This is a genomic window from Mesorhizobium sp. M0904 (genome assembly GCF_040319475.1).
Taxonomy (GTDB): Bacteria; Pseudomonadota; Alphaproteobacteria; order Rhizobiales; family Rhizobiaceae; genus Mesorhizobium.
On record NZ_JAMYOC010000003.1, the window covers coordinates 56,607 to 112,141 of the forward strand.

At 63.1% G+C, this 55,535-nt stretch carries 59 protein-coding genes (2 of these 59 cut by a window edge); 26 read left to right on the forward strand and 33 right to left on the reverse strand.

Features of this window, described 5'->3' with window-relative positions; all coding sequences use genetic code 11:
* From NKH80_RS04565 to NKH80_RS04585, 5 genes are all read left to right on the forward strand, one after another.
* Window positions 1-550, forward strand: the end of a protein-coding gene (locus NKH80_RS04565) for an ATP-binding protein (protein ID WP_352505226.1). It extends 2,618 nt beyond the left edge of the window; 550 of the gene's 3,168 nt are visible here — the last part of the coding sequence; its start codon lies beyond the left edge, outside the window; its stop codon occupies window positions 548-550.
* Window positions 550-1,698, forward strand: coding sequence for a YcaO-like family protein (locus tag NKH80_RS04570; protein WP_352701611.1), 1,149 nt, complete (start codon window positions 550-552; stop codon window positions 1,696-1,698). Before NKH80_RS04565 ends, NKH80_RS04570 begins: the two co-directional genes overlap by 1 nt.
* Before the next feature lie 61 nt (window positions 1,699-1,759).
* Window positions 1,760-2,428: a TfuA-like protein gene (locus NKH80_RS04575; RefSeq protein ID WP_352505228.1), complete on the forward strand. Its 669-nt coding sequence runs from the start codon at window positions 1,760-1,762 to the stop codon at window positions 2,426-2,428.
* 85 nt (window positions 2,429-2,513) lie between these two features.
* Complete coding sequence (locus NKH80_RS04580) at window positions 2,514-3,695, forward strand: gluzincin family metallopeptidase (protein ID WP_352505229.1); 1,182 nt, start codon at window positions 2,514-2,516, stop codon at window positions 3,693-3,695.
* 28 nt (window positions 3,696-3,723) lie between these two features.
* On the forward strand, window positions 3,724-4,386 hold the full coding sequence (locus NKH80_RS04585; RefSeq protein WP_352505230.1) for a hypothetical protein: 663 nt from the start codon (window positions 3,724-3,726) through the stop codon (window positions 4,384-4,386).
* A gap of 148 nt (window positions 4,387-4,534) precedes the next feature.
* Here the strand turns inward: NKH80_RS04585 and NKH80_RS04590 are convergent, their stop codons facing one another.
* Both NKH80_RS04590 and NKH80_RS04595 read right to left on the reverse strand, forming a co-directional pair.
* On the reverse strand, window positions 4,535-5,461 hold the full coding sequence (locus NKH80_RS04590) for a DnaJ C-terminal domain-containing protein (RefSeq protein WP_352501969.1): 927 nt from the start codon (window positions 5,459-5,461) through the stop codon (window positions 4,535-4,537).
* A gap of 100 nt (window positions 5,462-5,561) precedes the next feature.
* The gene (locus NKH80_RS04595) at window positions 5,562-6,023 is read right to left on the reverse strand and encodes an RT0821/Lpp0805 family surface protein (protein WP_352470671.1); all 462 of its coding nucleotides are present in this window, start codon (window positions 6,021-6,023) and stop codon (window positions 5,562-5,564) included.
* Window positions 6,024-6,062: 39 nt separating this feature from the next.
* Between NKH80_RS04595 and pdxH the strand changes: the two genes are divergently transcribed.
* Both pdxH and NKH80_RS04605 read left to right on the forward strand, forming a co-directional pair.
* A complete protein-coding gene (pdxH, locus tag NKH80_RS04600; RefSeq protein WP_352470672.1) occupies window positions 6,063-6,680 on the forward strand; it encodes a pyridoxamine 5'-phosphate oxidase in 618 nt (205 codons plus the stop codon).
* Between the two features lie 266 nt (window positions 6,681-6,946).
* Window positions 6,947-7,222 (forward strand): hypothetical protein, encoded by a 276-nt coding sequence (locus NKH80_RS04605; protein WP_023674100.1) that lies wholly within the window; start codon window positions 6,947-6,949, stop codon window positions 7,220-7,222.
* 72 nt (window positions 7,223-7,294) lie between these two features.
* Here NKH80_RS04605 and NKH80_RS04610 read toward each other — a convergent pair whose 3' ends face one another.
* Together NKH80_RS04610 and NKH80_RS04615 are read right to left on the reverse strand one after the other, a co-directional pair.
* Window positions 7,295-8,047, reverse strand: a complete 753-nt coding sequence (locus NKH80_RS04610) for a crotonase/enoyl-CoA hydratase family protein (protein ID WP_352989922.1) — start codon at window positions 8,045-8,047, stop codon at window positions 7,295-7,297.
* Window positions 8,048-8,100: 53 nt separating this feature from the next.
* Window positions 8,101-9,864 carry an acyl-CoA dehydrogenase family protein gene (locus NKH80_RS04615; protein WP_352989925.1) on the reverse strand — a complete coding sequence of 588 codons (1,764 nt, stop codon included), beginning with the start codon at window positions 9,862-9,864 and terminating at the stop codon, window positions 8,101-8,103.
* Window positions 9,865-10,089: 225 nt separating this feature from the next.
* Between NKH80_RS04615 and NKH80_RS04620 the strand changes: the two genes are divergently transcribed.
* Both NKH80_RS04620 and NKH80_RS04625 read left to right on the forward strand, forming a co-directional pair.
* The gene (locus tag NKH80_RS04620; RefSeq protein ID WP_352701618.1) at window positions 10,090-10,320 is read left to right on the forward strand and encodes a hypothetical protein; all 231 of its coding nucleotides are present in this window, start codon (window positions 10,090-10,092) and stop codon (window positions 10,318-10,320) included.
* Window positions 10,321-10,923: 603 nt separating this feature from the next.
* Complete coding sequence (locus tag NKH80_RS04625; protein ID WP_352989928.1) at window positions 10,924-11,601, forward strand: glycoside hydrolase family 25 domain-containing protein; 678 nt, start codon at window positions 10,924-10,926, stop codon at window positions 11,599-11,601.
* Window positions 11,602-11,622: 21 nt separating this feature from the next.
* On the opposite strand, the gene purD is transcribed toward NKH80_RS04625, so the two are convergent.
* Complete coding sequence (gene purD, locus NKH80_RS04630; RefSeq protein ID WP_352989930.1) at window positions 11,623-12,900, reverse strand: phosphoribosylamine--glycine ligase; 1,278 nt, start codon at window positions 12,898-12,900, stop codon at window positions 11,623-11,625.
* 156 nt (window positions 12,901-13,056) lie between these two features.
* Between purD and ubiA the strand changes: the two genes are divergently transcribed.
* On the forward strand, window positions 13,057-14,040 hold the full coding sequence (ubiA, locus tag NKH80_RS04635; RefSeq protein WP_352807811.1) for a 4-hydroxybenzoate octaprenyltransferase: 984 nt from the start codon (window positions 13,057-13,059) through the stop codon (window positions 14,038-14,040).
* Here ubiA and NKH80_RS04640 read toward each other — a convergent pair whose 3' ends face one another.
* The 3 genes from NKH80_RS04640 to NKH80_RS04650 all read right to left on the reverse strand — a co-directional run bounded on the left by NKH80_RS04640 (window position 14,041) and on the right by NKH80_RS04650 (window position 17,222).
* The gene (locus NKH80_RS04640; protein ID WP_352989932.1) at window positions 14,041-14,607 is read right to left on the reverse strand and encodes a DUF6101 family protein; all 567 of its coding nucleotides are present in this window, start codon (window positions 14,605-14,607) and stop codon (window positions 14,041-14,043) included.
* A 185-nt stretch (window positions 14,608-14,792) separates the two neighbouring features.
* Window positions 14,793-16,223 (reverse strand): FAD-binding oxidoreductase, encoded by a 1,431-nt coding sequence (locus tag NKH80_RS04645; RefSeq protein ID WP_352989935.1) that lies wholly within the window; start codon window positions 16,221-16,223, stop codon window positions 14,793-14,795.
* A 9-nt stretch (window positions 16,224-16,232) separates the two neighbouring features.
* A complete protein-coding gene (locus NKH80_RS04650; protein WP_352989938.1) occupies window positions 16,233-17,222 on the reverse strand; it encodes an L-threonylcarbamoyladenylate synthase in 990 nt (329 codons plus the stop codon).
* A 156-nt stretch (window positions 17,223-17,378) separates the two neighbouring features.
* On the opposite strand from NKH80_RS04650, the gene NKH80_RS04655 reads away from it, so the two are divergent.
* Window positions 17,379-17,801, forward strand: coding sequence for a hypothetical protein (locus NKH80_RS04655; protein WP_352989941.1), 423 nt, complete (start codon window positions 17,379-17,381; stop codon window positions 17,799-17,801).
* A gap of 35 nt (window positions 17,802-17,836) precedes the next feature.
* Here NKH80_RS04655 and NKH80_RS04660 read toward each other — a convergent pair whose 3' ends face one another.
* Window positions 17,837-20,542, reverse strand: a complete 2,706-nt coding sequence (locus NKH80_RS04660) for a glycine--tRNA ligase subunit beta (protein ID WP_502900905.1) — start codon at window positions 20,540-20,542, stop codon at window positions 17,837-17,839.
* 284 nt (window positions 20,543-20,826) lie between these two features.
* On the opposite strand from NKH80_RS04660, the gene NKH80_RS04665 reads away from it, so the two are divergent.
* Window positions 20,827-21,000: a hypothetical protein gene (locus tag NKH80_RS04665; RefSeq protein WP_023674088.1), complete on the forward strand. Its 174-nt coding sequence runs from the start codon at window positions 20,827-20,829 to the stop codon at window positions 20,998-21,000.
* 102 nt (window positions 21,001-21,102) lie between these two features.
* Here the strand turns inward: NKH80_RS04665 and NKH80_RS04670 are convergent, their stop codons facing one another.
* The 3 genes from NKH80_RS04670 to NKH80_RS04680 form a co-directional block, all read right to left on the reverse strand.
* On the reverse strand, window positions 21,103-22,164 hold the full coding sequence (locus tag NKH80_RS04670) for a glycine--tRNA ligase subunit alpha (protein WP_352898981.1): 1,062 nt from the start codon (window positions 22,162-22,164) through the stop codon (window positions 21,103-21,105).
* A 64-nt stretch (window positions 22,165-22,228) separates the two neighbouring features.
* Complete coding sequence (locus NKH80_RS04675) at window positions 22,229-24,004, reverse strand: tetratricopeptide repeat protein (protein WP_352990152.1); 1,776 nt, start codon at window positions 24,002-24,004, stop codon at window positions 22,229-22,231.
* A gap of 209 nt (window positions 24,005-24,213) precedes the next feature.
* The gene (locus tag NKH80_RS04680) at window positions 24,214-24,819 is read right to left on the reverse strand and encodes a TetR/AcrR family transcriptional regulator (RefSeq protein ID WP_352505240.1); all 606 of its coding nucleotides are present in this window, start codon (window positions 24,817-24,819) and stop codon (window positions 24,214-24,216) included.
* Between the two features lie 104 nt (window positions 24,820-24,923).
* Between NKH80_RS04680 and NKH80_RS04685 the strand changes: the two genes are divergently transcribed.
* Entirely contained in the window at window positions 24,924-26,360 is a 1,437-nt protein-coding gene (locus NKH80_RS04685; protein WP_352989947.1) for an MFS transporter, read from the forward strand.
* A gap of 37 nt (window positions 26,361-26,397) precedes the next feature.
* Here the strand turns inward: NKH80_RS04685 and NKH80_RS04690 are convergent, their stop codons facing one another.
* Entirely contained in the window at window positions 26,398-27,414 is a 1,017-nt protein-coding gene (locus NKH80_RS04690; protein WP_254818409.1) for a polyprenyl synthetase family protein, read from the reverse strand.
* A 160-nt stretch (window positions 27,415-27,574) separates the two neighbouring features.
* Between NKH80_RS04690 and NKH80_RS04695 the strand changes: the two genes are divergently transcribed.
* From NKH80_RS04695 to moaB, 6 genes are all read left to right on the forward strand, one after another.
* On the forward strand, window positions 27,575-27,799 hold the full coding sequence (locus NKH80_RS04695) for a putative signal transducing protein (RefSeq protein WP_352989950.1): 225 nt from the start codon (window positions 27,575-27,577) through the stop codon (window positions 27,797-27,799).
* Complete coding sequence (locus NKH80_RS04700; RefSeq protein WP_352989952.1) at window positions 27,799-28,599, forward strand: tRNA1(Val) (adenine(37)-N6)-methyltransferase; 801 nt, start codon at window positions 27,799-27,801, stop codon at window positions 28,597-28,599. The genes NKH80_RS04695 and NKH80_RS04700 overlap by 1 nt, the downstream gene beginning before the upstream one ends.
* Window positions 28,600-28,686: 87 nt before the next feature.
* Window positions 28,687-29,544, forward strand: a complete 858-nt coding sequence (locus tag NKH80_RS04705) for a S49 family peptidase (RefSeq protein ID WP_254818407.1) — start codon at window positions 28,687-28,689, stop codon at window positions 29,542-29,544.
* A gap of 81 nt (window positions 29,545-29,625) precedes the next feature.
* Window positions 29,626-29,811, forward strand: coding sequence for a hypothetical protein (locus NKH80_RS04710; RefSeq protein WP_254818406.1), 186 nt, complete (start codon window positions 29,626-29,628; stop codon window positions 29,809-29,811).
* A gap of 26 nt (window positions 29,812-29,837) precedes the next feature.
* Window positions 29,838-30,740: a 4-(cytidine 5'-diphospho)-2-C-methyl-D-erythritol kinase gene (locus NKH80_RS04715; RefSeq protein WP_352989955.1), complete on the forward strand. Its 903-nt coding sequence runs from the start codon at window positions 29,838-29,840 to the stop codon at window positions 30,738-30,740.
* Window positions 30,727-31,269: a molybdenum cofactor biosynthesis protein B gene (gene moaB, locus NKH80_RS04720; protein ID WP_352476634.1), complete on the forward strand. Its 543-nt coding sequence runs from the start codon at window positions 30,727-30,729 to the stop codon at window positions 31,267-31,269. Before NKH80_RS04715 ends, moaB begins: the two co-directional genes overlap by 14 nt.
* Before the next feature lie 33 nt (window positions 31,270-31,302).
* Here moaB and NKH80_RS04725 read toward each other — a convergent pair whose 3' ends face one another.
* Together NKH80_RS04725 and NKH80_RS04730 are read right to left on the reverse strand one after the other, a co-directional pair.
* Entirely contained in the window at window positions 31,303-32,277 is a 975-nt protein-coding gene (locus NKH80_RS04725; protein ID WP_352989958.1) for a phytanoyl-CoA dioxygenase family protein, read from the reverse strand.
* Between the two features lie 189 nt (window positions 32,278-32,466).
* Window positions 32,467-32,970 (reverse strand): glycosyltransferase, encoded by a 504-nt coding sequence (locus tag NKH80_RS04730; protein WP_023716858.1) that lies wholly within the window; start codon window positions 32,968-32,970, stop codon window positions 32,467-32,469.
* Window positions 32,971-33,121: 151 nt separating this feature from the next.
* Here NKH80_RS04730 and NKH80_RS04735 point away from each other — a divergent pair, with 151 nt between their 5' ends.
* Together NKH80_RS04735 and rnhB are read left to right on the forward strand one after the other, a co-directional pair.
* Window positions 33,122-34,276 carry a PA0069 family radical SAM protein gene (locus tag NKH80_RS04735; protein WP_352990154.1) on the forward strand — a complete coding sequence of 385 codons (1,155 nt, stop codon included), beginning with the start codon at window positions 33,122-33,124 and terminating at the stop codon, window positions 34,274-34,276.
* A gap of 167 nt (window positions 34,277-34,443) precedes the next feature.
* Window positions 34,444-35,139, forward strand: coding sequence for a ribonuclease HII (rnhB, locus tag NKH80_RS04740; protein WP_352989961.1), 696 nt, complete (start codon window positions 34,444-34,446; stop codon window positions 35,137-35,139).
* Between the two features lie 254 nt (window positions 35,140-35,393).
* Here rnhB and NKH80_RS04745 read toward each other — a convergent pair whose 3' ends face one another.
* The 7 genes from NKH80_RS04745 to NKH80_RS04775 all read right to left on the reverse strand — a co-directional run bounded on the left by NKH80_RS04745 (window position 35,394) and on the right by NKH80_RS04775 (window position 40,947).
* Entirely contained in the window at window positions 35,394-35,885 is a 492-nt protein-coding gene (locus NKH80_RS04745) for a F0F1 ATP synthase subunit B (protein WP_023674071.1), read from the reverse strand.
* A 10-nt stretch (window positions 35,886-35,895) separates the two neighbouring features.
* Window positions 35,896-36,477: a F0F1 ATP synthase subunit B gene (locus NKH80_RS04750; protein ID WP_352989964.1), complete on the reverse strand. Its 582-nt coding sequence runs from the start codon at window positions 36,475-36,477 to the stop codon at window positions 35,896-35,898.
* An 81-nt stretch (window positions 36,478-36,558) separates the two neighbouring features.
* The gene (locus NKH80_RS04755; RefSeq protein ID WP_254820421.1) at window positions 36,559-36,783 is read right to left on the reverse strand and encodes a F0F1 ATP synthase subunit C; all 225 of its coding nucleotides are present in this window, start codon (window positions 36,781-36,783) and stop codon (window positions 36,559-36,561) included.
* 68 nt (window positions 36,784-36,851) lie between these two features.
* The gene (locus NKH80_RS04760; protein WP_352645472.1) at window positions 36,852-37,610 is read right to left on the reverse strand and encodes a F0F1 ATP synthase subunit A; all 759 of its coding nucleotides are present in this window, start codon (window positions 37,608-37,610) and stop codon (window positions 36,852-36,854) included.
* Window positions 37,611-37,680: 70 nt separating this feature from the next.
* On the reverse strand, window positions 37,681-38,079 hold the full coding sequence (locus NKH80_RS04765) for an AtpZ/AtpI family protein (protein WP_254820419.1): 399 nt from the start codon (window positions 38,077-38,079) through the stop codon (window positions 37,681-37,683).
* A gap of 256 nt (window positions 38,080-38,335) precedes the next feature.
* Window positions 38,336-39,520 carry a cell wall hydrolase gene (locus NKH80_RS04770; protein ID WP_352505253.1) on the reverse strand — a complete coding sequence of 395 codons (1,185 nt, stop codon included), beginning with the start codon at window positions 39,518-39,520 and terminating at the stop codon, window positions 38,336-38,338.
* 107 nt (window positions 39,521-39,627) lie between these two features.
* Entirely contained in the window at window positions 39,628-40,947 is a 1,320-nt protein-coding gene (locus NKH80_RS04775; protein ID WP_352505254.1) for an MFS transporter, read from the reverse strand.
* Window positions 40,948-41,068: 121 nt separating this feature from the next.
* Here NKH80_RS04775 and NKH80_RS04780 point away from each other — a divergent pair, with 121 nt between their 5' ends.
* The gene (locus tag NKH80_RS04780; RefSeq protein ID WP_352989967.1) at window positions 41,069-42,022 is read left to right on the forward strand and encodes a LysR substrate-binding domain-containing protein; all 954 of its coding nucleotides are present in this window, start codon (window positions 41,069-41,071) and stop codon (window positions 42,020-42,022) included.
* Between the two features lie 330 nt (window positions 42,023-42,352).
* On the opposite strand, the gene NKH80_RS04785 is transcribed toward NKH80_RS04780, so the two are convergent.
* From NKH80_RS04785 to NKH80_RS04810, 6 genes are all read right to left on the reverse strand, one after another.
* Window positions 42,353-43,243: an SDR family NAD(P)-dependent oxidoreductase gene (locus tag NKH80_RS04785; protein WP_352505256.1), complete on the reverse strand. Its 891-nt coding sequence runs from the start codon at window positions 43,241-43,243 to the stop codon at window positions 42,353-42,355.
* Window positions 43,240-44,019 (reverse strand): hypothetical protein, encoded by a 780-nt coding sequence (locus NKH80_RS04790; protein WP_352689759.1) that lies wholly within the window; start codon window positions 44,017-44,019, stop codon window positions 43,240-43,242. The genes NKH80_RS04785 and NKH80_RS04790 overlap by 4 nt, the downstream gene beginning before the upstream one ends.
* Window positions 44,020-44,029: 10 nt before the next feature.
* Window positions 44,030-44,617 carry a protein-S-isoprenylcysteine O-methyltransferase gene (locus tag NKH80_RS04795; protein ID WP_254820426.1) on the reverse strand — a complete coding sequence of 196 codons (588 nt, stop codon included), beginning with the start codon at window positions 44,615-44,617 and terminating at the stop codon, window positions 44,030-44,032.
* A gap of 200 nt (window positions 44,618-44,817) precedes the next feature.
* Window positions 44,818-45,390, reverse strand: coding sequence for a hypothetical protein (locus NKH80_RS04800; protein WP_254820425.1), 573 nt, complete (start codon window positions 45,388-45,390; stop codon window positions 44,818-44,820).
* A gap of 148 nt (window positions 45,391-45,538) precedes the next feature.
* Complete coding sequence (locus NKH80_RS04805) at window positions 45,539-45,673, reverse strand: ABC transporter (protein ID WP_254820414.1); 135 nt, start codon at window positions 45,671-45,673, stop codon at window positions 45,539-45,541.
* A 199-nt stretch (window positions 45,674-45,872) separates the two neighbouring features.
* Window positions 45,873-46,445, reverse strand: coding sequence for a L,D-transpeptidase (locus tag NKH80_RS04810; RefSeq protein ID WP_352505257.1), 573 nt, complete (start codon window positions 46,443-46,445; stop codon window positions 45,873-45,875).
* A 188-nt stretch (window positions 46,446-46,633) separates the two neighbouring features.
* Between NKH80_RS04810 and NKH80_RS04815 the strand changes: the two genes are divergently transcribed.
* Window positions 46,634-47,389, forward strand: a complete 756-nt coding sequence (locus NKH80_RS04815; protein ID WP_352476622.1) for an SDR family NAD(P)-dependent oxidoreductase — start codon at window positions 46,634-46,636, stop codon at window positions 47,387-47,389.
* 252 nt (window positions 47,390-47,641) lie between these two features.
* On the opposite strand, the gene der is transcribed toward NKH80_RS04815, so the two are convergent.
* A complete protein-coding gene (der, locus tag NKH80_RS04820; RefSeq protein ID WP_352505258.1) occupies window positions 47,642-49,075 on the reverse strand; it encodes a ribosome biogenesis GTPase Der in 1,434 nt (477 codons plus the stop codon).
* 6 nt (window positions 49,076-49,081) lie between these two features.
* The gene (locus NKH80_RS04825; protein ID WP_352505259.1) at window positions 49,082-49,747 is read right to left on the reverse strand and encodes a tetratricopeptide repeat protein; all 666 of its coding nucleotides are present in this window, start codon (window positions 49,745-49,747) and stop codon (window positions 49,082-49,084) included.
* 204 nt (window positions 49,748-49,951) lie between these two features.
* Here NKH80_RS04825 and NKH80_RS04830 point away from each other — a divergent pair, with 204 nt between their 5' ends.
* Window positions 49,952-50,944: a polysaccharide deacetylase family protein gene (locus NKH80_RS04830; protein ID WP_352505456.1), complete on the forward strand. Its 993-nt coding sequence runs from the start codon at window positions 49,952-49,954 to the stop codon at window positions 50,942-50,944.
* Between the two features lie 26 nt (window positions 50,945-50,970).
* Here the strand turns inward: NKH80_RS04830 and sbmA are convergent, their stop codons facing one another.
* The 3 genes from sbmA to NKH80_RS04845 form a co-directional block, all read right to left on the reverse strand.
* Window positions 50,971-52,248, reverse strand: coding sequence for a peptide antibiotic transporter SbmA (sbmA, locus tag NKH80_RS04835; protein WP_352505260.1), 1,278 nt, complete (start codon window positions 52,246-52,248; stop codon window positions 50,971-50,973).
* 116 nt (window positions 52,249-52,364) lie between these two features.
* On the reverse strand, window positions 52,365-53,519 hold the full coding sequence (locus NKH80_RS04840; RefSeq protein WP_352505261.1) for a YbfB/YjiJ family MFS transporter: 1,155 nt from the start codon (window positions 53,517-53,519) through the stop codon (window positions 52,365-52,367).
* 112 nt (window positions 53,520-53,631) lie between these two features.
* Window positions 53,632-53,841, reverse strand: coding sequence for a hypothetical protein (locus NKH80_RS04845; protein ID WP_352505262.1), 210 nt, complete (start codon window positions 53,839-53,841; stop codon window positions 53,632-53,634).
* Between the two features lie 97 nt (window positions 53,842-53,938).
* Here NKH80_RS04845 and NKH80_RS04850 point away from each other — a divergent pair, with 97 nt between their 5' ends.
* Together NKH80_RS04850 and NKH80_RS04855 are read left to right on the forward strand one after the other, a co-directional pair.
* Entirely contained in the window at window positions 53,939-54,853 is a 915-nt protein-coding gene (locus NKH80_RS04850; RefSeq protein ID WP_502900455.1) for a LysR substrate-binding domain-containing protein, read from the forward strand.
* A gap of 81 nt (window positions 54,854-54,934) precedes the next feature.
* Window positions 54,935-55,535: the 5' portion of an aminopeptidase gene (locus NKH80_RS04855; protein ID WP_352505263.1), read on the forward strand. It continues 656 nt past the right edge of the window; 601 of the gene's 1,257 nt are visible here — the first part of the coding sequence; the start codon lies at window positions 54,935-54,937; the stop codon falls past the right edge of the window.

Consider the following 55,535-nt stretch of genomic DNA (forward strand, 5'->3'; position numbering starts at 1 on the left):
GCAGCTGACCGCGCTTCATCACCTGCCTTCGCTAGTCGTCTCGGCACAAATCTTCGAGGGCTGGTGCGATGGCAACGCTGGCCACCTCGAGCGGGGCAAGGACAAGATGCGTGAGGCCCTCGGCCTGCATGGACAAGTGCAGACACCTGAGGACGAGCCCGTCTATTGCGGCATGCTGGCGGAACTTCTCGCGCGCTCGGGTGAGATCAGTGGCGCGCTTGCCCTGCTTCATTCGGCGGTGGCGCAGGCCGAGGCGGGTGGCAGTCGATATTGGCTGGCGGAACTACATCGGCGAATTGCACAACTTCTCGTCCTTGACGGCGCGGCAGCTGGCCAGGTGGCAGCTGCCCTTGAGAAGAGCCTCAATACTGCAGCCGAGCAAAATGCCGTGCCCATCCTCATCGCGGCCTACGAGACGCTCAGCGTGTCAAATCTCTCGCCCGTCCTGCTTCGGAGCTACAACGACCGTATCGAAGCGGCAAGGAAGTCGGTTGAGCCCGGCGAACCGCTGATCGTCAACCCTGAGCCGGAACTGCGGGCCAGCCGATAGTGGAACAATATGAGCGCCTTGGTCCTCCGGCAGACGAAGCGCTGACGTATCTGATGTCGATGCGACAAGCGTTGGGCATCACCCGTATTGCGGACATTACCGGCCTGGACCGTGTCGGCATCCCGGTCGTGCAGGCAACGAGGCCGTTCTCGTTTTCAAACGCGGTCGCGCAGGGAAAGGGTGCCAGCCTGGCTCGCGCTGCCATATCGGCCATTTTGGAATCCGCTGAGAGCTTTTTCGCCGAGCGCATCGAATATCTTGATGCAGCTTACGCTTCGGCCACTTTACTCGGCATACCCTACGGGCGATTTGAGACGTGGCTGCGAGAGCCCGCCCCTGCTGATTGGCGCGGCCGAAAAATCGCTTGGATGGAGGCGGAGAACCTGCTGGGCGGCGGCCGCGACTTCGTTCCGCTGGAATTGGTGCACACGGCCTATCTCGTACCGCCCAGCCCCTGTGACGGAATTTTCACGCCAACCACAACCGGACTGGCGGCCGCGCTTGATGAAGCAGACGCCATCACACACGGCATATTGGAATGCGTCGAACGCGATGCGATCGCCCGCGCTCTCAAGACGCATGGTTTTCTGCAACACCAGCGAATCGATCCAGCGACCATCGATGACGCAAGGGTCTTGGCTTTATTGGATGAACTCGCACGAAAAGACATGATCGTCGGCCTTTGGCTCGCGCCGTCGCCTGTTGGCCTGCCTGTGATTTGGTGCCATCTGATGGAGAGCAATCCTCGAGAGACGGCATTGCTCCATCTGCCGGCCGACGGCTCGGCCGCTGCATTCGATCCGGCGGCAGCTGCCGTCCAAGCGATCCATGAGGCGGCGCAGGCGCGGCTTGCGGCGATCTCGGGTGCGCGCGACGACATGACCCGGGCGTCTTATCCGAAATATCCCGACTGGCAGCTTATCGAGGCGCACCGCCAGCTGATCACCGGCGGCCGCAAGGACGTGAGTTTCGCCCGCCAGCCTGCCGATCGAGCGGCGAGCGGGCAGACCTTGCGTGGCAGCCTTCTCGCACGACTGGAGGAAAGCGGAATCAGCGCGGTGTATCTGATCCGCCTCAACACCAGCCCTTGGAACCGACTGTCGGCCGTCAGGATAGTTATCCCGCAATTGTACCCTTTAGTGGAGTGACCGGATGCGACCTCGGCTCGTTTTCACCGGCCCCACGCTATCGCATCCAGAGGCACAGCAGGTGGCCGACGTGATCTGCCTGGCGCCCGCGGTACAAGGCTCGATCATAGCCGCGGTGCAGCGTTATGACCCGGCTGCAATTGTCATCATAGACGGCGCTTTCCAGGCTGAGCCGGCAGTGAGGCACAAGGAGATACTGTGGGCGATCAGCCAGGCCATCCCGGTAATTGGTGCGGGAAGCATGGGAGCCTTGCGAGCCGCCGAGCTTTACCCGTACATGCACGGCGTTGGCCTTATCTATCGATGGTATCGCCGCTTCGCTTTCCTGCCTGATGACGCAGTGGCAGTGCTGTACGGTCCGAAGGCGGTGAATTTTTCGCCACTAACGCACGCTTTGGTTGATTTGCGAATAACCGTCCGCGCCGCTTGGAGGCGGAACCTGATCTCCACCGATTTGTCAGGAAAGCTTGGGAATACGGCCCGGAACCTCAATTTTAGGGAACGTACGCTGTCGCGAATGGTCCGCGAGACATTACCGGAAGCCGGTGACCATGATATCGAAGCCTGCCGGCAAATTCTCGCAGGAGCTTTCGTTCAGCAAAAGAAACGCGACGCACTGTCGGCTCTGCAACTTATGAGAGAAAAGGCATTGGTGCCGGCGGAATTGAAGAATTTCAGAATGACGGTCGCGTTTGTCCAGGATTTGGAGGACGCCGGCTTAGCAATCTGACGACAGAGTTGCCGGTGATACCTGGTGCAATTTACGAAGTGCAGGCTTCGTGCTAGTGTTGCCGACTATGAGAGGGGCCGCGCAGTTGAACGCGCTCGATGTCGCCGGTCGGGCGGGGATGTCGGCTGGAACGCGCTTCCTGCTATACCCACAAGCGCCTCACGTTTCTGGGTACGAGAAACCCGAGGCGGTCTGGATTTCAACATCGCCTGGTTTGATCCATCCGGGCCCGGAGGATCATCGCATATACGTGCGTGATCCCGTGCTGGACAAGCAGCCGTACGAGTATCCTTACCTGCCGCCCTTTGTTGGCGCGTATTTCCCACCAGCCGAACCCGGCCTTGATGGTCATTTCGACCACCTCTCTCTTCAGTCGCGCCAGTTCCTGGCAGCGCATGCGTTCGCGGCCGCGAGCCGGGTGCTGGACATCTGGGAAAGCTATCTGGGCAAGCCGATTGTCTGGTACTTCGCCGAAACATACGAGCGGCTTGAGATCATTCCCTGGCTTGACTGGGAGAATGCGCAATCGGGGTTTGGATATCTGGAGCTTGGCCGCGAGCGTGGAGCCGACGGGCGCGGCCATCCGTACGCCCTCAACTTCGACGTGATCGCGCACGAAATGGGTCACGCCATACTCTTTTCTCTCTTCGGAGTGCCCACGCAAGGCCTGCAGGACGGCGACTTCGGGCCGTTCCACGAAGCCAACGCCGATCTTATTTCGCTGCTTTCGTTCCTGCATTTCGACAGCGGGATGGATCGATTGTTACGGCACAGCCAGGCAAACCTGCTTGTCCTCAACGAGCTCAACCGCATCGCCGAACTGACGGGCGACCGCCAGATCCGCCTTGCCAGTAACTCGCGCAAGATGACGGAAGTGACCGAAGAGATTCATGACCGGTCTCGCCCATTCACGGGAGCGGTGTTCGATACTCTGGTCGATCTCTACCATGCCGGCCTGGTGCGGCAGGGCTTGGCCGACGAGCGCCTGCTTGGCTTCGACATCAGGCAGGTTGGCGAAGCCGACATGCGGCACATCTCCGACTTCACGGGCGATGCATTCCGGGCCCGTCCGTTCCTTTTTAAGACCGAGCTAATCAAGGCGCGCGACGATGTCGCGCTTGGGCTTGCGCGCGCGTGGACACGCCTCGATGCCGATCATCTCACATTCGCAGTCGCAGCCTCCACCATCATCGAAGTGTCCGACCGCATCCGCCCGGCCATAGCGGCAAGCTTCGAAGAGAATTTCAGGTGGCGGGAAATTTTATGAATTGGTGATTGCAACGGAGGGTAACAACATGAGCGACGATTTTCATCGACCGACTTACACCACGAAAGATCCCCATGGAGCATTTAACGCCACACAAGTGCGCCTCTATGGAATACCTGGTCTTGGTCTTCCTATATCCAGCAAAAAGAAAAAGACATTGGAGCCAATAACAGGAAAATACAAGAATCATTCTATAATAATAGCAAAGATACTCGATGACGGCGATCCTGATGACAAAAGAATTTTACGGTTTAAGAAATATCTTAGTAAAACCCCACCTAACAATAGCAGTTATGTGTTTGTTAATTCTATCGTAAATAGGTTTATGCTTATGCTTGGGGCGATTGATATAAACCCGACAAATGGTGATAAAGAAATACTTAGTTGCGGTGTAATATTTGGATATGCCTACGAGGGTCATACTTATGATCTCCCGAAGCCCAAGGTAATGTTAATTCCAGCAAATCCGGAGGCAGATATTCCTGAAGACGACTCCAACTATAAATCCAAGGAGAGTGAAGGATACGCCGTCTGGATCGTTGATAAGCTCGACAAATGCGTGGAGATTGAAGTGAATCAGGGTTTCGTCGAGCAGATTGTTCTTGACGCGAATCTACCGGGCAAAAGCTCGCCCACAATGTACGCGTCCCGAATGATGATGGGGCACCGCGGGGGAAGACTTGGCGACTGATAGACGCTAGATCTAGTGCGCGCATGGCCGATCGCGAGTTGTGGTCGGCCAGCCCAGTGGCGCTGGTTGCTCGTTTCCTGTCAATAACCGACGCGGCATGAAACCACTCACGCCCGCTTACGACGTCAAGCGCCGGCCTTTTCGACCGTCAGCGCTTTCGCCGGCGCATCAGCGCCTCTAGCTCGGCGTCGCCGCCTTCCGGCAGCATCAGCCGCACGTGCGCGTAGAGGTCGCCGTGACCGCCGGCCTTTTCCGGCAGGCCCCTGCCCTTCAGCCGCAGAACCTTGTCCGAGCTCGACCAAGGGGGGACGTTGACCGCAATCCTGCCGGTCGGGGTTTCGACTGCCACCTTGGCGCCATGCACCGCATCGGCCAGTTCTACCGGCAGGTCGACATGCAGGTCGCGGCCCTCGACGCGGTAGCGCGGGTGCCGGCGGAAACGGATCTTGACCAGCGCATCGCCCGGCTGCCCCGGTCCTTGCTCACCCTGGCCTTTCAACCGGATGGTCTGGCCGTCCTCGACATAGGCCGGCAACTTGACCGCCATCTTGCGGCCGTCGGGGAACATCGCCGTCACTTTCTCGGCGGTGGCGGCTTCCTCGATGGTGACGTCCAGCGTCACGTTGAGATCTGCGGCCGTCGGCGCCTGACGGCGGCCGCCCGTGCCGGCGCCGCGCTGCTGGCTGAAAGCATCGCCGAAGATCTGGCTGAAGATGTCGCTGTTGCCGTCGAACGGGTCACCACCGGGACGGCCCGTGCGGAATTCGAAATGCGCGCCGCCCGGCCCTTGCTGCCGGCGGAAACCGGCGAAAGGATCGGCGCCGCCGGCCGCACTCTCGAAACCCTGAAACCGCGGTTTGCCTTCGGCGTCGATCTCACCGCGATCGAAAGCCGCCCGGTTCTTCTCGTCGCCGACGATCTCGTAAGCCTGATTGGCGGCGGCAAAACGCTCCTTTGCCTTGGGATCCGGATTCTGGTCCGGATGATACTTCTTGGCGAGCTTCCGGTACGCCGATTTTATGTCCTTGGCCGATGCGTTCTTGGCAACGCCCAGCACCTCATAGGGGTCGCGCATGCTTACTGCCCTGGAGAAGGAGTGGTTCCATGATCGCCTCCTATATGCGCTTGCATAGGAAGAAATTCCAGTGGCTTACCGCTATATAGCCGGCGGAAAATCAGAGCGCCTTGAAGTCCTGCATTCGCCAGGCGCTGCCGCCGGCCAGGCATACTTCGCCTTTGAACAGCGCGACGCCGTCGAAGCTCTCGCGCGACGCGGTGAAGCGACGGCATGTCTCACCGTTAGCCCTGAATTCTGCGAGCTCGGTGATGGAGCCGCGCGAGCCGGTGTCGGCATTCGCCCAGGGAATGGCCTGCCCGGCCAGTTGCTCGACGTCGGCGGAGGACACGGCGTTGCGGATCGTAGCCTGGTCGGAAGCGCGGTCCTGATCGAGCGGCGTGACTGAGGCCGGCGTGCTCGAGGTCAGTATCGAGCGGTCCACCTCCGCCTGCTCCAGGCTGAAGCCGCCCCCGCCACAGGCGGCAAGCGGCAGGATGATTGTCACGATCATGGCTTTGGCGCTGGCCGAAGCGATAACGCTCCATTGCCCACTGTCAAAAGCTTGCGCGATACGCGACAATCGGCAATCTCCCCAGCCGGCGACAAATTTGGGAAAACTATGAGCGAAACCGGGTTAACAAGCGGTGACTTTACCGAGGCGGCGGAGCCGTTCCGGCTTTTTGCGGCGTGGCTCGACGACGCTACGAAGAGCGAGATCAACGACCCCAACAGCGTGGCGCTGGCGACGGTCGATGCCGAGGGCATGCCGAATGTGCGAATGGTGCTGCTCAAGGGGTTCGATGAGGGTGGCTTTGTCTTCTACACGAATTTCGAGAGCGCCAAGGGCCGCGAGATCCTTGGCAGCATGAAAGCAGCGATGTGCTTCCACTGGAAATCTCTGCGCCGGCAGGTGCGGGCGCGGGGCCCGGTGGAGATTGTCACCGACGCCGAAGCCGATGCCTATTATGCGACGCGTCCGCGCGGCAGCCGCATCGGCGCCTGGGCCTCCAAGCAGTCGCGGCCGCTGGAAAGCCGCTTCGCGCTGGAAAAGGCGGTTGCCGAATATACGGCGCGCCACGCGATCGGCGAGATCCCGCGGCCAAAACACTGGTCGGGCTTTCGCATCGTGCCGCAGAGCATTGAGTTCTGGCACGACCGTCCGTTCCGGCTGCACGACCGTGTCGTGTTTTCGCGCAACGCCGAGGGCGGCTGGGACAAAATGAGGCTTTATCCGTAGGGCACGACGGTGGAGCGCCGATCTCCCCCTTGTGGGCCCTTGTGGGGCAGATCGGCAGCTTCCGCACCGGCGCCCATTTTTTCAGCCCTTCTTCCTAGTCATGAAGGCGGCCAAGGCCGGGCCGCTTCTGGCGGATTTCCAATTCCCACGATCACGATCTCGTGTGCGTGAAACGTTCCAGCTTGCCGGAACGAACCAGGAAAGGGCTCAACGCGCCGCTGGCGCAAATTCAGGAGGAAACAATGCATTCACTCAGGTTGGTCACGATGGCCGGTCTTGCCTGTCTCTTCGCTTCGCAGGCCTTTGCGGAGGATGCGATGGGGACAATGACGGTGATGAAGGGTGGGGAGGTCATGGCGATCATGCCCGATGGGCATATGGGCACCATGATGCCCGACGCGAAGATGAGCGCCGAAATGATGAAAATGGCGAAACCGATCAAGCATTGCATGATGTTGATGACCGACGCCAAAGGCAAGACATTCATGATCGACACGTCTTCGGCAAAGGCCCAGGCCGAATGTAAAAAAATGGCGATGTGACAAAGAGATCATGGCAAGAAAACCCGCCGGTTGCTGCCGGCGGGTCCACGATGCGAGACAAGGCCAGAAGGTCTAGGCCTTCTTCCTGGTCATGAAGGCCGTCAAGGCTGCGCGGGCCTCGTCGGATTTGAGCCGCTCGCGGAAATGCTGGCTTTCTTGGCCGATGCGCTCGACAAGGGCGTCGCGCGAGCCGCGCATCAGGTCGCGCGCGATCTTCAGCGCTTGCGGCGGTTTGGCCGAGATCTGGCCCGCCGCCGCCAATACCGATGCTTCGAGTGCCTCTTCCTCGACCACCTCGTAGATCAGCCCGGCGGCCTTGGCGCGCTCGGCCGAAAAGCCCTCGCCGAGGCCAAGCAGCGCGAAGGCGCCTTGCCGGCCAAGGATCTGCGGTGCGAGCAGGCTCGATCCTGCCTCCGGCACAAGGCCGAGATCGACGAAGGGCGTCCGGAACATTGTGCGCGGCGTGGCGAAGGTCAGGTCGCAATGCAGGTTGAGCGTGGTGCCGATACCGACCGCAATGCCGTCGACGCCGGAAACCATCGGCTTCTCCGCTTTGGCCAGCGCCATCAGGAAATCCCAGACTTCGGTACCGCCTTCGCCGCCCGAGGCGACGACCATGAAATCGGCAAGATCGTTACCGGACGAGAAGGCACCGGGCACGCCGAGAAAGACATGGACGCGGATTGCCGGATCGGCGTCGCCGCCGGCAAGAGCCGCCGACATCGTCGCGTACATGGCGCGGGTCAGGGCGTTCTTCTTGTCCGGACGGTTCATGCGGATGATCTGGATGGCACCCTGGCGTTCGACGAGGATGTGGTCTGTCACGGATTGGTCCTTTGTGAATTTCGGGCCTTTGTGAATTTCGGCGCGTGCGAACGTCAGGCTGAAATCAGCGCTTTGCCGGCAACGGCAAGGCTGTCGGCGCCGCCGATGACGCGCTCCTTGAGCGCGCCCGCTTCGCCAAGCAGGTTCTCGGCGAAGAACCGACACAGCGCGATGCGGCTTTGGTCGGCAAGCGCGCCGCGCGCCAGATAGGCGCCGCCGGCGGCAAGCGAGATCAGCCTGAGATAAGGTGTGGCGCCGGCCAACGCCTGGTCCGGACGGCCTTCGGCCTGCAGGTCTTGCAGGGAACGGCTCGCCTGTGACAGGTCATCAAGCGCCTGGTCGAGGCGATCGGCGGTGCGGCCAAAGCCCTCAAGGTTCGACGCTCGCACCGCATCGGCGACGGCCTTGAGCTCGGCGATGTAGCCATGCACATGCCGACCGCCGCCGAGCGGCAGCTTGCGCGTCACCAGATCGATCGCCTGGATGCCGTTGGTGCCTTCGTAGATGGGCGCGATGCGCGCGTCGCGATAAAGCGCTGCTGCCCCCGTCTCCTCGATGAACCCCATGCCGCCATGCACCTGCAGCCCAAGCGAGGCGACCTCGACGCCAACATCGGTGGAAAACGCCTTGGCCAGCGGCGTCAACAGATTGGCGCGCTCCTGCCAGTACTTTGCATCCTCGCTCCGCGACGCGAGATCGATGGCGTGGGCGCAGGAATAGCAGATGGCGCGGGCAATCTGGGTCAGCGCCTTCATGGTCAGAAGACTGCGCTGGATGTCGGGGTGATGCACGATCGGCGCCATGCCGGCACCGCGATAGCTCGCCGCCTTGCCTTGCCGGCGGTCGTTTGCATACGCGAGCGCCTTTTGCATCGCCGCCTCGGCGACCGCCACGCCCTGCATGCCGACGGCAAGGCGCGCATTGTTCATCATGGTGAACATGCAGGCGAGGCCCTTGTTCTCCTCGCCGACCAGCCAGCCGATCGCGCCGGGCGTAGCGCCTTCGAAACCATCGCCATAGATCATCGTGCAGGTCGGCGAAGCGTGGATGCCCAGTTTGTGCTCCAGCCCGGAGCAGAAGACGTCGTTGCGTGCGCCCAGCGCGCCATCGTCTCCGACGAGGAATTTCGGTACCAGGAACAAAGACAGGCCGCGCGTACCGGGCGGTGCGTCCGGCAGCCGCGCCAGCACCAGATGGATGATGTTGTCGGTGAAATCGTGCTCGCCATAGGTGATGAATATCTTTTGCCCGAAGATGCGGTAGGTGCCGTCGCCGGCCGGTTCGGCGCGGGTTCGCAAGGCATTCAGGTCCGAGCCTGCCTGCGGTTCGGTCAGGTTCATGGTGCCCATCCATTCGCCGGAGACCAGTTTTTCCAGATATTTGGCCTTGAGCGCCTGCGAGCCATGCTTGTCGAGTGCTTCGACCGCGCCCATGGTCAGCGTCGGGGCGATGCCGAACGCCATCGACGCGGAGTTCCACATTTCAAGCGCGGCGACGCCGAGCATGGCCGGCAGCGCCTGGCCGCCATACGCTTCCGGCGCCGACAGCGCATTCCAGCCACCGCCGATCCAGCCGCGATAAAGTTCCTTCCAGCCGGGCGGGGTAGTGACGGCAGCGCCGTTGAGCACCGCGCCGTGCCGGTCGCCGATCGTGTAGAGCGGCGCCACCTCCTCGCTGGCGAAGCGGCCGGCCTCGGCCAGAATGGCGTCGACGAGGTCCTCGCCGAGTTCGCCAAAGGTGCCGGCATCGAGCGCCGGCTTCAAGCCGGCGACATGCTTCAGGGTGAAGGCGATTTCCTCGACCGGTGCCCGATACATGGCGCTCGCTCCTCCTCCGTCCGGCCGCCCTCAGTCCGGAAGGGTCTATTTAAGACCCGTGCCGAGGCAAAATCATCTGCTTTCGGCTTCCCTGGCGATCTTCTTTTTACGTAAACGTCAAACTTTGTCACGCGGATTTTGCCAATTGCTGCGACGCAGGCTAAATTCGCCAAAAGCCGGGATAAGTTCGACCGGCGGAATCAGGAATACCGGATCGGACCGCCCGTGCTCGCCAGACCTGACGCCTATCGCTGCATCGAATGCGGCCTGCCCTACCGGGCGACCGGTTTTTGCTATCACGAAGGTAAGATGGAGAACGGAGCAGCCTATTGGTCTGATCGCGGCATATTGTGCTCGCCGCAATGCTCGCTCGCCCATCACCGTAAGCGCGAGACGGCGGGAACGCTGTCGCAAGTGCCGGCGCCCGACCCGTTTCAAACCCGCTCTCGACATTGACGACCATCAAAACCATCGACGGAGAAGCTGTCCGAGCCGTGGCGTCCCCGGGCCGCGATCGAGAGCATTTCCTTAACCATGGCGGTTCAGGATTTGGCTTTGGCCAGCAAGGATCTGCTGCTTGAAAACGCCGGCGCGCCCCCTTGTCCGCTCAGCGCTTCTCCTTGTCGCGGCGGCGATGACGCTGGCGCTGACGCCGGCAAAGGCCTCGGATTTCTCCGAACCTTGGAAGGATGCGGACCGAGCGCTGGTCGTCGACGCCTACGAATATAATTCCATCGACTGGACCCGGCTAGCCGCCGACAAGCGTCTTGTCGGCTTCATCAACAAGGCATCGGACGGAATGCCGCCACCCTATTTCTGTTTCGGCGACGAGACCGAGCTGCGGCTGTGCAAGACGCTCTGGAAACGCCATGCGATGGCACAGGAACTGTTCCAGACGCGCAAGGTGGTGGCCAAGGCACTGGGCCTGAAATGGGGTGCCTATCATCTCGCCCGCCCCGGCAACCCCGTGGGACAGGCCAATAATTTCATCAATTTCGTGAAACCCGGGCCGGATGACCTGCTTGCCCTCGATATCGAGGACGATGATCCCACCAATGGATGTCGCTCGAGGATGCCGAGGAATTCGTGCGCCATGTGCATCGTCGGGTTGGCCGCTTTCCGGTGCTCTACACCAACGGCACGACAGCCCGGCATATCGCCGACAACAAGTATAAATACCCGCTCCTGTCCCGGCTGCCGCTGTGGTATGCGCGCTACAAGCCAGACATCGGCCTGCATTTTCCGATGGGCAACTGGCAGGGCTATGCGCTCTGGCAGTTTTCGGCGCGAGCAAATTGCGGCCGATTCCGCTGTCCCTACCGGGTCGCGGGCACACCCAACGATATCGACGTCAGCGTCGCGCCGATGAACGCGACGGAATTGCGCGCGCAGTGGCCATTCGGCGGCCTGATCGACGTGCAGCCGGATTATCTCGCCTTGATACCGGTGCCGCTCTCACGCGAGGCGGGGCTCGCCGGCACTGCTATGACCTACGCCACCGTGGCAGCACCCCCGAGCCTCGAGCAACTGGTCGCGGTATTTAGGGCGCGCTTGGCCAGCTTCAGCAGCGGCTTTCAAATGCCGGCTGCGAAGACGACGCCGAGCCTTCCCCGCGGGATTGCCGAATATGTTGCCTGGATGCGAAACGAAAAGCGTGCGGCATCGGACCCTGGAATTGTCTCCGCCGCCGGTGCGGTCAGCACCGTCTCGACCGAATTCTACAGCGGCCTGCACTGAAGCCGGAGGCCGCCTGAAGCGTCAGTTCGACTGCTCGCGCGCCAGTGCCAGCCAGCCAATGTCACGGCGGCAGAAGCCTTGCGGCCAGTCGATCCGGTCGAGCGCGGCATAAGCCTTCCTCTGCGCCTCGCCGACGGTGCGGCCGGTCGCCGTGATGTTGAGCACGCGACCGCCATTGGCGACGAGTGCGCCGCCGTTTATGGCGGTGCCGGCATGAAATATCTCGACGCCCTCACCCGCCGCCGCCTCGACGCCGCGGATGACCGAGCCCTTTTCCGGCGCTCCGGGATAACCCCTGGCCGCCATCACCACGGTGAGCGCCGCGTCGTCGCGCCAGCGCACCGAGGTGTGCGCCAGTTGGCCGTCAGCTGCGGCGTTGAGCAGGACGAGCAGATCGTCTTTCAGCCGCATCATCAGCACCTGGCATTCCGGGTCGCCGAAACGGGTGTTGTATTCGATCAGCTTCGGCCCCTTGTCAGTAATCATCAGCCCGGCGAACAGCACGCCGGAAAACGGAGCGCCTGTTTCAGCCATGCCGCGCATGGTCGGCTCGACGATCTCGCGCATGGTTCGGTCGATCATCTCCGGCGTCATCACCGGCGCCGGCGAATAGGCGCCCATGCCGCCGGTGTTCGGGCCGGTGTCGCCGTCACTGAGGCGCTTATGGTCCTGCGCCGTGCCGAAGGGCAGCGCGGTGGTGCCGTCGCACAGGCAGAAGAAACTTGCTTCTTCGCCGATGAGAAACTCCTCGACCACCACTTCCGCGCCGGCTTGGCCGAAAGAGCCGTCAAAACAGGCGTCGAGCGCGGTCCGCGCCTCGTCAAGCGTCATGGCGACGGTGACGCCCTTGCCGGCAGCTAGGCCGTCGGCCTTGATGACGATCGGCGCACCTGTCTTCTCGACATACGCCCTGGCCGAAGCCAGATCGCCGAAGCGGCCATAGGCGGCGGTCGGGACGCCGTATTTGGCGCAGAGGTCTTTGGTGAAACCCTTTGATCCTTCCAGCCGTGCCGCCGCCTTTGACGGGCCGAAGACGCGGATGCCCTCGGCGCGCAGGTCGTCGGCAATGCCGGCGACCAGCGGCCCTTCCGGCCCGACCACGACGAGGTCTATTTCATTCTCGCGGCAAAACCGGGCCACCGCCGTGTGATCCGCAATATCGAGCCTCACCAGCTCGGCTTCGCGGCCGATCCCCGGATTGCCGGGCACCGCATAGAGTTTGGTCAGCAGCGGTGACGCCGCCATCTTCCATGCCAGCGCATGTTCTCGTCCGCCGGAGCCGATCAGTAAAACACGCATGCCCAGATTCCTCGTCATTCCAAGACCAGGACTGCGCTATTGCGCCGCGCCCGACGGGTCAAGACATTTGGCTGCCGAAGCGCCGATTGCGCGTGGCGAGCCTGCGGGGGCTGCTTGACGCTTGACGGCATTCGCCCCTGCTGCCACTTCAGCAAAATGGAAACCGTCCAGTCGAAAGCGGCCCAAGGCCGCGTCGCCGATGCGCCGAGCGGCCACTGGGTCTATCGCGCGCTGCCGCGGGGGTTGTGGCCCTATGCGCAGCTTGCCCGGTGGGACCGGCCGATCGGCTGGCAATTGCTGCTGTGGCCATGCTGGTGGTCGGCTGCACTTGCCGCGAGCGCCTATCCGCGTCCGACGGATCCGCTGCTCTCGCTGCTGCCGTCGCCTTGGTATCTGCTGCTGTTTTTTCTCGGTGCGTTCGCCATGCGTGGCGCCGGCTGCACCTACAATGATTTGGTCGACGAGGACATCGACAACCAGGTGGAACGCACGCGCTCGCGGCCGCTGCCGGCCGGCAAGGTCACGCGCCGACAGGCCTGGATGTTTGTTGTCCTGCAGGCACTGGTCGGTCTCGCCGTGCTTTTGCAGTTCAACAGCTTTGCCATCTCGCTCGGCATCGGCTCGCTGGTCATCGTCGCCATCTATCCGTTCATGAAGCGATATACCAATTGGCCGCAACTGGTTCTCGGCCTTGCCTTTTCCTGGGGAGCGCTGATGGGATGGGCGGTCGAGTTCGGCGATCTCGATGGGCCGGCAATCATGCTCTACATCGGCTCGATTCTGTGGGTGATCGGCTACGACACGATCTATGCGCATCAGGACAAGGAAGACGACGCCATCGTCGGCGTGCGCTCGACGGCGCGCCTGTTCGGCGATAACACCAAAGCCTGGCTGGCCGGGCTTTATGGCGGAGCGCTGGTCTGCTTCGCCATTGCCTTTGCCTCGGCGCAGGCACCGGTGCCGGCGCTCGCCGGGCTGATCGCCGCCGGCGCGCATATGGCGCGGCAGATCGCCGTGCTCGACATCGACGATCCGGACCAGTGCCTGAGGCTGTTCAGATCGAACAACCAGGTCGGCTGGCTGATCTTCCTCGGGCTGATCGGCGGCGCAGCCTGGGTGGCGCTGAAGCCGCTGGTTTAGCTACTCCCGCGAAATCAGCTCCTCGCCGCCGATGACCAGCCTGAGGCCGAGATCGCCGGCGCGGCGGCGGACGAGGAAGCGCGGGCGGCGCATGGTCGAGACGCGACCCTTGCGGCGGTCCTGCGCCGGCAGCGCCTTGATGGCGGCGCCAAGCGATTCTTCCAGCGTGCGGGCAATGCCGTCGGCCTCGATCAGCAGCATCGGCAGGCGGTAGGCGTCGGCCCAGGCGCGCCAGTCGGCGGCGACATCGTCGAGATCGTCGGCGACCAGCAGCGGCACCGACAGCATCGGGTCGTTGTGCAGAAGCTCGAGCGTCACTGTGACATTGCCATCCGGATCCTCCATGGCGCGGGCGGCGACGCCGCGAAACGCGTTGGCGGGCAGAGCGATGATCGCCGGCACGCCGCTCATCTCCAGCGTGCGGCGGATAACCGCGCCGCGCTGGTCGATGGTGAAGGTAACGTCGCCATAGTCGTCACGCGTCGCGTAGCTCACCACCTGCGGCAGGCGGAATGGATCAAGGCGCATATTGCGCCCGGCCCAGACTGGCTTCAGTCCAGTGTTCATGTCGTGCCTTTCCTGTTTCTCCTGAGAGCCGGTGTTTCCGGTTCTCCGGGCCGGTTTTCCCAGCCTCGTTGTGGAGAAACATTAGCGCGAGCTTCTTATCCTCGCGCTTAAGAAAGTCGGTTAAATTTTGCTGATCCGGGACGGATGGTTATCGGATTGCGAACCGGCGCAGGCCGGCGAAAGGATCAGATAACCTTACCGGGATTCATGATGCCGGCCGGGTCGAACGCGGCCTTCACCCTGCGCATCAGCTCGATTGCCATCGGCGGCGCCGTCGCGATCAATTCGTCCCGCTTCAACTGGCCGATGCCGTGCTCGGCCGAGATGGAGCCATGAAACGAGCGCACGACGTCGTGCACGGCCTTGTTCATGACGTGGTAAAGGCCGAGAAACGCCTCGTCATCGCCGTCGACCGGCCGGGAGATGTTGTAGTGCAGATTGCCGTCGCCCATGTGGCCGAAGCAGACTACCCGTGCGCCGGGACTGACCGACTGCACGGCGCCGGCGGCCTTCTCGATGAAGGGCGGAATTGACGCCACCGGCACCGAGATGTCGTGCTTGATCGAGGCACCTTCCGGTTTCTGCGCCTCGGGCAGCACCTCGCGGAAATTCCAGAACGCGTCGCCCTGGGCCATGCTTGCCGCGATCACCGCATCGCCGACGATCCCTTGCTCGAGGCCTGCCTCCAGCACCTCCTCGATCAGGGCCCTGGCATCGTCGGCCGAACGGCCCGACGAGATCTGCATCAGCACATACCACGGCCAATCGCCGGCCAGCGGCCGCACCACGCCTTGTGCGTGGGCAAGCGTGAAGTCGTAGGGCCTCTGGCCGATCAGCTCGAAAGCGGTGAGCGCTGCCCCGGCACGGTCCATCGCCAGGCTGAACAGCGACAGTGCCGCCTCCGGGGATGACAGGCCGGCAAACGCCACCTCGCGCCCCTTCGGCTTGGGGAAAAGCTTGAGCACGGCGGCGGTGATGATGCCGAGCGTGCCTTCCGCGCCGACGAACAGGTTCTTCAAATCGTAACCGGTATTGTCCTTTTTCAGCTTGCGCAAGTCGTCGAACACTTCGCCGGTCGGCAGCACCACTTCGACGCCGAGGCAGAGCTCGCGCGCATTGCCGTAGGCAAGCACGCCGGTGCCGCCGGCGTTGGAGGAGAGATTGCCGCCGATCTGGCAGGAACCTTGCGCGGCAAGCGACAGCGGAAACAGCCGGTCGGCGGCATCGGCCGCTTCCTGCAGCGTCTGCAGGATGACGCCGGTTTCGACCGTCACCGTGTTGGACAGCGTATCGATCTCGCGGATGCGGTTCAGCCGCGACAGCGACAGCACGATCTCGCGGCCGGAAGCGTCGGGCACCTGGGCACCGACCAGCCCGGTGTTGCCGCTTTGCGGCACGATGGGCGTGCCGGTTTCGGTCGCCAGCCGCATGATGCGGCTGACCTCCTCGACGGTCCCCGGCCTCAGCACCAGCGCCGTCCTGCCATGCCAAAGTCCGCGCCGCTCGGTGAGGTAAGGCGCGATGTCCTGCTGGTCGCGCAGCGCATATTTGTCGCCGACGATTGCCGCAAAGCGCGCGACGACGGCGGGGTCGAGGTCGAGGGAAATGTCGTTCATGGGTGGAAACTATGGTGCCCAATCCATCTTGTCACGAGGGGCGATCTTGTCACGCGGGGCGGCGGCGCGCGAAAGCCTGTCGTTGATCGCCTCGCCCAGCCCGTCGAACGGGATCGGTTCGACGGCGATGGTTTTGGCGCCGCTGCGATCGAGATCCTGCAGATGGGCGAAGAGATTGCTCGCTGCCTCGCGCAGGTCGCCGGTCTCCGACAAATTGCGCAGTGCGGCTGCATCGCGCCAGCCTTCGGCACGGCTGCGGCCGAAGGCCAGCAAGGCTTCGCCCGGTGCGACCTCCGCAGCATTGAGCCGTACCGCCGCACCTGGTGCATAGTGCGAGGCGAGCATGCCGGGCGCCTCGATGGCCGAAGCGCCGCGGAGCAACTTCACCCCGGCGACCGCTTCGATCTCTTCGGCGGCAATACCGCCGGGCCGCAACAGCCACAGCTTTCCAGCTTCGACCTTGAGGATGGTCGATTCCAGCCCGACCGGCGTCGCGCCGCCATCGACCACCAGCTTGATCCTGGGGCCGAGGTCGGCGGCCACGGCTTCCGCCGTCGTGGCGCTGATCCTGCCCGAGGAATTGGCGCTGGGCGCCGCCAGCGCGCGACCGAGCCTGGCGATCAGCTCGCCGCCAAAGCCTTTCGGCATGCGCAGCGCGATGGTGTCCAGCCCTGCGGTGACCAGCGGATGAATGCCGTTGCCGGGCCGTTGCGGCAGCACGAGCGTCAGCGGCCCCGGCCAGAATGCCTGCGCCAATCTTTCCGACAGCGGATCGAACAGCGCGATGCGCTCGGCCATCGCCGGATCGGCAATATGCGCGATCAGCGGGTTGAAGCGAGGTCGGCCCTTGGCTTCGAAGATACGAGCCACGGCAACGCCGTTGGTCGCGTCGCCGGCCAGCCCATAGACGGTCTCGGTCGGGATGGCGACGACATCGCCGCTCTCGAGCAGCGCCAACGCCCTTTCCATCGCCTCGCCGACGGCACGAATTTCAGCCACTGTCGTCACCTCACGGATGCGGGTGCCTAATACGGCGACGCCGGGCGGGCAAGCCCAGGCGTCGGCGAATCGCAAATCGCTAAAATGCTATGTTTCCTCGCAAGCCGGCATCAATTGCCCTCGGCTAGGGTGCCGTCTTCTTGGACAATGCTTTCGATGCGTATCGTTGGCGCGCTTGGCCTGGCGGTTATGGCCGGCACGGCACAGGCTTCATCGCTCGTTTTTGTCGGGCAGACGACTGCAACGCCGTCGGTGGTAAGTGCCAGCGCGCTCGAACGGGCGAAAACACCGTCGATCGTCGCGCTCGGCGCGCCGTTGCCTGACGGCAATGAAAACGTCACCGATGAAAAGGTCGCGGCAATCCCGAGCCAGCCGAGTCATGGCTTCGACGGAAGCCCGATGATCATTCGCGGCGGTATCGTCGGCGATGCCTTTGCAACGCCCGCGCCGAAAGCCGCGCCGGCCACCGCTGCCGCGCCCGCCGCGAACAGCAAGGCCGATCCAAAGGTCGCCAGCAAAACCCCTGAGCCGGCAGCGCCGCAGCCTGCGCCGCTAGCAGCTCCCGACCAGCCCAAATAGGGCCTGAAGCACAAGCGATGATTTTTTCGCGGATGTCAGCCGGCTATTTTCGAGAAATCGGCGACCCGGTCCGTCGCAGCGCGGATGCGGGCGAGCAATGCCAGGCGATTGGCGCGCACCGCCTGGTCCTCATCGTTTACCAGGACTTTCTCAAAGAATGAATCAACCGGCTCGCGCAACACGCTAAGCGCCAGCATGGCGGCGGAAAAGTCTTCGTTTTGAATTGCTTCGCCGGCTTGTCTCTCGGCCTGATTGACCGCCGCAAACAAGGTTTTTTCGGCGTCCTCCCGGAACAGAGCCGGCTCAACGCTGGTTGCGATCGCCGTCCCCTTCTTCTTTTCGGCAGCCACAATGTTGGCCGCGCGCTTGGTGCCGGCAAGCAGGTTTTGTCCGTCCTCGGTGTCGAGGAAGGAGCCGAGCGCCTCGACACGGCGGACGATCTGCAGGAGATCGTCGTTTTGCGATAGGCCAATCTCCCCCCTAGAGGGGGAGATGCCCGGCAGGGCAGAGGGGGGCGCGACAGAATGAGAGGCTGGCGGGACAGCGCCCTCCTCTGTCGGCTTCGCCGACATCTCCCCCTCTAGGGGGGAGATTGGGCGCGAACCTGCCGCCAACACCGCGTCGATCAGATCATGCCGCGCGCCCTGGTCGCGGAGATAGACCTTTAGGCGATCGTGGAAGAAGGCGAGGAGGTTATCTTCTTTGTTCGTCAAAGATTCGCCCAACGCGGGCGCGGCGTCCGCAATCTCAGATCTCTTTGTTGCGATGTACTCGTTCAAGGTCCGACGAAGTGTTCGTGGCTCAAGGAACGATCCGGTCGATCTCAAAGCCTCAAACTCATGGCCAATCTTATTGCCGTATAGGTGCTTAGCAATTGCAAGCCAGTTGTCGTGCCACGACGCCAAAAGGCTTATCCTCACCTCATTCTCGACCAAGATCCGGATCACCCCCAGCGCCGCCCTTCTCAGCGCGTAGGGGTCCTTCGATCCGGTCGGCTTTTCATCAATCGCCCAGAAGCCGACCAGCGTATCGAGCTTGTCTGAGAGCGCCACGGCGACCGATACCGGATCGGTCGGCACGCGGTCGGACGGGCCCTGCGGCTTGTAGTGCTCCTCGATCGCGGCGGCGACCGAAGGATGCTCGCCTTGCAGCAGCGCGTATTTGCGGCCCATGGCGCCTTGCAGTTCCGGGAACTCGCCGACCACCTCGGTGGTGAGGTCGGCCTTGGCGAGGACGGCAGCACGACGTGCGAGCGCGGTAATCTCCCCCCTCGAGGGGGAGATGTCGCCGAAGGCGACAGAGGGGGTCGGCACGTCCTGATGCGGCTTCCTATTTTGGACAGAGGACGCCGGCGCTTCACGCGAGGCGACCCCCTCTGGCCTGCCGGCCATCTCCCCCTCGAGGGGGGAGATCGACTGCGCCACGATTGGTGCCAGTTCTTCGGCCAACCTGGCAATCCGCTCCACCCGCTCGCCTTGCGTGCCGAGCTTGGCATGAAACGTTACATTGAGGTGGTCGAGGCGGGCCATGCGCTGGTCGAGCGGCTTTTTGAGATCAAGTCCGAACTTTTGCGCCGATGCCTGCAGCTGGTCGAGATCCGGCAGGTCGCCCTGGTCGGTCTTCCAGAAATAGAGCGCGTCGGACAGGCGGGCGCGCACCACCTTGCCGTTGCCATGGGCGATCTCCTTGCCGCCGTCCTTGGCCTCGATATTGGCGGTCAGGATGAAGCGGTTGGAAAGCGGCGATTGGCTGATCTCCCCCCTTGAGGGGGAGATGGCCGGTAGGCCAGAGGGGGTCGGCACGACCTGACGCGACTCCCTGTCGCGGACAGGGGATGCCGCCGATCCACGCGAGGCGACCCCCTCTGTCGCCTGCGGCGACATCTCCCCCTCGAGGGGGGAGATCTGGCGCGTCGTGACAAAACACTTCTGGTTGGCGCGGATGGTGAGCCTGATCACCTCGGCCGGAATGGTCAGAAAATCCTGCTCGAATTCGCCCATCAGCACGACCGGCCATTCGACCAGGCCCGACACTTCCTCCAGCAGCCCCTCGTCCTCGACGAGGTCGAGCCCGCTGGCGAAGGCGAGGTTCCTGGCATCGGCAAGAATGATCTCCTTGCGTCGGTCGGCATCGAGCACGACCTTGGCCGCCTCAAGCTTGGCGACATAATCGTCGAAGCGGCGCACCGTGATGGCGCCCGGCGCATGAAAACGGTGGCCGTAGGTGACATTGCCCGAGCGGATGCCGTCGATCTCGAAATCGACCACCACCGGCTCCTCGGTTTCGGGGCCGAAGGTGCACAGGATCGATTGCAGCGGCCGCACCCAGCGCAACGAGCCGGGCTTGGCCGAAGCCGGCCCCCAGCGCATCGATTTCGGCCAGGGAAAGTTGCGGATGATGCCCGGCACCAGCTCGGCGATGATCTGCTCGGCCGGCCGGCCCGGCCTGGCAATATGGGCGACATAGAAGTCGCCCTTCTTCGGATCGGAATGAACATGCGCGTCGGCAATCGAGGCAAGGCCGGCCTTGCGCAGAAAACCTTGCACCGCCTGCTCGGGCGCCTTGGTCGAGGGGCCCTTGATCTCCTCGTTTATGTCCTTCGAGCGGGCGGTCAGACCGCGGATGTCGAGCGCCAGCCGGCGCGGCGTCCAATATTCGCGCGCCGCCTCATAAGTCAGCCCGGCTTCGACCAGACCGTCGGTCAGCAGCTTCTTCAGGTCGCCGGCAGCTTTTCTCTGCATACGAGCAGGAATCTCTTCCGAACGGAGTTCTAAAAGCAGGTCGGGCATTGAGTGTGCTCACGCGGCAAATGGTCCGGGCGGGGCATAGCAACTCGGCCGGCCGCTGTCACCCTTCCCAGCAAAGTCGGGCCTGCACGATCGCGGCATCCAACGGCGATTTCCGAAAAAATTCATCCGCCTGTCGGACACGAAGCGGTCCGCCCGTCCTTGGGTCAAAGATTTCCATCAACCGAACGCAGCGCTGAAGCGACCGACGCTCAGGCAGAGAACTATTGGCTAAACGAATGAAAACGGCATCGACATTCCTGCAGATCCTCGCGCTCAGCGCCTGTTTTACAGCACAGGTGCATGGCACGTTCTCGATGCCCGGCGTCAGGCAAGCGCTGCGGACAATAGCCGGTGCAAGCGGCCAAGGTACGTTGCCAATCAGCGCTCCTGTCGAAATCGCCTGGAGCTAATGTGCATGTCGCGCAAAAGTGTGCAGCGGTTTTGCGATAACGACATGCATCAAAACAAGAACTTAAAGCGCGTCGCATGAGGCCGGTCGAACGCGACGCGCTTTAAGCCGCCATTCCGCCCGCCTGGGTCAGCAGAAACGCCTCGCCGCAGGCCTTGGCCAGATTGCGCACCCGCAAGATGTAACTCTGGCGCTCGGTGACCGAAATGACGCCGCGTGCGTCGAGCAGGTTGAAGACGTGGCTGGCCTTGATGCACTGGTCGTAGGCTGGGAATACCATGCGGTGACAACCCTCCCCCTTGAGGGGAGGGTGGCCCGAAGGGCCGGGTGGGGTCGCCCGCACAGTGCTCGACGCTTGACTTGAGGTGCCTTCTGAGATGACCCCCTCTGCCCGCTTCGCGGGCATCTCCCCCTCAAGGGGGGAGACAGGGGCGCCGGCTTGTAGCAGCGCCTTGCACTCGGCTTCGGCGTCTTCGAAATGGCGCAGTAGCATCGCGGTGTTGGCGAATTCGAAATTGTGGCGCGAATATTCCTGCTCGGCCTGCAGGAAGACGTCGCCATAGGTCACCTTATCGGCGCCTTCGCGGCCGTTGAAATTGAGGTCGTAGACATTGTCGACGCCCTGCACATACATGGCCAGCCGCTCCAGCCCGTAAGTGAGCTCGCCCGCTACCGGTGCGCATTCGATGCCGCAGACCTGCTGGAAATAGGTGAACTGCGACACCTCCATGCCGTCGCACCAGCACTCCCAGCCCAGCCCCCAGGCGCCCAGCGTCGGGCTTTCCCAGTCGTCCTCGACGAAGCGGATGTCGTGCAGCAGCGGATCGATGCCGATCGCGGCCAGCGAGCCGAGGTAAAGCTCCTGCAGATTGGGCGGATTGGGCTTCAGGATCACCTGGTATTGGTAATAGTGCTGCAGCCGGTTCGGGTTCTCGCCATAGCGGCCGTCCTTGGGGCGGCGCGACGGCTGGACATAGGCCGCGTTCCAGCGTTTTGGGCCGAGCGCGCGCAATGTCGTGGCCGGATGGAATGTGCCGGCGCCGACTTCCATGTCGTAAGGCTGGAGGACGACGCAGCCATAGTCCGCCCAGTAATTATGCAAAGTCAGGATCAGCCCCTGGAACGAGCGGCTGGGATGCATGTGGGCAGGGATATCAATGGTCACGGCGGCCTCCGGCGGGATGCGGCACCTCGTAGAGTGCCGCTCCGCGACCGTCAAGGCAAAGGGGTCACCCCTTCGGGGCGGGCGCCGGCTCGGGCTTCACCTTGGGGGTTTCCTGCGCCGTGTTGGATTCGATCGGCGGCAGGCCCTTCATCAGCTTTTGCTGCAAGGCGGACAGCACATCCGGGTCCGGCTTCAGGTCACGGGCCTGGTTCCACTGGAAGGTGGCTTCCAGTTTGCGGCCGACGCGCCAGTAGGCGTCGCCGAGGTGATCGTTGAGCACCGGATCCTCCGGCTTCAACGAAACGGCGCGTTCCATTTCGCGCACCGCGTCGTCGAACTGGCCAAGGCGGTAATAGGCCCAGCCCAGCGAGTCGACGATGTAGCCGTCGCTCGGCCTCAGGTCGACGGCCTTCTGGATCATCGCGAGGCCTTCCTTGAGGTTCATGTTCTTGTCGACCCAGGAATAGCCGAGATAGTTCAGGACCTGCGGCTGGTCGGGGTAGAGCTCCAGCGCCTTGCGGAAATTCGGCTCGGCCTTCGGCCATTCCTTCAGCCGCTCATAGGCGATGCCGCGTTGGTAGAAGATGTTCCAGTTGGCGGCGGTCGGCGTCTTCAGCACCTCGACTGCCTTGTCGTAAAGATTGGCGGCGGAGCGGAAGTCCTCCTTCGCGGAATAGACGCCGCCGAGCGCCAGATAGGCGCGCATGTCGTCTGGATGCGCATCGACGATGGCTTTGAGGTGAGCGATCGCCTCGTCATTGCGGTCGAGATCGGCAAGGTTGAGGCCAAGCTGCAGGTCCGAAAGCTCCTTCAGCGGCGAGCCGGCGGGAATGCGGCGATAGAGCGCGATGGCGCCCTCGCCGTCCTTCAACTGCTCGGCGACCGCGGCAAGCTGAACAAGCGCCGCGTCATTGCCGGGCCGCAGCGCCAGGGCATATCGCAGATAAAGCCGCACGAACGGCTCGCCGCCGCCGCGGTTGAGCGCGGTGGCGAGATCGAGCAGGATCTCCGAGGCGCCGTCCGAGGGACCGGCAACGAATGGTTCGATCTTTTCGCCCTTGTTGATCTTGTCGCGAAGCGCTGCAATCTCGACCTTGCCGGGCGCAAACGCCTCGGCCTTGTCGAGCACCGACAGCGCCTTGGCCTTGTCGCCTTTGCGGGCGAGGAAAGAGGCGTAGGCCTGCGCGTTGCGCATCCATGTTTCGGGCGCCGCACCGCCAGCGGCCGTGTCTTGCAGGGTGGCGGTGTAGAGCGCATCCGCCCTGTCGGGCAGGCCCGAGGCGTCGGCAATCAAGGCACGGTGGAACGACTTGAACGGGCTGAACCAGTCGGGGCCCTGCAGCTTGTCGATGGAAGCCATGGCCTCGCCGGCGTCGCCCTCACCTTGCTTGGCCCAGCCGGTCATGACGCCGGAGATCAGCCGGTCGAGATCGGATTCGAGCGAAAGCTTGAGCCAGTATTCGGCCTTGGAGAAATCCTTCTTGTGGAAGGAATCGATCGCCAGCGCCAGGCGCGAGAAGCGCTCGACGTCGGGAACCGCCTTGAGTTTGTCGGCATAGACCAAGGACTCGTCGAAGCGCCCCTGCGCGATCAGCGACAGCATCAGGCTTTGCTGCAGTCCCGTATCGTTCGGATCGAACGCAAGCGCCTGCTTGTAATAGGAAATGGCGCTGTCGAGGTCGTTGTCGCCTTCGGCAATCCGCGCCGCGAGATAGGCTCCCGAGAAGGATGTGATCCTGACCGGCTCGGCGGTCTGTCTGGCATGCGCCGGCAAAGCCGAGATCGCCATGCCCGTCGCGATTGCCAGCCCCGTCAGCCAGCGCGCATATCCTTGCCGCATCATATCCCTTTCAGCCAAACGCCATCTCCGCGTCAGCGGGATCGCCGTAGACTCGATCTTTACAGGTAAAGCATGGCCTTTTTGGGGTCATGCTTCAACCCGGCCCGAATTCACAATCGGGTCAAGCAATTAATAAACCATGCCGAAAGAGGTCGCACGACCGCATTGCGACAAGCCGGCAATGGGAAACCGGCGTCACGGCCCGGAACTCAGGACGTTTGCGAAAGGCTTGCGTCGAGCGCCTGCATGGCGACGGTGACAAGATCGTGCAGCCGCTTTTTCGGCACGCCGTCGCGTGCCTGGACCGAAAGGCCGTGCATCAGCGTGGCGTAGTAATCACCCAACGTCTCGGCGTCGGTACCCGGCTTCAATTCACCATCGCGCACCGCTTGCTTCAATCGCTCGACGATCGATGCGGTACGCGCCAGCCGATGCTCCGCCAGCCATTGCTGCACGGCGTCGTTTTCGACGGCGCAATTGGTGGCGGCCGTCACCACCATGCAGCCCTGCGGCTGCCCCGGCCGCGTATAGATTTCGACGGCGTCGCGAAGCATGCGCTCAATGACGCGCCGGACGTTTGGCTCTTCCTGCAGCGCGCGTGTGGCAAAGCCGCCCTCATTGGCCTCGTAAAGTGCCACCGCTTCGCGAAACAGATCCTCCTTCGAGCCGAAGGCGGCATAGATGCGCGCCGATGCGAGGCCAAGCGCCGAAACGAGATCGGCCATCGAGGTGCCCTCGTAGCCACGTCTCCAGAAAGCGTCCCGGGCTTTCTCCAGCGCCTGGTCGCGGTCGAACTCCCTTGGCCTTCCCGCCATTGCGGCCTCCAATTTTTGTTGATCAACAAATAATCCGCTTGACTTCGGATTGCAAATCTCAATTCTTTGTCGATCATTAAATAATTGTCGACAAGGAGACCGACATGAGTTCACTGGATCAAGGCGCGCCGCTCGGGGCAATCGCAACGCAAGGGACAACCGGTGTGAAGCGCGGCGCAACGCTCGCGCTGCTCGCCTTCGCGCAGCTCATCATCTCGCTCGACCTCAACATCGTCTTCGTGGCCCTGCCGGAGATCGGCGCCGGCCTCGGATTTTCCGGGCAGACCCTGCAATGGGTGGTGAGCGCCTACACGGTCTTTAACGGCGGGTTCCTGCTGTTCGGCGGCCGGGCCGCCGACCTGATCGGCCAGCGCCGCGTCTTCATCTTCGCACTCTGGCTCTACGCGCTTTCTTCGCTTGTCGGCGGCCTGGCATGGTCACCGGAAATCATCATTGCGGCACGTGCGGTACAAGGCATCGGCGCCGCATTCCTGTTTCCGGCGACGCTGTCGCTGATCAACCGTCTGTTCGCCGAAGGACCGGAACGCAACCGGGCGCTCGCCGTCTGGGGCGGCGCGGGCGCCAGCGGCCTGACGTTCGGTTCGCTTGCCGGCGGGTTTCTGACCAGCGCCTTTGGCTGGCCGTCGGTCTTCTACGTCAACGTGCTGCTGGCCGGGATCGCCATCATCGCGGCTTTCGCCATCATCCCGCGCGATCGCAAGCGGCACGAGCACCGTAGCTTCGATCTGCCGGGCGCATTGACCGTCACCGCCGGGGCGACGCTGCTTGTCTTCACCCTGGTTCAGGGGCCTGAGTATGGCTGGGGATCGACCGCAATTATCGTCAGCGCAGCACTGGCGGCATTCTTCCTGATCGCCTTCACGATGATCGAGGCGAAGAGCGCCGATCCGCTGATGCCGCTGCGCCTGTTTTACAACCGCAGCCTCGTCGCCGGCATGACGATAACCTTCCTCTACATGGCGACTTTCGGAGCGCTGCCCTACTTCCTCACCGTGCTGCTGCAGAACGTGCACGGTTTCACTGCCTTGCAGACGGGCCTCGCCTTTCTCGTGCCGTCGGTCGCCATCGCCGCCGGCACGCAAGCCGGCGAGCGTCTGGCGACGCGCTTTTCCACGCGCAGCACGCTGGTCGGCGGCATGATCGTCGGCGCGGTCGGCACTGCATTGATGGTATCAGGCGCAACCGCGGAGAGCAGCTATCTGTCCCTCGTACCCGGCCTGATCGTCTCCGGCGTCGGACAAGGCATCGTCTGGACCGCAATGTGGATTGCCGCCGCTTCCGGCGTTGCCCATGATCAGCAAGGCGTCGCCTCGGGCATGGCTTCGACGACACTCAATGTCGGCAACGCCATCGGCATGGCCGTGCTGATCGCGATTGCGAACAGCCAAATCGGCGAATTGTCCGGCGATGCGTTGAAAATTGCCGTCGCCGACGGCATCCAGGTCGCCTTCTGGTTCGCGGCGGCGGGCATCGTCGTCAGCCTGCTCGCAGCAATGGTTCTTCCGGCAAAGGCGCGATGAGAACGGCCCCTCCCCGGCGTCGCGGCGCCGATGGCTGTCAATTCACCCGGCTGATGCAGAAATCGATGACGTCGATCAGTGCAGACTTCTGCGGCGTCGCTTCGAGCGGCGCCAGCGCGTCACGGGCGATTTCGCCGAAATGGCGGGCGCGCCCGATGGTGTCGGCAATCGCCCCGTGCCGGAGCATCAGGCCGATTGCCTTTTCCAGCCCGGCATCGTCGGCGGCATTGTCCTCGATGGCGCGTTTCCAGAAGCTGCGCTCGGCCTTGGTGCCGCGCCGATAGGCGAGGATCACCGGCAGCGTTACCTTGCCTTCGCGGAAATCGTCGCCGACATTCTTGCCGAGATCCTTGCTGGTGCCGCCATAATCCAGCGCGTCGTCGATCAGCTGGAAAGCAAGGCCGAGATTCATGCCATAGGAGCGGAGTGCTGCGCGATCGTTGCGCGTCGCCTGGGCGATTACCGGGCCGACCTCGGCGGCGGCTGAGAACAGCGCCGCGGTCTTGGCCTTGATCACCGCGAAGTGCTCGTCCTCGGTGGTTTCGAGGTTCTTGGCGGCGGCAAGCTGCATCACCTCGCCTTCGGCGATCACCGAGGCCGCACTCGACAGGATGTCGAGCGCTTCCAGCGAGGCGACATCGACCATCATGCGAAAGGCCTGGCCGAGCAGGAAATCGCCGACCAGAACACTGGCCTGGTTGCCCCAGATCATGCGCGCCGTCTTCTTGCCGCGCCGCATGCCGCTTTCGTCGACAACGTCGTCGTGGAGAAGTGTCGCGGTGTGCATGAATTCGACCGATGTGGCGAGCTTGACATGGCCGTCGCCGGAATAGCCGAACATCTGGGCGGCGGCGAGCGTCAGCATCGGCCGCAGCCGTTTGCCGCCGGATGAGATCAGATGGTTGGCGATCTCCGGGATCATCTCGACATCGGAGCCGGCCTTCGACAGGATCAATTTGTTGACGCGCCCCATGTCGGCGGCGGTCAGGTCGATGAGGTCCTTTATCGAGGCGGCTTCGCGCTTCCCGTTTTCAATGTTGAGAACGACACCCACGGCAAAACTCCCAACCTCGATATGCACGACGGCAACATGGTCCCTGGACAGACTCTAGGGTGTCACCCACCGGTGCGGCAAGAGGCGAATTGGCGCGCCGGCTCTGGTACATGATCACGCCTACGTTTACATCAACGCCGCAAACTGCGAGTTTCATCCGATGATAGAGATCATCCGCACCAACGACGCTGTCATCATTTCGTTTGTCGAATCGCTGATGCGCGATGCCGGTATCGACTGTTTCGTCGCCGACCAGAACATGAGCGTGCTCGACGGCTCGATCGGCATCCTGCCCCGCCGTGTCATGGTGGACGCCGACAAGGCCGATGCGGCGCGGCGCATCCTGACGGATGCCGGCATCGCCAACGAGATCCGCCAAAAATAATGTCCGCGTCGCCCGCTGCCCTTGTCCCGGACATGCCAGCTCACACGGTCGATGCCTTCCATCGCGGTCGCTTCTGGCTGGTGCAGCCGAGAAAGGCCGGCCACCGCGCCGGCATGGATGCGATGATGCTGGCGGCTGCCGTGCCGTCCTCCTTCGCCGGGCGGCTGGCCGACTTTGGCGCGGGTGCCGGTGCCGCGGGCCTGGCGGTGCTGTCGCGCTGTCCCGCTGCCGCGGCCGTGCTTGTCGAGCGTTCCCCGGAAATGGCGGCCTTCGCCACCACCACGCTTGCCCATCCCGGCAATGCACATCTCAGCGACCGCGCCTCGGTGCTCGTCGCCGATGTCGCGCTGTCGGGCCGGGCGCGAACGGCCGCCGGCCTCGAGGACAACAGCTTCGATTTCGTCATCATGAACCCGCCGTTCAATGCCGCCGAGGATCGCGCGACGCCCGATCCGCTGAGAAAAGCCGCGCATGTCTCGGAGGATGGATTGTTCGACAGCTGGATCCGCAGCGCGGCCGCGGTGGTCAGGCCGGGCGGCGGGCTGGCCGTCATCGCCCGGCCGGAACAGCTCGGCGCCATCCTCGATGCCTTTGCCGGCCGCTTCGGCGACGCCGAGATGCTGGCCGTCCATCCTCGCCCCGAGGCGGCAGCGATCCGCATCGTCGTCCGGGCAGCACTCGGCGCACGCGGCAAACTGTCGATCCGGCCGCCGCTGATGCTGCATGCCTATTCAGGCAACGGCCCTTCGGAACGGGCGGAGCTGATCAATAACGGGCTGGCGTCGCTGTTCGGAGACTGATCCATTCTGATTGCCGGGGTGACGGCATTGCCGTTGGCCGGCGAATTCCTACATGCCTCAAGCAAATCGACCGGAGACCGCCCCCTCGTGAAACGCCTTTTCAACCGCCTGCTGCCGAAATCCTGGCGCTCCACCGTCGTCACCATTCCGGTCATCCGGCTGCACGGCACGATCATGCCCGGCGGCGGCCAGTTCCGGCCGAGCCTGTCGCTCGCTTCCACCGCCGGTCTTCTCGAAAAGCTGTTTTCCTTCGACGCGCCGGCGGTCGCCATCTCGATCAATTCGCCAGGCGGCTCGCCGGTGCAGTCGCGGCTGATCTTCAGGCGCATCCGCGACCTGGCGAGCGAGAAGAACAAGAAGGTCCTGGTTTTCGTCGAGGACGTGGCGGCATCAGGCGGCTACATGATTGCGGTCGCGGGCGACGAGATCTTTGCCGACCCGTCCTCCATCGTCGGCTCGATCGGCGTGGTGTCGGCCTCGTTCGGCTTTCCCGAGCTGTTGAAGAAGATCGGCGTCGAACGCCGCGTCCACACCGCCGGCCAGAACAAGGCGGTGCTCGACCCGTTCAAACCGGAAAGGAAGGAAGACGTCGAGCGGCTGAAGGCGCTGCAACTGGAGGTCCACGAGACCTTCATCGACCTCGTCAAGGACAGGCGCGGCAGCAAGCTCAAGGACGATCCCGACCTGTTCACTGGCCTGTTCTGGACGGCCAAGAAGGGGCTTGAACTCGGGCTGGTCGATGCGCTCGGCGACATGCGCAGCGTGCTGAAGAGCCGTTTCGGGCCGAAAACCCAGCTCAAGCTGATCACCGCGCCGCGCGGCCTGTTCGGCCGCTTCGGCCTGTTCGGCTCGAGCTTTTCGGCGCCCGACATCGCTGCCGCCGCGGCAAGCGGCGTCATCGATGCGGCGGAAGAGCGCGCGCTGTGGGCGCGCTTCGGGCTTTGAAAAGCCGGTGAAAGCGTCTAGCATAAATCATCAACCGACCCGACCGGCGGCCTTGCCGGCCTTGCGAGGGAGGAGTTTGACATGCCGCAGATCATTTTCTTCGCCGTCGTCGGCATTGCCGCCTATTTCGGCTACCGCTCCTTCATCAGGGAAGCCGAGCGGGTGACCGCCAAGGTACGTCGGGCCGAAAAGCAGACGGCCAACGGCACCATGGGAACACTGGTCAAGGATCCGAAGACCGGCGAATACCGTCTGGCCAAGGATTGACCGTCGTCCCCCTCGCGGCCGAGCCCATGAACGCCGAGACCAGCGTCCGGGGATTGCATGCGCACGCCAAGATAAATCTCGCGCTGCACGTCACCGGCCGGCGCGCCGACGGTTATCACATGATCGAAAGCCTGGCTGTGTTCACCCGCTTCGGCGACCGCATCGAGACAGAACTTGCCGACAGCGATGGGTTTTCCGTGTCCGGCAAATACGCCTCCGCGGTGCCGGTCGACGACAATAATCTGGTGGTGAGAGCGCGCGACGCACTGCGTCGCGAGGCCGGTTCCCAATACGCGCCGGCTGTCGCCATCCGGCTCGAAAAGAACCTGCCGGTCGCGTCCGGTGTCGGCGGCGGATCGAGCGACGCGGCGGCTGTGCTGCGCGCCCTGGTCCAGACCTGGGGACTTGATGTCGACGATGCCGAACTGGCGCGGATCGGCCTGTCGCTCGGCGCCGACGTGCCGATGTGCCTCGCTGCCAAGCCGCTGATAGCCCGCGGCGTCGGCGACGAGCTGACGCTCGTGCCGGATTTCCCGGCGCTGGGTCTGGTGCTCGTCAATCCCGGCACTGCCGTCTCGACGGCCGACGTGTTCGAGGCGCTTGGCCGCCGCGACAATGCGGCGCTGCCGCCGCTGCCGCACAGCCTCGACTTCCACAGCATCCGCAACTGGCTGGAGATCACCCGCAACGATCTCGAGCCTGCGGCGTGTGCAATCCAGCCCGCCATCGGCAAGGCGCTTTCCGTGCTTAACAAGGCCGGAGCCGGTTTTGCCAGGATGTCGGGTTCCGGCGCCACCTGCTTCGGGCTGTTCGAGACCGGCAATGTGGCCAAGCGCGGGGCCGTCGATATTCGCGGCCGCCATCCAGACTGGTTTGTCGCGGCGACGCGAAGCATGACATCGGAGGCTGAGGCCTATGGCCAGGATTGACGAGAGCCGCCCCTTCGTTCCCGTGCGCATCGCGGTACTGACCGTTTCCGATACGCGCAGCCTCGTCGACGACAAATCCGGGCAGACGCTGGCCGACCGTATTGCCGAGGCCGGCCACATCCTCGCCGCCCGCGACATCGTCACCGACGACCGCGACAAGATCCGCGACAAGGTCCTGGGTTGGTCAAGGGACGAAGCGATCGATGTCGTCATCACCACCGGCGGCACCGGCTTCACCGGCCGCGACGTGACGCCGGAAGCGCTGGAGCCGATCTTCGAAAAGCGCATGGACGGCTTTTCCGAAGTGTTCCACCGCATCTCCTACGACAAGATCGGCACCTCGACGATCCAGAGCCGGGCAACCGGTGGCGTCGTCAACGCCACCTTCGTCTTCGTGCTGCCGGGCTCGCCCGGCGCCTGCAAGGACGCCTGGGACGGTATCTTGAAGCCCCAGCTCGATTACCGGCACATGCCCTGCAACTTCGTCGAGATCATGCCGCGGCTGGACGAGCATTTGCGGCGCGGCTGAGGCGAGCCAAGGTGTCAGCCAAGCGACCTCGGTTTAGCGAATGACCGGCTCGCCGTGAAAACGGCGGCGCGAGGGCGGCGACACGCCGAAGCCGACCTCCATCATCAGCCGCGGGGTGCGCGTCGGCACGGTGCCCATATGGAAGCCGAACGGGTCCTCGACAAAGCCGCGGCCGGCCTGCCCGGTCAGCGTTACCGGGCTCTGCTCGCCGTACACGCCCAGCACCTCTTCCGCCGAATGGCCTACCAGCAGCGTCAGCTGGTGCTTCAGGATGCGCCGGTTGTGGGAGCCGCGGACATAGACATGCGGCCCGGTGTCGTTGTCGACCGGCACCAGGTAGAAGAAAAACTTCAACATGCGCCAGTCGTCGAGGTCGAAATGGTATTTGCCGAGCGAGGCCATGTTCTTGTCGGCGTCCGAGACGCCACCGGTCGGAAAGCTCCACCAGACGCGGGTGGTGATCAGCTTGGCCTGGCTGCCGAGATAGTGCGCTGCGATATCGAGAAGCAGCGGATCGCGCTGCACGGCGACCGCAGCGTTGCAGTCGAGGACCCGTTCGAAATAGTGACCGCTGAGCAGCGGGCGGCCGAAATGCTTTTCGGCATCGGCGTGTTTTTCGGGCAGGAATTCCAGCCGGCGGTCGAAATTGCCGAAGCATGGCGTGCGCTCGGCGAAGCGGGCGATCTCCTCATGGATGGCGGCCGGCAGCATCAGGCCCGAATAGAGCCCCTCCGTCCGCAGCGCGCCGACGACGGCATCGCGATCGACGCCGGCGAACATCGTTTCACCGACATTGCGCGCCGGCGGAACGGGCTTTGCACCGCGCCAGTGCAGGCGCCGCGCCGGCATGGTGCGGGCCAGCATGAACATCGGCAGCCATGCCGGATTCTCCCGAAGGTCGGAAAGATAGGTCGGGATGCGGGCGGCGATGCGGCGCAGCGTACCGCCGTTGCGTGCGATCGCCTCGAGGCTTGCAGCGCCGGACTTGTCGGGGCTTGAAAGGGTCATCGGGGTCCTCAAATGTCGGGGGAACAGCATCGACGATAGTCGTCGCCGCCGCTCCGGCACACCCCAAACCTATTCGCCCGTTTCGCAGGGAATGGTAACCCCCGGCCAGATTTTGTGCAATGCACAATAGCGACGACCCGCCAGAAAATTTGCTTGGGCGGCATTCCCTAGGCCCGGGATGGTAAGCCGTCACTTCCGCGGCGCCACCCAGATCTCAGCGTGGAGCCTTCTTGTCGCCAGGCCGCGGGCGATCGCTTCGGCGCTGCGGGCGCTCTTTGATAGCGCGGCGGCCTGACGCTTGCTGATCACCAAGCCTTCGGCGAGAGCGCGATTTCCGGCAAAGACGCGTGACAGGAAGGGCGCGCGGCTGCCGCGTGCCCGCGAAAATCGCGCCGCCATGGTTTGCCTGGCGGTATGGGCGACGACCTCGTCGATCCAGCCCTCCCCCAGCCGCGCGCCCGGTTCCAGCAAGAGCAGCCAGTCGCCCTTGGCCTGCCTGATGCCAGCAGCAATGCCGCCGCTGACATAGTGGCAGCCGGCATGTTCGGCGACGCGGTGCGTCTGATCGGTCGAGCCGGTGTCGCAGACGAGAACGTCGCGCACCACGCCCTCGACCGCGCCGCCGATCAGCGAGGCGAGCGTGCGGGCAAGGCCCTCCTCGTCATTCAGGGTTTCGATCAGTACGCTGAGCATGTTTAGCCGAATAGCGGAAAGCGGTGGGCTGCGCCAGTTTTTGCGGCACCCCGCGAGAAAGTTCTTGATTTGTTCTCGTCAACGCGATAGGAATACATTCATGAGCAGAGCGATTCGACAGCGGGCCGACAGTCCCTGGGAAAGGGCCAAAATGGAACAGATCGTGCGTGCCGACATTGCCGCCTTCGGCGTTGGCAGAGCCGAGATGGCGAATGCGATGATCGAGCAGAGCGGCATGCGCGTCCGTCCGGACCGCAATCGCGGCAGGTCGGCGGGCATAAATCCGTCCGGCCGTTTCGAGCCGGTCAGCCGGCATGTGTTCGATGACGGCTGGAATTCGCTGGAGGAGCTGCCGCCCTTCAAGACCGAGGTACAGATCGAGAAGCCGCGCACCATCATCACCCGCAACGAATCGCCCGATATCTCCTTTGACCGCTCGATCAATCCCTATCGCGGCTGCGAACATGGCTGCGTCTATTGTTTCGCGCGGCCGACGCACAGCTTCATGGGCCTGTCGCCGGGGCTGGATTTCGAATCGAAGCTGTTTGCCAAGCCGGATGCGGCGCGGTTGCTCGACAAGGAATTGTCCAGGGATAATTACCAGCCGCGCACCATCGCCATAGGCACCAACACCGATCCCTATCAGCCGATAGAGAAGCAATACCGGATCATGCGCGAGATCCTCGAAGTGCTGGAGGCGCGCGGCCATCCGGTCGGCATCGTCACCAAATCGGCACTGGTGACCCGCGATATCGACATTCTGTCGCGCATGGCCGAGCGCGGGTTGGCCAAGGTGGCGCTGTCGGTGACGACATTGGACAGGATGCTGGCCAGAACGATGGAGCCGCGCGCGTCGACGCCGACCAAGCGGCTGGAGGCGATCAGACAGCTTTCGGACGCCGGCATTCCGGCCTCGGTGATGGTCGCGCCGATCATCCCCGGACTGACCGATCCGGAAATGGAGCGCATCCTCGATTCGGCGCAGGCAGCGGGCGCGCGTGAAGCCGGCTATGTGCTGCTGCGCCTGCCGCTGGAGGTCGCGCCGATCTTCAAGGACTGGCTGCTGCGCCACTATCCCGACCGCTATCGCCACGTCATGTCGCTGATCCGTTCGATGCGCGACGGCAAGGACTACGATTCAGAATGGGGCAAGCGCATGAAAGGCTCCGGCCCCTATGCCTGGCAGATCGGCCGGCGTTTCGAGATCGCCGCCAAACGGCTCGGCCTCAATGCCGAACGGCGCTCGCTCAGGACCGACCAGTTCGTCCCCGCTGCCAAGGCAACCGAGCAGCTGATGCTGCTGTGACAAAGCGTCTCGCGCCAGCCGCTTTGAAGCGGCCGCAGCAGGCGAAAATCCCGTCCGGCCTGTCCTGTCCCCGGGCTTGCAGACGGTAGCCCCCTCCTGGTCCGGTGCCCCGCCCGACCCGGAGGGGACTTGCGGAGAATCGGAGCCGATGCGAACCTCGCCGCACCATGGCTCGCCCGCGTTCCGATTCTCCGCTTCTCTTCGAAATCGTCGAGAAACCCGACTTCTCGTTCGAGACGAGAGCGATGGCCGAAGGCCTTTGGCCGGTGGCGGGGATGGACGAGGCCGGCCGCGGCCCACTCGCCGGGCCGGTGGTGGCGGCAGCGGTGGTGCTCGATCCCGCCAACATCCCCGACGGCCTCGATGATTCCAAGCGGCTGACGCATTTGCAGCGTGAGGCGCTGTTCATGAAAATCCTCGGCTCCGCACTCGCCGTGTCGATGGCCTCGGTCAGCGCCGAAGGGATCGATGCCTCCAACATTCTCAGGGCCAGCCTGGAGGCGATGCGCCGTGCAGTGGCCGGCCTGTCAACCCGGCCGAAGCTGGCACTGGCCGACGGCCGCGACGTGCCGCCCGGCCTGCCCTGCGAGGGCAAAGCGCTGATCAAGGGCGACCAGCGCTCGCAGTCGATCGCCGCAGCCTCGATCGTCGCCAAGGTGTTGCGCGACCGCATGATGTGCGGCTGCGGCAGCCATCATGCGCGTTACGGCTTCGAACTGCATATGGGCTACGCCACTGTGCGCCATCGCACGGCGATCGATCTGCACGGGCCGGTGGCGCGGCTGCACCGCGCCTCCTTCGCGCCGTTCCGGTTCGGCGGCACCGAGGTGCTGGAGGAAGAGGTTTTTTCGGGTTTGGATTGAGATTGGCGAAGCGGCTAGGCGCGGATCTCCCCCCTCGGGGGAAGATGGCCGGCAGGCCAGAGGGGGTCGCCGCGCGTGAAGCGCCAAGCTCCTCTTCGTCTTACATGGCGTCGCGCCAGGACGTACCGACCCCCTCTGTCGCCTTCGGCGACATCTCCCCCTCAAGGGGGGAGATTATGCGCTCTGCCGCTTTCGCCAACAAAAAAGCCGCCAGGTTTCCCAGGCGGCTTTCGATGAATTCTCGACGAAGTCGCTTAATTCAGCTTCGACTTCAAATCCTGCAGGGAGGCGTTGAACAGGTCGGCGCCGGCCTTGGCGTCGATCTTGCCGGCCAGCAGCGCGCGCGCGGCTTCGACCGCGATGTCGACAGCGCTGGCGCGCACTTCGCCGATCGCTTCGCGCTCGGCCTGGCCGATCTTCTGCTCGGCCAAGGCGGTGCGCCGGGCGACATAGTCCTCGGTCTTCTTGTGCGCCTCGGCGGCAAGCATGTCGGCTTCACGCTTGGCGGCGGCAACGATGGCCGCCGCCTCCTGCTCAGCTTCCTTGCGCTTGCGCTGGTATTGGCCAAGCAGCTGCTGTGCCTCTTCGCGCAACCGGCGCGCCTCCTCGAGCTCCGAGCTGATCTTGTCGGCCCGCGCATCGAGCGCCTTGGCGATCATGCCCGGCACCTTGATGTAGATGGCGATGCCGAGGAAGATTACGAGGGCAACCGTTGCCCAAAGCGTCGCGAGAGATGTGGCGTCCATGATGCGCTCCTCACCCGGCCACGGATTTGACCGCGGCCGCGATTTCAGCCTTGCTGGCCTTGCCGCCGACAAGCGCCTCGACGATGGCCGAAGCGGTGTCCTCGGCGATCGCGCCGACTTCCTTCATGGCATTGGCCTTGATGGAAGAAATACGCGCCTCGGCCTCGCCAAGCTTCTGGTCAAGCGCTGCCTCGATCGTCTTGCGGGCAGCTTCGGCTTCCGCCTTGGCCGCATCGTTGGCCTGCTGACCGATCGCATTGGCCTTGCCCTTGGCTTCCGCTAATTCCTGCTCATAGGCGGCAACGGCGGTATCGGCCTCGCTTTTCAGCCGGGCAGCATGATCGAGATCCTGCGTGATGCGGTCGTTGCGAACGTCGATGATGCCGCCAACGCGCGGCATCACTACCCGTTTCAAGAAGAGGTAGAACAGCCCGAAAGTGATTGCCAGCCACAGCAGCTGTGACGGGTACGTCGCCGGATTGAATGGCGGGAACGTGCCGTGCGCCTCGGCAGGCACGCCGGTGCCGGCGTGCGTGTCGCCTTCCGCTGCGGCTGGCGCGGACTCTTGCGCAAAGGCAGATGTCACGAACATGGACTATCCCCGAAATTCAGGCCCGCCGCAGGATCGCGGCCTGCCTGTTCAATTCTTCCCAATGTTCAGCCGAACAAATATTCAGCCGAACAGGGCGAGAAGCGCGATGAGAAGCGAGAAAATACCCAGCGCTTCGGTCACGGCGAAGCCGAAAATCAGACGGCCGAACTGGCCGTCGGCGGCCGACGGATTGCGCAGCGCGCCCGCCAGATAGCTGCCGAAGATGTTGCCGAGGCCAACGCCCGCGCCGCCCATGCCGAGGCATGCGATGCCGGCGCCGATGTACTTTGCTGCTTCTGCGTCCATTTGTTCAACTCCTTTGGATCTAAAATTCCGTTGCGGTTCCATCCGGCGGCAATGCCGGAAACTCTAAATCAGTGCGAAGGGTGCAGGGCGTCGTTCAGATACATGCAGGTCAGCACGGCGAAGACGTAGGCCTGCAAAAGCGCCACGAGCAACTCCAGAGCCGTCAAAGCCACGGCCATCGCCAGCGGCAGGACCGAACCCGCAATGCCAAGCGTGCCGAGAGCGCTGAGGCTGACGACGAATCCCGAAAACACTTTCAGCGTGATGTGGCCGGCCAACATGTTGGCGAACAGACGAACCGAGAGGCTGACCGGGCGCGATACGAAGGAAATCACTTCGATCGGAACGACAAGCAACATCATCACGATGGGCACGCCTTTCGGCACGAACAGCTTCAGGAAGCCGAGACCGTGCTTCATGAAGCCGTAGACGACGACCGTTCCGATCACCAGCGCGGCGAGGCCGAAGGTGACGATAATATGGCTGGTGACGGTGAAGAAATACGGGAACAGGCCAAGCAGGTTGGCGACAAGCACGAACATGAACAGCGAGAACACGAACGGGAAGAACTTCATGCCCTGCGTGCCCGCGGCGTCCCTCAGCATGTTGCCGACAAATTCATAGGCCATTTCCGAGACCGACTGAAGGCGGCCCGGAACCAGGCTGCGGCTCGACGTGCTGAGGTAGAGAAACGCCGATGCGACAGCGACCGTCGCAAGCATGAACAGAGCCGAATTGGTGAAAGACAAGTCGTAGCCGCCGATGTGAATCGGAACGATCGGATGGATCTGGAACTGGTGGATCGGATCGACCTTGTCAGCAGCCACTTTAAATCCCCATCAAAGCCGCAGGCGGCTTCAGCATTCTGTTCAATGCGCCGGCATGCGGCGCCTCAATTCATTCTTTCGGATCGCGCGGTTTGTCGCCCGTTCCGAATTCCGACACAAGCCCGGCTGAACGCAGGACATTGAGCACGCCGGCGCCAAAACCCAGCAGCAGCCCGACTATCAAACCCCATGGCGATGTCCCCGCCACGCGATCGATAAACCAGCCGAGAGCCGCACCGACCACTATCCCGGCGATGAACTCGCTGGACAGCTTGAGCGCCTGGCCGTACCCGGCCACACTGCCCGTTTTCGCGTCGTCTTTCCCCTCGAGCCGATCCGGCCGCCTTGTCGCAAGCGATGCTTCAAGGTCGCGCCGGCGGCGCTCAAGATCGTCGTCGCGGATGTCGGCTTCATGCTGCTTGCCGCGGCCGGTTTTGCCGGTTCCGTCTGGCCCATTCTTGTCGGCCACGCAACCCCCCCTGCCCGGTCAGACCGTTACCGTCCGTCCGCTTCTTAAAGTCGCCGGCAACATAGTTAGAGGGTCCGCGCCCGTCAAGCCACGGGCGGACCTTCGAGCTCAAGTATTTTTTCGTTATGAATCAGCTACTTGCCTGGGTGCGACATCGTGCCCGACGCGGTCTCCGGCGGGCTGCGGCCGAATCCCCACGGCGATGCGTCTTCCATCGGCCGCTCTCGCGGGAAAGATGCAAGGGCCGCCAGAGCGCTTAGCTCCAGCCGCCGCCATAGGTGCGGTAGAAGATGTGCAGGCCGATCCTGGTCATTTTCTGCATCGTCCGCGCCCAGCCCGGATGGACGTAGTTGGCGTAATAATGGGTCGACGAGCCGACTTCCGGAATGAAGATCTTGCCGGCTGTGACGGCCATGGCGACATCCTGAGCGGTCTTGTAGGCAGCGGGGTTGTCGATCCGCTTCTTCCTGCCGTCGCAGGCGAAGGAAAACTGACAGCGGTTGAACCAGTTGTCGTTCTGGTAGACAACGCCGCAGATCGAGTTCGGATAGGCCGGGTTTCGGACACGGTTGAGGATGACCTGGGCGACGGCGGCCTGGCCGCGCACGGACTCGCCGCGCGCCTCGAAATAGATGCCGTTGGCGAGACAGGCCTGCTCCGGTTTGGAAAAGACGCTCGCCGGCAGCGGCGTCTGCATCCAAGAATGATCGCCCTTGCTCAGGGGCGGAATGAAGCGGCCATCGTTCGGGTCCTCGTCCTGCAGCAAGGCCTCGAAAGGCGACGCCTTGGCGTAATCGGGGGCAGACGAGGCATAGGCGGTCGCCAGCACGTCGGGATGATCGTTGTTGACCAGCGCGGCAAGCATCGCCGGCACGCCGGAATCCGGCTTCTTGTCGACGCGCGTGTGGAAGGAGGCCGCGATCTGAATTTCCTTGCCTTTGATCTCGGGCTTGGCGAAGGCCATCCTCAGGCCGCTGTCCATGCTTGGGCGCAGCAGCGAGGAGGTTCGCTCGAAGATCGAGCCGGCGTTGAAGTTCTTCGGCGGCGAGACGGGCGAGACCTCGATGATGCGGCCCTTCTTGTCGGCACGCGTGATACGGTTCTCGTCCGGCGTCGTGCCGGCGATGCCGCCCTTGCCGCGAAACGAGACGGCGCCGATGCCGGGCAGTTGGACGCCGGAGCCGGAGAGCGAGCCGGTGCTGCTGGAATCGAGGAAGGGCATTTCGGCGGCGTGAACGGAGCCGGCGACGGATTTCTCGACATAGGCGTTCCAGCGGACGCTCGGCGCCTCAAGACCGGAGACCAGGCTTGTCATGTCCTGATAGGCAACGACACTCGGAAAGCCGATCCAGATGCCAAGGCCAATAATAAACGGAGACAGGAAGGAACGCTTTTTCTCACCGGCGGCGGCGACAAGCCGCGTCAAAACACGTCGATGCACGGAACTCTCCAGAAACGCAACGGACCCCACTGGAGAGCTACAATGATGCATTAACCTTGATGGGGCGTTAACAGCTTAGAACCTTGTTTTCCCATCTCGTGTCGAAGTCAGGCGCTTTTGCGGCTGTCCGTTGGCGGAAGAAAGATCGGCCAGGCGATCAGCGCGCAAATAGCCGCACCCAGCCAGACGCCTGGCCACGAGCAGAGCACGAGAAGCCCCGGAATGGCGATCGGCACCAGGAAAAAGGCAATGAAGACCAGACTGTTGGCAAGGCCGAGCGCCGTTCCGGCCTGGCTGGCGCCGGCCAGCGTCGCAAGCTCGGTGTAGGCGACGCCGTGCCAGGAGGAGACGCAGATGCCGGCCACGACGAGCATCGCAACGATCGCCGGCGACAGCATCGGCGCTTGGCCTGACAAGAATTGGGCCGAAAACAAGACGAGCGCCGCAAGCACGGCGAAGGCGGCCACGCTCAGCATGCTGCACAGACGCAGGAACGACCGGCGGTTGCCGTGACGGTCGGTATAGCGGCCGCTCCAGACGCGCATGACCATGGCGCCGACCTGCACGGCACCCAGGCTGGCGCTGATCACGGCTGTTCCCATGCCGGCAAAATCATGCAGGAAGACGGAAGCAAAGGTGAGCACGGCCACCTGTGGGAAGCACAGCAGGCCGATGGCTGTCGCGATGCGCCAGACGGCCGGGTTGCGCAGCGGCGCGGGGCCGGCCGGCTTTGCCGCGCTGCTCGAATGGGCATGGTCGTGCGCCGGCGGCTGATGCAGCCAGCGCCAGGCGAGTGAGGTCGAGACGGCGGATGCAGCCGCCAGAAGTCCGAAGACCGCCGTGAAGCCATGGGCCGAAGCGAGCGACGGCAGCACCAGCGCGCCAAGCCCGCCGCCAAGCGGCACCGCCGTCTGCCTGATGCTCATGGCAAAGCCACGCTCGCCTTCGCCGAACCAGGCCATGATGGCGCGGCCGCTGGAGCCGTTGACGCTGCCGCCGAGCAATCCGGTGACCAGCAGGGCAGCGGCGAGAAGCGCGACGCCGGGAATTTGGGCTGGTGACGGCACGACCAGCGCGGCCATGACGAGCAGCCACAACGCGGTTGCGCCGAGCCCGGTCAGCAGCACGCGGCGGTCGCCCCAGCGATCGGTCAGCAGCCCCCACGGCAATTCGCTCAGCGCCACGCCCAAGCCGAGAAGGCCAAGCGCCAGACCGAGCTCGCCATTGGAGAGATGATAGCCCGAGCGTAGGAACACCGCCGTGGCCGGAATGCCGGAGAATGTCGCGGAGAAGCAGGCGTTGGCGGCGACGCCGATACCCAGCACCTTCCAGCGATGATTGGGTCGAAGCACCGCCGCCTCTGACAGGGTGGTAACGGCGGCCGGGCGAAGCGGTTTGCAATCTGCTCGTGTGTCGACAGCGGACATGGTTCAGCTCCTGCATGCGCTGGTTGCGTTCGGGTCTTGACGCGCTCTCTCTACCGCCATAACTTCGTACTGAATATCAGGAAGTTTTTCACATAATGTCCTAAATATCAGGATTATCGCTATGCGACGCGTGACATTCGATCTCGAAGTTCTGCGCAGCTTCATTACCGGCATGGAGCTGGGCAGCTTCGCCAAGGCCGCCGACCGGCTCGGCCGCTCGACGTCGGCAATCAGTGCGCAATTGAAGAAGCTGGAGGAGCAGGCGGCGACGCCGATCTTCCGCAAATCTGGGCGTGGCCTGGCGCTGACGGACGCGGGCGAGACCATGCTCGGCTACGCGCGCCGGCTGATCGAGCTCAATGACGAGGCCGCCTCCGCCATCCACGATGTCGAGCTGGAGGGTTGGGTACGGCTTGGGCTACAGGAGGATTTCGGCGAGGCGGTGCTGCCGGATGTGCTCGGGCGCTTCGCCCGCGCCCATCCCAAGGTCAAGATCGAGGCCAGGATCGCGCGCAGCCATGAGCTTGCCGAAAGGATCATTTCGGGCAGCGTCGATATCGCGCTTGCCTGGCACAATGGCGCGACGCTGCCCTACAGCCGGAATCTCGCCGACGTCCAGATGCGCTGGATCGGCCCGGCAAAACAGATCGAGACCTGCCTGCGCGATGGCGAGCCGTTGCCGCTGGTGGCGCTCGAAGCGCCGTGCCTGCTGCGCAGCGTGGCGACCGAAACGCTGGACCGCGCCGGCCTGGCATGGCGGATGGCCTTCTCCAGCCCCAGCCTTGGCGGCATCTGGGCAGCCGTCGCCGCCGGGCTCGGACTGACGATCCGCACCGATATCGGCCTGCCGGCCAGCGTCAGGGCGATGACGCCGGAGATCGCCGGGCTGCCCGCCTTGCCCAAGATGGCGCTGTTCCTGCACCGCAAGGAGGCCGAGCCCGATCCGATAGCGGCGCGGCTTGGCGACATCCTGCTGCAGGCGGCGCTGGAAGCGTTGCCGGGAAGTGGCGACGCGGATGGTCTGAGGAAGCGGCTTAGCGCAGACGAGCCGAAAGGGGCGCAGGGCGCTCCATAACTTAGTCGGTCGAAGAAGCAGTAATGCTGGCGATCCCTCGCGCGCCCCTCTGTCCTGCCGGATATCTCCCCCTCGAGGGCCGCTCGAGGGGGAGATTAGCAGCTTCGCCGTCCCACCCGTCTTTCGGCGTCGGAGATTGGCTAAAAGCGGAGGGAACGGCCAATCTCTCCCGGCCGGCGAACAGGTGTCCGAGGTGCGCAAGCGATGCGGATCGGCGCGCCGGGCATATCGAAAGCCTCGCCTCTATGCTACCAACATGCTTACTTTACGCCCGTCATCGGCGAGCGGTCTCTTGTTTCAATGAGGTTTTTCGGTGACGTGCTGGTCCGGTCAGGGGATAATTCCCCGAGGGCCCCGGCGTAGCTGAATCTGGCGGGTACCGCAGCATTTCTTGAACTTCATACCTGAACCGCAAGGACATTGATCATTGCCGCCGCGTTGCAGCCGGCCGACCAGGGGCAGCAGCGCCGCGGAAGGCAGGAGCGCTGCCACAAGGGCAGCCAACTTACCCGAGATTCCCGGTACGACGAGGCGACGACCGGATTTGAACGCTCGCCACGCCTGTTCGGCCACATACTTCGGATCCACCTTGGGCAAGATGTTGAAGAGCACCGTCTGATTGGCGCCTGATCTTGCGAGAAACTCCGTGGACACCGGGCCTGGTGCAACGCATGTGACCGTCACACCGGTTCGGCGCAATTCCTGGTGAAGCGCCTCTGAGAAGAAGCGCACGAAAGCTTTGCTAGCGAAGTACAGAGCCATATAAGGCCCGGGAACGAACCCGGCCACGGAACTGAGATTGAGCACCCCGCCCCGTCGGCGTGCCACCATTCCCGGCAGAAAATGAAGGGTCAGTTCTGTGAGGGAATGTATATTGAGATCGATGATGCCGAGTTGACCATCAATAGGCAGCGCCGTCGTCGCGCCCCGCAGGCCGTACCCGGCGCTGTTGACCAGGACATCACAGACCAGGCCGTGTGCGGACAGAAAGCCCTCCAGGCGCGTTGGCGCATCGCCTGCCACGAGATCCAACTCGAGCGTGAATGCCTCGCCGCCCGCCTCCCTAACCTCAGACGCCGCGGCGGCCAAACCCTCAGGTGAGCGGGCAACCAGCACAACCGCACCGCGCTCCCTTGCAGCGACGCTCGCAATCGCCCGGCCAATTCCACCCGAGCCGCCAATCACGACGATAGCTGGCCGGAATTCACAGTGCGAAATCACTTCGCATTCCTCTGTCTTGCAGGAGCGGAAACACCTTGACCGAGCAGCACCACTTCATTGGCGACAGTGCCGTTCAGAATCTTTTCGAATCTCTCCAGTGCTCGTGCGACGTTCGCTCCATCCATGACCCGGTGATCGTAGTGGATGCGGACATTCACCGATCCGTCTTTGCCGATCGGACCGTAGTTTAGAAGGGTGGTCAGTGGTGTCAGCGGGTTGAGTGATTCCGCACCGAGACCAGAATAGACGGACAGTTGGAAGGTACCGAAGTAATTTGCCCTTTGCCGGGCGATGTTCAACCCTAGCCACATAAGCAGCCACCTGACTGGCGCGGGCGCACCTGCCATCCGCAAGGCACGCCGAAACTCCGGGACCTCCTGGATCGGCCGTGATCGAGCCGCGTGGATGGATCGCTCAAGTTCCGTGATGGAGTAGCGCTCCGGGCATTTGATGCAGCTCAGCAGAACGGCCGGCTCGCCATCATATTCGCGCTCGTGGGCAATCGAGGCTACGCTTGCCGGATACTCGTAAAGCTGCGGCCAGGGCAACTTGACATAGGCGCGCCGCAACTCCGGGGTCTCTAGGGCAAGAAGCGCATACCCTTTCAGGAAGATCGCGGTCCACGAGGGCCTGGTCTGCTGCGCCATTCTAGCCCTTACGAGTGGGCCGAGATTCATCTGACGCTGCACCGCGACCCGTGGCACGCCGATCGAAAACCTCATCAGGTCGCCAACAAGGCGCCGGGGCGCGGAAAGCTTGAGGGCTCGGCCTCGCATAAAACGACCTCTAATAAAGATAAGGGAATATTCGCTTGGTCCTTTCCATATAGACACGGTATTGCGAGCCTAAATTCTCCAGCATCATACGCTCTTCCTTATCCACTCTCAGCAGGAAAAGGACTGCGAAACCAACCAAACCCGATATGCCCGCAACCCAGTTCGGCAGCAGAAAGAGCTGGCCGAGCCCCATAAGCAGGAAAGAGGTGTACATAGGGTGACGGACCAAGGCGTATGGCCCGGCGCTGACCAGTTCATGCCGTTCGCGAATCTCGAGCGTAATCGACCAGTTACGGCCAAGTTCCTTGTGGGATAAGCGAAAAATCCACAGCGCTGAGCAGAAGATGATGGTTCCGAGCGCCACCGACCACACGCTGGCCGGATGATCAGCCGCTGCGGGGATGCCGGTGGCGACATAGAAGCCAGGCAGGATCGCCAGGCCAAGGAGAGCCGATGCAAGCCCGACGGTGTCGGAACTTGAGCGGCCGCCAGCTACTATTCGCACGCGCCTTGCCCGGCGCTCGAAGGGATACCGGATCACGTACCAAGCGACGATGCCGATCACCCATATGATCTCGCCAAGTGAGGCTAAAGCAATGGTCACTTCAGGTCACCAGCGCCCTTTCTGCGATCGCGACTGTAGCAGCTGCCCCAGAGTATGGCCACTTCACCCATCGCCTCGATTTCGTCACCGGCCTACCTTCAGGCGCAGCGATCCTCTCCGAGTTAGTCCGCACACGCGAAAGCCGGAGGGGCAGTACCGATCGCATTCGGTCCCATTCATCCCTCGAATCTTGGTTATGTATTCATCTCCCGAAGCTCGGTTATGAATTGTTGCGGCCGGAGCTGAATGGCGGGAGTCTTATATCCCATGGAATGAGCGATGTCCGCCACGAAGCCGTTGCAGTTCAAGACCGTCGCCTGCCAGACATGCGAGCTCGCCTGCAGCTTGCGGATGTAGGCAACGACTTTGTCGTATTCGGCCCGGGTCAATATGATTCGCCAGCTTGCGGATCTGTATGGTTCTTCCAGATCACCGTCGCTCCACCCGGTTTCGGCTGGCACCGGCACGATATGGCCCAGAACATAGGGAACCGCACTGTTCGAAGCCGGGTGAAGGCCCGCGACTTGGGGATCGATCATTCTCCCGGCCCGGTCCAGGCGCCCAAAAACTGCGTAGGTGTGGCCGTAGCTTAGGGCGTAGCGGGAGCGGAACTCGATGAAGTACCGCTCGTCGTTTTTTTTAGGCGCAGCTCCGCCATCGGCATAAGATACGAAATTCGGCTGGGGCGGCAGGTCTTTCGTCTGACATGCCGCTGCCGGGAGGGCCACCAATGCCACAAGCAAGAGACGGCTACTTACAAGCGTCATCGCCGCGTCCATTCCCGAACTTCACAATGCACAGACCTAATAACGGCCTATGCCCGCCAACCGCGCCGGACGCTATGAAGCCGGCCAAAGCCCCGGCTGCGTATGTATGGGGAAGGGCTTGGCACCCCTTCCCCATACAAGCCGGTCCTTACTTAATCACTGGTTCCTCTACCGGAGCGGGTGCCGGAGCCTTACCCTTTCCTTTGCCGATCCAGTCGTTCGCGCAGCCGCTCAGGCTGGCAACGGCGAGCACAGCAACCATTGCAACCAATATCCTGTTCATCAAGCAATCCTTTCCCCGGGGGCGGAATAGCCTATAGAATCGCCACAACTAAAACGATATGCAGCCCCACCAAGTTAGCTGCGATCTACACCAACGCCTAGTGCAGAAATGACACAGTTGGCATCCAGTTGCCGGCGGCACCTTTGCGGTGACGTGCTGGCAGGGTTCACCATGCAACGGAGATCAGGCCTGCCCACCATCAAACAACCACCACCGTCGTGCCCAAAGGAGTACGGTCGTAGAGGTCAATGACGTCGTCATTTATCATACGGATGCACCCGTTCGATACCGCTGTGCCTATCGTCCATGGCTCGTTTGTACCATGTATCCGGAAGTGGGTGTCGCGCCCGTCTTGATAGAGATAAAGGGCACGCGCACCAAGCGGGTTGTTTGGTCCGCCAGGGACCCCCCCTGCATACTTCACCAGGCGCGGCTTGCGCTGCATCATGCTGGCGGTGGGTGTCCACGACGGCCAGTCCGCCTTGCGGCCGACGGTCGCTGTACCCTTGAACGAAAGTCCCTGCTCGCCGACGCCAACGCCGTAGCGCGTCGCCCACCCGTCCGTCTCGACGGCATAGAGAAAGCGTTGCGAAGTATCGACGACGATCGTTCCGGCCGGCTCGTTTCCGTCGTACCGCACGTGCTGTCGTCGGTAACGAGGATTCAGGCCACGCCTTGGTCCGAACGCGGATGAAATCGACGTACATCCGGAGACCATCAGAGCCAGACTACCCAGCACGAGCCCCCGGCGCGCAATGTGGTGTTCTTCCATTTGTACCTGCTAGGAAACTGGTCATCTACCGCCGCCCTCGTCTCTACCATTCCAAGGCCTGCGCGCCAAGTCTCGCTGTGTGGTGGCAAAATGAATTCACAGGATTGACAAGCGAATTGGAGCGAAACTTCTTGCGATAACCGTCTGCCTCTGTTCGGTTATGTCAAAATTGGCATAGGACAGAGACGATGAAGCCTGACTTCCATGGTAAAGTCGCGATTGTGACCGGCGCAGGCTCCGGAATAGGGGCGGCTGTTTCACGGCAACTCGCGCAAGAAGGAGCCGAGATTGTTGTCGCCGACCTTGATGCCGAGGCCGCGCACTGCAGAGCCGCCGAAATAAGCTCGCAAGGCGGCAGGGCCTACGACTTTGCGGTAGATGTCACGGATGCGGCAGCCGTGGAAAAGCTGATCGAGTTCACTGTCCAGAAATGCGGCGGACTGGATATGGCGGTAAACAATGCAGGTATCGACGGCATTCGAAAAGCCACGGCAGACTATCCGCTCGACAACTGGCACAAGCTGATAAACGTCAATCTAAATGGCGTTTTCTACAGCATGAAGTACGAAATCGCCGCGATGCTGGATCGAGGCGGAGGCGCCATCGTGAACATGTCCTCCGTCCTCGGTTCCGTCGGCTTGCCAACTGCGTCCGCATACACGGCAGCGAAACACGGAGTCGTTGGACTAACCAAAGTTGCGGCGATCGAATATGCCAGGATGGGCATCCGGATCAATGTAGTCGGCCCCGGCTGGATCGAAACGCCTCTTTTGTCGGAGCAAATGGAGGCATTAGCCAGCCGGCGCATGGCAGGTCTTCAGCCGATGGGCAGGCGCGGGAAACCAGAAGAGGTAGCGGCTCTTGTATGCTTCCTCTTGTCCGACCAGGCCAGCTTTATCACTGGGAGCTACCATCTGGTGGACGGAGCTTACACCGCCCATTAGGTGCAGAGGCTGCCCCCACTCGCGCCGGCCACCGTCAGGGCGATGACGCCGGAGATCGCCGGGCTGCCCGCACTGCCTGAGATGGGCCTGTTGCCGCATCGCAAGGAAGGCCGAGCCAGACCCGGTGGCGGCGCGACTTGCCGACATCCTGCTGCAGGTGTCGGTGGAATCGCCTTCCCGAAAATGTGCAGGCGCTGCCCGCGAGCGGCCTGCCGAGCGTAGCCTGATGCTGGCGCCCAGAAGACGCGCAGCTCAGCGGCGCTTCTTCGCCCTGCCGGCGAAAGGATTGTCCGAGGTGCGCAAGGCGATGCGGATCGGCACGCCGGGCATGTCGAAAGCCTCGCGCAGGCTGTTCGAGAGATAGCGGACGTAGGATTGCGGCATCGCATCCGGCCGTGAGCAGGAGACGACGAAGCCCGGCGGCCGCGTCTTGGCCTGCGTGACATATTTGATCTTCAGCCGACGCCCGGCGACAGCGGGCGGCGGATGATGCGCCAGGATGCCTTCCAGCCAGCGATTGAGCTTGCCGGTCGACACACGGCTGTTCCAAACTCGATGCGTCCTGATGACAGCATCCATCAGCTTGTCGAGGCCACGCCCGGTCTCGGCCGACACCGGCACCGCCTGCATGCCGCGCGCCTGCGGCAGCAGCCGCTCGGTTTTTTCGCGCAGCTCGGCCAGCAACTCCTGGGGATGATCGACAAGGTCCCATTTGTTGAAGGCGATCACCGGGGCACGGCCCTCGCGGATGATCAGGTCGGCGATCTGCAGATCCTGCTTCTCGAAGGGAATGGTGGCGTCGAGCACGATGATGACGATTTCGGCAAAGCGGATGGCGCGCAAGCCGTCCTGCACCGACATCACTTCGAGCTTTTCGTGGATCCTGGCCTTGCGGCGCATGCCGGCGGTGTCGAACAATTTTAAGCGGCGGCCATGCCAGTCCCAGTCGACCGAGATGGAATCGCGAGTGATGCCGGCCTCAGGGCCGGTCAACAGCCGCTCCTCGCCGATTAGTGCGTTGATCAGCGTCGACTTGCCGGCGTTGGGGCGGCCGACGACGGCGATGCGCATCGGCTTGGTGTCGTCATAGCTCGGCTCGGCGTCCGGGTCGGTGATGTCCTCGCCGATTAGCACCTCGCTGGCGGCGACCTCATCCTCGCCGGCCTCTTCGTCCTCGCCGAAGGCGCGCGCCTCGCCAAGTGCTGCGATCACCGCGTCGCGCAAATCGGGCAGGCCCTGGCCGTGTTCGGCCGAGACCGGGATCGGTTCGCCAAGGCCGAGCTCCCAGGCCTCCAGCATGCCGCCCTGGGCGCCGCGCGCCTCAGCCTTGTTGGCAACGACGACAACCGGCTTGCCGGACTTGCGCACGATCTCGGCGAAGGTCTTGTCGTCGGGCATCAGCCCGGACTTGGCATCGATCGTAAAAAAGATCAGGTCGGCCTCGCGGATGGCGATCTCGGTCTGGGCGCGCATGCGGCCGGGCAGCGTCGAGGCAGCCGCATCCTCGAAGCCGGCGGTGTCGATGACGTCGAAATGCAGGTCGTAGAGCTTTGCGGCATGGACGCGGCGATCGCGGGTGACGCCCGGCGTATCGTCGACAAGCGCCAGCTTCCTTCCCACCAGCCGATTGAAAAGGGTCGATTTGCCGACGTTAGGCCGGCCGATGATGGCGACTTTGAAGGTCATGGACTATCACGACACGCCGCCCGAGCCGCGGATCAGCTCGGACATCAAAGTCGCCCGCTCGCGCGTGTTGCGCGGGGCGCCATCATCCGCGGCGATCTGGTCGAACAGCTTCAATGCATCCGCCGCCTTGCCTTCCTTCCAGGCGGCAAGGCCAAGCGCCTCGCGCGCCGTATGGCGCAGCGTGTTGGTCTCGGCGGTGAGCGCCTCGACGCGACTGGAGACATCGGCGAAAGAGCCGTGGTCGACCAGAAGCAGCGCTGCCCTGAGCCGAGCCATGTCGCGAATGCCGGAGGGTATCTTGGTGTCGGCGGCGACCTCGTCGAAATCCTTGACGGCGGCGTCGACGTCGCCCTTGTCCGCCTTGACGGTTGCCGCGCGCATGCGGGCGAGCAGCGGATAGGCGCCGTAGCCGTCCTTCTCCAACGCCTCCAGAGCGGCAAGCGCCTCGTCGTTCTTGCCGTCATTGGCAAGCTTGAGCGCCTGCGAAAAAGCATCGCCCGAGCGGTTGGCGCGAGTTTCGTCCCAATAGCGGTAGCCGACGACAGCAGCAGTGCCGAGCACCACCAGCACGGCCAGCACGAGCAAGGCGGGACCGAAACGGTCCCACAGCGCATGCGCCTGGTCGCGACGAATCTCTTCGTTGACTTCGCGGATAAAACTGTCGTCCGACATGGATCAAAACCATTCATGCCCCGGGCGGGGCGGTTGATGAGCCCGCGTTTTAGCGAAATTTTGCCGGCATGGAAGGGGTTCGGCAGGAAAATCGCCTATTCACGAGGCAGTCGCCGCCAACGGCGGCCGTACAGGTCGATCGTACCCGTGCCATATTTCAGCGGTAGGCGTCGCTTCTACATTCCTTGATCCGGTCAGATGCCTTTGCCCCGTTTGTCCCGCGTTGTTGCGTTTTCGATTGCCGCGCTTGCTACCGGCGCGGCATTTGCCGACCCGCCGCCGCCGCCGACAAAACCGAAGCAGATCGTCATCATCTCATTCGACAGCGCCCGCGACATTTCGCAGTGGCAGCGCAGCCGGGCGCTGGCCCGGCGCACAGGCGCGCATTTCACCTATTTTGTCTCCTGCGTGTTCCTGCTGTCGCCCGAGACACGCAAGCAATACACCGCGCCCGGCAAGACAGAAGGCAAATCGAATATCGGCTTCGCTGCCTCCAAACAGGAAGTCGCCGAGCGGCTCGAGCAGATCAACCTCGCCGCTAGGGAAGGCCACGACATCGGCAGCCATGGCTGTGGTCATTTCGATGGCAAGGACTGGAGCAAAGCCGACTGGCTGAGCGAGTTCGGCTCGTTCAAGCATATTCTCGAAAACGCCTATTCGATCAACGGCATTGCTCCTGAACCGAAGGACTGGCGCGATTTCGCCCGCAAATCGGTGGTCGGGTTTCGCGCGCCCTACCTGTCGGCAAACAAGGCGCTCTACGAGGCGCTGCCCGCGGCCGGTTTCCTGCTCGACGCAAGCGGCGTCTCGCGTGAGCCGGTTGAGCCACCGACCGTCAGCGGCATCACGCGCTTTTCGCTGCCGCAGATCCCGGAAGGGCCGAGCTCAAGGCGGGTGATCGCCATGGACTACAATCTCTATGTCAGGCATTCCGGCGGCTTCGAGCGGCCGAGCATGGCGGAAGAGTTCGCTGACCGGACCTATCACGCGTTCCGCGCCGCCTTCGATGCGCAATACCGGGGCAAGCGCATTCCGCTTGAGCTCGGCTTCCACTTCACGCTGATGAATGACGGCGCCTACTGGAACGCGCTGGAACGCTTTGCCGGCGAGGTCTGCATCAAGGCCGACGTCGAGTGCATCAGTTTTCGCGATTATCTATCGCAGCGAGGCGAACGGCAGGCGGCGGTGGGCGGCTGAGCGGAAGCGCTCGCCACCCGATTTTCTTAGCTTGCTGGCTGATCCTCAGGGCGCAGGCCAGCTTGCTCCCGTTCCAGATAGTGCTGATCGATTACCGGCAGCGGTGCCCCTTCAAGGGTCGCTTCGAACGCGCGCAGACGTTTGTAGATAGAAATCAACTCGACGATAGTAGGCCAGGAATTGACGAGATACTGGAACGAACTGGCGACTTGGGAAAAGGCGGAGACGACCTGCTGAAAAATGCCGAAGCTTATCTTGCCTACAGCGAGAGTCGGAACAAGAATAAGTGTGGCGAAAACGTTGTCTACCTGGAGATAGAGATACCGGACCATGTCGAAGTAGACATAATGAGCGTAGAGGGTGAAATAGTTCTTCCGAACATTCGCGAACAGCTCAGCTAGGGTTGGCGGTTGCGCTCTTGCCATATCGTCCTCACCAAGGACAAGTTCCTTGCGCAGAGCGGCTTCAACCCGTTGATTTCGAAATTCCAGGCCAGGAAGCTTGACCCCGACCACGGCCAACAACCCAGTGCCGAACAACGACCACACGATTGCGGCGATTACCAGTGGATAGGGAATCGCTCCGACGATAGGAAGGGTTGGGACATGACGAGACAGAGCTGCCAGCAAGGGCAGGAATGCGATGAGGGTCATAACGGAATCGATGAAGTTCACTCCCAGCCCTTGCATTGTGCTCGAGAAGCGCATCGTGTCGTCCTGAACGCGCTGCGACGCCCCTTCGATATGACGTAGCCTCGGCCAATAGGCGGTAAAATAGTCGTTCATGGCCGTCCGCCAGCGGAAGACATAGTGCCTGACGAAGAAGACGTTCAAAACCGCGATGGTCATATAGACCAGCGCCAAAGAGAGGAACTGCCACACTCCGTAGTAAAGCTCGGCAGGCGTGACGGAGCCGGGTGTGGTCAGGGCCCTCTGCACCATGTCGTAGAACATGCCACGCCAATCGTTCAGCGCCACACTTATCTGGACGATGAAATTAGTGACAAAAACAACCAAACCAGAACCAAGGATCGACCAATTCTGCCAGGGATGGGGGGCGTACAGCGCCCAAAAAAGGTAAAATATGCCGATACCGGCGAAGAAATATCCGTAGAACCAGAGGAATGACGCCGTCAGGAATCTCACTGGGCTTATGACAGGCGCTGCCTGCGGATCGACTGGCGGCATGCCAAGCATCGTGCCGAGGTGTTCGCCGCCGAAAAACCAAAGAACAACGAGCAGAAGGCTCCAGACGGCGACCGAGGTGAAAAACAGCTTCGGCTGCGGAAAAAACGATACGAACACTGTGGCGAAATCCTCGGTCGGCGCAAATCAGCGGCGTTGGTCAGCGGGCATAAAGTCACACATTAGTGGGAAAGAAAATGCCCGTGCCCGACGCCCGGCGCCGAGCAAGACCATAATCATGGCGATTTTGGCGCAGCCGACCAGGCGATCGCGCCGGAAGCGAGCAGGACGGCGGCGGCAACGATCGAGGCAAGGAAAAAGTTACCTGAGGCCTGCGCGAGCAGCCCGGCGACGATCGGGCCGATGATCTGGCCAAGGCCGAAGGCGGCCGTCATTACCGCCAGCATCCGGCGTGGTGCTTGCGGAGCAAGCTGCCTGCCGGCCTGCAGGCCAAGCGCGGTGATGGCAATGAAGGTGCCGCCGACAAGAAGGCCGCCGAGCAGCGGCCCGGTGCGCCCGCCCATGGCGACGCTGGCGCTGACGCCGATCACTTCGACGAGGCATCCCAGGGCATAGGTGGCATAGAGCCCGATCCTGGCCGTAAGCTTCTGCCACAGCCAGACCGAGGGGAAACCGGCAAGGCCGGTGACCATCCAGACCACGGCCTCGAAGATCCGGCCGCCGCCGCCCTGGCGGACGATGGCGACCAGGAATGTTGCCGTGACGATATAGCCGAAGCCGAACAGGCCGTAGGCGACAATGATCTTCACCAGCGACCGGTCTTTTGGCAGTGCCGGCTCGGGCCCGGCAACGCTGTTCGCGGTCGAGGTGCCGGCAGCCAGCAAGGCGACGGCGGCAAAGCCGCAGGCCGAAATCGCCGCGGACCACAGCCAGCCCGCCGCCCAGCCGGCGTGTTCGGTGACAAGGAGCGCCAACAGCCCCGAGGATGCCGCGATACCGAGGCCGACACCGCCGAAATACAGCGCCTGCAGGTCGTTTCGCCCGGCCGCGGCGAGATGACCGAAAACGATGCTGGTCATGAAGACCAGCACGAAGGCGCTGGCGAGGCCGGCAAGAAAGCGGATGAGGAGAAAGCCGGTCATGGTACCGGTCAGGCCCATCAGCCCGGCGAGGATCGCGGTGGCGGCAAGGCCGGCCAGCATCAGCTGGCGCTCCCGGCCCTGCGCCCAGCCGCCGGTGGCGGCAAGCGCGCCGACGAGGTAGCCGAGATAATTGGCCGATGCGATCCAGCCTGCATCGGCCGGCGACAGGCGAAGCTCTTCCATCATGCCGGGCAGGATCGGCGTATAGACGAAGCGGCCGATGCCCATGGCGACGGCCAGGGCAATCATGCCGGCGATTGCCAGGCGCAAGGGCGAAGCGATGTTCATTGCAGTGCACCATAAGTGCGCCTGCCGGTGAGACAATCCGCCTTTTGTTGGGCCAGAAGGGTTGCGCAGCCGCGTCGGCGGTTGGCTCGCCCGAGGTGCTTCTTCAGGAGACTCAACCGCAGCAGGTTCTTGTCGAGGCCGTCTCGAAGCGAGTGCGACGCGCGGTCAGCCTGAACGGCATGTCGGCGAGTTCGCGCTCCGACATGGTGTCGAGCACCGGATGCGACAGCGGATCGGTCACCCAGCTGATGGCCTCGCTGTCGTGCCGGTGTGGCTGCGTCCCGATCGAGGAAAAGGCGCCGAGCCATGATAAAATCTTCATCGGATTTGCCTCCTCACTCTGCGTAACCCACTTAGAATCCGCCGTTCGTTAGCGTCTGGCAATTGAGATTTCCGCCGCTCGAGTTTAGAAAAACTGTATGGCTACTCTGAACCGCGTCCATCTCAACGGCTTGCGCGCCGTGGAAACCGTTGCCCGCCTGGGCTCGCTTGCGGCGGCGGCCGGCGAGCTCAACGTCTCGGTCAGCGCCGTCAGCCAGCAGATCAACCGGACAGAAAAGCAGCTCGGCCGGGCGCTGTTCGAACGAACGCCAGCTGGCCTGGTGGCGACGGAATTCGGTGCCGTCTTTACCGCGCGGCTCAGCGCCGGGTTTCGCGAACTCGCACAGGCGGTGGCGCTTGCCGATGAAAGCTCGGAGTGCACGCTGGTGGTTTCGGTGGCGCCGGCGTTCGCCTCGAAATGGCTGCTGCCGCGGCTATCGCGGCATTTTGCCCGGCATCCGAACGTGCTCCTGCGCATCGATGCCTCGGTGCGGCTTGCCGATTTCGATCGTTCGGACATCGACGTCGCCATCCGGCTCGGCGACGGCAAATGGCCGGGCGGGCGGGCCGAATTGCTGCTGGCGCAAGAGGTGTTTCCGGTCTGTGCACCGGTGATCGCCAGCAAGCTGAAATCGATCGAGGACCTTGCTTTGACTTGTGCGATCACAGACGAAAGATCGATGATCAGTTGGGAGAGCTGGTTCGAAGCGGCCGGGGTGGAGCCGGTCACCTTCATGAAAGGCGCGCGCTTCACAGATCCGATGCTGTGCCTGGAATCGGCGATTGCCGGTCACGGCGTCATGCTCGGCTGGCAATTGCTGGCCGCCGACGCGCTGGTCGACGGCCGTCTCGTTGCGCCGTTCGGCATACGCGCCCAGAGCGGGCTCGGCTATTGGCTGGTGACTTCGGCCAGCAAGGGCGAAAGCCGCAAGGTCAGGGATTTCAAGATCTGGGTGCGCGAAGAGATCGAGGCGACGATGGCGCAGTTCAGGTCGCTCGAGAGCGTCAGCTAGACCTGCCGGCGTCATCAGAGTGGAAAGGTCGGTAACGCCGGTCTATGTAAGACGCAGTCCCCAATCACGGCAGGCAGGATCATGACCACACATTCGCGCGGCGTTTCCGCAACCATCGACCCGGTGAAGCTCGACAGGCTGGCGGAGGTCGCCGTCAAGGTCGGGCTGCAATTGCAGCCGGGTCAGGATCTGGTGCTGACCTCGTCTATCGCCGCGCTGCCTCTGACGCGGCGGATCGTCGAGCACGCCTACAAGGCAGGTGCCGGCCTGGTGACGCCGATCTTCAACGACGACGAGATCACTCTCGCGCGCTTCCGCTACGGCGCCGACGCCGGTTTTGACCGCGCCGCCGGCTGGCTCTATGAAGGCATGGCAAAAGCCTTCGCCGACAATGCGGCGAGGCTTGCCGTGCGCGGCGAGGATCCCTCGCTGCTTTCGTCTCAGGACCCGGCAAAGGTGGCGCGTGCCAACAAGGCAAATTCGATGGCCTATCAGCCGGCGCTTGAGAAGATCACCGGCTTCGAGATCAACTGGAACATCGTGGCCTATCCCGATCAGGCGTGGGCCAAGCAGGTTTTCGCGGACGATGCCGAAGACGTCGCCGTGGCCAAGCTCGCCGATGCCATCTTTGCCGCCTCGCGGGTGGACGTCGAAGACCCGATCGGCAACTGGACGGCGCACA

Coding starts and splice junctions, on each gene's coding strand:
- NKH80_RS04585 (WP_352505230.1), top strand. CDS start 3,724: ATGAGCGACGATTTTCATCGACCGACTTACACCACGAAAGATCCCCAT.
- NKH80_RS04590 (WP_352501969.1), bottom strand. CDS start 5,461: ATGCGCGACCCCTATGAGGTGCTGGGCGTTGCCAAGAACGCATCGGCC.
- pdxH (WP_352470672.1), top strand. CDS start 6,063: ATGAGCGAAACCGGGTTAACAAGCGGTGACTTTACCGAGGCGGCGGAG.
- NKH80_RS04605 (WP_023674100.1), top strand. CDS start 6,947: ATGGCCGGTCTTGCCTGTCTCTTCGCTTCGCAGGCCTTTGCGGAGGAT.
- NKH80_RS04615 (WP_352989925.1), bottom strand. CDS start 9,864: ATGTATCGGGCACCGGTCGAGGAAATCGCCTTCACCCTGAAGCATGTC.
- NKH80_RS04625 (WP_352989928.1), top strand. CDS start 10,924: ATGTCGCTCGAGGATGCCGAGGAATTCGTGCGCCATGTGCATCGTCGG.
- purD (WP_352989930.1), bottom strand. CDS start 12,900: ATGCGTGTTTTACTGATCGGCTCCGGCGGACGAGAACATGCGCTGGCA.
- ubiA (WP_352807811.1), top strand. CDS start 13,057: ATGGAAACCGTCCAGTCGAAAGCGGCCCAAGGCCGCGTCGCCGATGCG.
- NKH80_RS04640 (WP_352989932.1), bottom strand. CDS start 14,607: ATGAACACTGGACTGAAGCCAGTCTGGGCCGGGCGCAATATGCGCCTT.
- NKH80_RS04645 (WP_352989935.1), bottom strand. CDS start 16,223: ATGAACGACATTTCCCTCGACCTCGACCCCGCCGTCGTCGCGCGCTTT.
- NKH80_RS04655 (WP_352989941.1), top strand. CDS start 17,379: ATGCGTATCGTTGGCGCGCTTGGCCTGGCGGTTATGGCCGGCACGGCA.
- NKH80_RS04660 (WP_502900905.1), bottom strand. CDS start 20,542: ATGCAGAGAAAAGCTGCCGGCGACCTGAAGAAGCTGCTGACCGACGGT.
- NKH80_RS04665 (WP_023674088.1), top strand. CDS start 20,827: ATGAAAACGGCATCGACATTCCTGCAGATCCTCGCGCTCAGCGCCTGT.
- NKH80_RS04675 (WP_352990152.1), bottom strand. CDS start 24,004: ATGCGGCAAGGATATGCGCGCTGGCTGACGGGGCTGGCAATCGCGACG.
- NKH80_RS04680 (WP_352505240.1), bottom strand. CDS start 24,819: ATGGCGGGAAGGCCAAGGGAGTTCGACCGCGACCAGGCGCTGGAGAAA.
- NKH80_RS04685 (WP_352989947.1), top strand. CDS start 24,924: ATGAGTTCACTGGATCAAGGCGCGCCGCTCGGGGCAATCGCAACGCAA.
- NKH80_RS04695 (WP_352989950.1), top strand. CDS start 27,575: ATGATAGAGATCATCCGCACCAACGACGCTGTCATCATTTCGTTTGTC.
- NKH80_RS04700 (WP_352989952.1), top strand. CDS start 27,799: ATGTCCGCGTCGCCCGCTGCCCTTGTCCCGGACATGCCAGCTCACACG.
- NKH80_RS04710 (WP_254818406.1), top strand. CDS start 29,626: ATGCCGCAGATCATTTTCTTCGCCGTCGTCGGCATTGCCGCCTATTTC.
- NKH80_RS04715 (WP_352989955.1), top strand. CDS start 29,838: ATGAACGCCGAGACCAGCGTCCGGGGATTGCATGCGCACGCCAAGATA.
- moaB (WP_352476634.1), top strand. CDS start 30,727: ATGGCCAGGATTGACGAGAGCCGCCCCTTCGTTCCCGTGCGCATCGCG.
- NKH80_RS04725 (WP_352989958.1), bottom strand. CDS start 32,277: ATGACCCTTTCAAGCCCCGACAAGTCCGGCGCTGCAAGCCTCGAGGCG.
- NKH80_RS04730 (WP_023716858.1), bottom strand. CDS start 32,970: ATGCTCAGCGTACTGATCGAAACCCTGAATGACGAGGAGGGCCTTGCC.
- NKH80_RS04735 (WP_352990154.1), top strand. CDS start 33,122: ATGGAACAGATCGTGCGTGCCGACATTGCCGCCTTCGGCGTTGGCAGA.
- rnhB (WP_352989961.1), top strand. CDS start 34,444: ATGGCTCGCCCGCGTTCCGATTCTCCGCTTCTCTTCGAAATCGTCGAG.
- NKH80_RS04745 (WP_023674071.1), bottom strand. CDS start 35,885: ATGGACGCCACATCTCTCGCGACGCTTTGGGCAACGGTTGCCCTCGTA.
- NKH80_RS04750 (WP_352989964.1), bottom strand. CDS start 36,477: ATGTTCGTGACATCTGCCTTTGCGCAAGAGTCCGCGCCAGCCGCAGCG.
- NKH80_RS04755 (WP_254820421.1), bottom strand. CDS start 36,783: ATGGACGCAGAAGCAGCAAAGTACATCGGCGCCGGCATCGCATGCCTC.
- NKH80_RS04775 (WP_352505254.1), bottom strand. CDS start 40,947: ATGTCCGCTGTCGACACACGAGCAGATTGCAAACCGCTTCGCCCGGCC.
- NKH80_RS04780 (WP_352989967.1), top strand. CDS start 41,069: ATGCGACGCGTGACATTCGATCTCGAAGTTCTGCGCAGCTTCATTACC.
- NKH80_RS04790 (WP_352689759.1), bottom strand. CDS start 44,019: ATGCGAGGCCGAGCCCTCAAGCTTTCCGCGCCCCGGCGCCTTGTTGGC.
- NKH80_RS04800 (WP_254820425.1), bottom strand. CDS start 45,390: ATGACGCTTGTAAGTAGCCGTCTCTTGCTTGTGGCATTGGTGGCCCTC.
- NKH80_RS04805 (WP_254820414.1), bottom strand. CDS start 45,673: ATGAACAGGATATTGGTTGCAATGGTTGCTGTGCTCGCCGTTGCCAGC.
- NKH80_RS04810 (WP_352505257.1), bottom strand. CDS start 46,445: ATGGAAGAACACCACATTGCGCGCCGGGGGCTCGTGCTGGGTAGTCTG.
- NKH80_RS04815 (WP_352476622.1), top strand. CDS start 46,634: ATGAAGCCTGACTTCCATGGTAAAGTCGCGATTGTGACCGGCGCAGGC.
- der (WP_352505258.1), bottom strand. CDS start 49,075: ATGACCTTCAAAGTCGCCATCATCGGCCGGCCTAACGTCGGCAAATCG.
- NKH80_RS04825 (WP_352505259.1), bottom strand. CDS start 49,747: ATGTCGGACGACAGTTTTATCCGCGAAGTCAACGAAGAGATTCGTCGC.
- NKH80_RS04840 (WP_352505261.1), bottom strand. CDS start 53,519: ATGAACATCGCTTCGCCCTTGCGCCTGGCAATCGCCGGCATGATTGCC.
- NKH80_RS04845 (WP_352505262.1), bottom strand. CDS start 53,841: ATGAAGATTTTATCATGGCTCGGCGCCTTTTCCTCGATCGGGACGCAG.
- NKH80_RS04850 (WP_502900455.1), top strand. CDS start 53,939: ATGGCTACTCTGAACCGCGTCCATCTCAACGGCTTGCGCGCCGTGGAA.